54 protein-coding genes and 1 tRNA gene (1 of these 55 only partly in view) are annotated in these 57,671 nt (G+C 54.4%); 35 read left to right on the forward strand and 20 right to left on the reverse strand.

Going from position 1 to position 57,671, the window contains the following annotated elements; genetic code table 11:
• The 5 genes from JI62_RS22985 to JI62_RS18340 all read left to right on the forward strand — a co-directional run.
• Nucleotides 1-569, forward strand: a 569-nt coding sequence (locus tag JI62_RS22985) for an MFS transporter (protein ID WP_346425909.1), incomplete at its 5' end; no start/stop codon positions are given.
• Between the two features lie 72 nt (nt 570-641).
• The gene (locus JI62_RS18325) at nt 642-1,100 is read left to right on the forward strand and encodes a universal stress protein (protein WP_088701547.1); all 459 of its coding nucleotides are present in this window, start codon (nt 642-644) and stop codon (nt 1,098-1,100) included.
• A 57-nt stretch (nt 1,101-1,157) separates the two neighbouring features.
• Entirely contained in the window at nt 1,158-2,651 is a 1,494-nt protein-coding gene (locus tag JI62_RS18330) for an MFS transporter (RefSeq protein WP_088701548.1), read from the forward strand.
• A gap of 101 nt (nt 2,652-2,752) precedes the next feature.
• Nucleotides 2,753-3,256: a hypothetical protein gene (locus tag JI62_RS23255; RefSeq protein WP_430750726.1), complete on the forward strand. Its 504-nt coding sequence runs from the start codon at nt 2,753-2,755 to the stop codon at nt 3,254-3,256.
• Between the two features lie 79 nt (nt 3,257-3,335).
• Nucleotides 3,336-3,908 carry a YIP1 family protein gene (locus JI62_RS18340; protein ID WP_088701550.1) on the forward strand — a complete coding sequence of 191 codons (573 nt, stop codon included), beginning with the start codon at nt 3,336-3,338 and terminating at the stop codon, nt 3,906-3,908.
• Nucleotides 3,909-3,919: 11 nt separating this feature from the next.
• Here JI62_RS18340 and JI62_RS18345 read toward each other — a convergent pair whose 3' ends face one another.
• From JI62_RS18345 to JI62_RS18370, 6 genes are all read right to left on the reverse strand, one after another.
• Nucleotides 3,920-4,336 (reverse strand): DUF488 domain-containing protein, encoded by a 417-nt coding sequence (locus tag JI62_RS18345; protein WP_240513294.1) that lies wholly within the window; start codon nt 4,334-4,336, stop codon nt 3,920-3,922.
• 199 nt (nt 4,337-4,535) lie between these two features.
• Nucleotides 4,536-4,612: transfer RNA gene (locus tag JI62_RS18350), tRNA-Pro, on the reverse strand.
• A 132-nt stretch (nt 4,613-4,744) separates the two neighbouring features.
• Nucleotides 4,745-5,566, reverse strand: a complete 822-nt coding sequence (locus tag JI62_RS18355) for an inositol monophosphatase family protein (RefSeq protein ID WP_088701552.1) — start codon at nt 5,564-5,566, stop codon at nt 4,745-4,747.
• 94 nt (nt 5,567-5,660) lie between these two features.
• The gene (locus tag JI62_RS18360) at nt 5,661-6,095 is read right to left on the reverse strand and encodes an anti-virulence regulator CigR family protein (protein WP_088701553.1); all 435 of its coding nucleotides are present in this window, start codon (nt 6,093-6,095) and stop codon (nt 5,661-5,663) included.
• A 76-nt stretch (nt 6,096-6,171) separates the two neighbouring features.
• Nucleotides 6,172-6,627 (reverse strand): pilin, encoded by a 456-nt coding sequence (locus JI62_RS18365; protein ID WP_088701554.1) that lies wholly within the window; start codon nt 6,625-6,627, stop codon nt 6,172-6,174.
• Nucleotides 6,628-6,699: 72 nt separating this feature from the next.
• The gene (locus JI62_RS18370) at nt 6,700-7,194 is read right to left on the reverse strand and encodes a pilin (RefSeq protein WP_088701555.1); all 495 of its coding nucleotides are present in this window, start codon (nt 7,192-7,194) and stop codon (nt 6,700-6,702) included.
• A gap of 240 nt (nt 7,195-7,434) precedes the next feature.
• Here JI62_RS18370 and pilB point away from each other — a divergent pair, with 240 nt between their 5' ends.
• The 6 genes from pilB to JI62_RS18400 all read left to right on the forward strand — a co-directional run bounded on the left by pilB (nt 7,435) and on the right by JI62_RS18400 (nt 13,172).
• Nucleotides 7,435-9,192 carry a type IV-A pilus assembly ATPase PilB gene (gene pilB, locus JI62_RS18375; RefSeq protein ID WP_088701556.1) on the forward strand — a complete coding sequence of 586 codons (1,758 nt, stop codon included), beginning with the start codon at nt 7,435-7,437 and terminating at the stop codon, nt 9,190-9,192.
• A gap of 3 nt (nt 9,193-9,195) precedes the next feature.
• Nucleotides 9,196-10,428: a type II secretion system F family protein gene (locus JI62_RS18380; protein ID WP_088701557.1), complete on the forward strand. Its 1,233-nt coding sequence runs from the start codon at nt 9,196-9,198 to the stop codon at nt 10,426-10,428.
• Nucleotides 10,429-10,446: 18 nt separating this feature from the next.
• Nucleotides 10,447-11,292: a prepilin peptidase gene (locus tag JI62_RS18385; protein ID WP_088701558.1), complete on the forward strand. Its 846-nt coding sequence runs from the start codon at nt 10,447-10,449 to the stop codon at nt 11,290-11,292.
• An 82-nt stretch (nt 11,293-11,374) separates the two neighbouring features.
• Nucleotides 11,375-11,977 carry a dephospho-CoA kinase gene (coaE, locus tag JI62_RS18390; protein ID WP_088701559.1) on the forward strand — a complete coding sequence of 201 codons (603 nt, stop codon included), beginning with the start codon at nt 11,375-11,377 and terminating at the stop codon, nt 11,975-11,977.
• A 34-nt stretch (nt 11,978-12,011) separates the two neighbouring features.
• Entirely contained in the window at nt 12,012-12,245 is a 234-nt protein-coding gene (gene yacG, locus JI62_RS18395; RefSeq protein WP_088701560.1) for a DNA gyrase inhibitor YacG, read from the forward strand.
• A gap of 39 nt (nt 12,246-12,284) precedes the next feature.
• Nucleotides 12,285-13,172: a DNA replication terminus site-binding protein gene (locus tag JI62_RS18400; protein WP_088701561.1), complete on the forward strand. Its 888-nt coding sequence runs from the start codon at nt 12,285-12,287 to the stop codon at nt 13,170-13,172.
• 42 nt (nt 13,173-13,214) lie between these two features.
• On the opposite strand, the gene JI62_RS18405 is transcribed toward JI62_RS18400, so the two are convergent.
• Nucleotides 13,215-13,556 carry a hypothetical protein gene (locus JI62_RS18405; protein WP_088701562.1) on the reverse strand — a complete coding sequence of 114 codons (342 nt, stop codon included), beginning with the start codon at nt 13,554-13,556 and terminating at the stop codon, nt 13,215-13,217.
• Between the two features lie 373 nt (nt 13,557-13,929).
• Between JI62_RS18405 and JI62_RS18410 the strand changes: the two genes are divergently transcribed.
• Entirely contained in the window at nt 13,930-14,760 is an 831-nt protein-coding gene (locus JI62_RS18410) for a helix-turn-helix transcriptional regulator (RefSeq protein ID WP_170938592.1), read from the forward strand.
• Between the two features lie 90 nt (nt 14,761-14,850).
• Here JI62_RS18410 and JI62_RS18415 read toward each other — a convergent pair whose 3' ends face one another.
• The 8 genes from JI62_RS18415 to JI62_RS18450 all read right to left on the reverse strand — a co-directional run bounded on the left by JI62_RS18415 (nt 14,851) and on the right by JI62_RS18450 (nt 25,902).
• Nucleotides 14,851-15,225, reverse strand: coding sequence for a histone-like nucleoid-structuring protein, MvaT/MvaU family (locus tag JI62_RS18415; RefSeq protein WP_088701564.1), 375 nt, complete (start codon nt 15,223-15,225; stop codon nt 14,851-14,853).
• Nucleotides 15,226-15,550: 325 nt separating this feature from the next.
• Nucleotides 15,551-17,230 (reverse strand): 30S ribosomal protein S1, encoded by a 1,680-nt coding sequence (gene rpsA, locus JI62_RS18420; RefSeq protein WP_088701565.1) that lies wholly within the window; start codon nt 17,228-17,230, stop codon nt 15,551-15,553.
• A 183-nt stretch (nt 17,231-17,413) separates the two neighbouring features.
• The gene (gene cmk, locus JI62_RS18425; RefSeq protein WP_088701566.1) at nt 17,414-18,112 is read right to left on the reverse strand and encodes a (d)CMP kinase; all 699 of its coding nucleotides are present in this window, start codon (nt 18,110-18,112) and stop codon (nt 17,414-17,416) included.
• Nucleotides 18,105-20,384, reverse strand: a complete 2,280-nt coding sequence (locus JI62_RS18430) for a bifunctional prephenate dehydrogenase/3-phosphoshikimate 1-carboxyvinyltransferase (RefSeq protein WP_088701567.1) — start codon at nt 20,382-20,384, stop codon at nt 18,105-18,107. Before JI62_RS18430 ends, cmk begins: the two co-directional genes overlap by 8 nt.
• A 5-nt stretch (nt 20,385-20,389) precedes the next feature.
• Nucleotides 20,390-21,481, reverse strand: a complete 1,092-nt coding sequence (gene pheA, locus JI62_RS18435; RefSeq protein WP_088701568.1) for a prephenate dehydratase — start codon at nt 21,479-21,481, stop codon at nt 20,390-20,392.
• Nucleotides 21,482-21,486: 5 nt separating this feature from the next.
• Nucleotides 21,487-22,590: a 3-phosphoserine/phosphohydroxythreonine transaminase gene (gene serC, locus JI62_RS18440; protein ID WP_088701569.1), complete on the reverse strand. Its 1,104-nt coding sequence runs from the start codon at nt 22,588-22,590 to the stop codon at nt 21,487-21,489.
• The gene (gene gyrA, locus JI62_RS18445; RefSeq protein ID WP_088701570.1) at nt 22,574-25,315 is read right to left on the reverse strand and encodes a DNA gyrase subunit A; all 2,742 of its coding nucleotides are present in this window, start codon (nt 25,313-25,315) and stop codon (nt 22,574-22,576) included. The genes serC and gyrA overlap by 17 nt, the downstream gene beginning before the upstream one ends.
• A gap of 152 nt (nt 25,316-25,467) precedes the next feature.
• Nucleotides 25,468-25,902: an acyl-CoA thioesterase gene (locus JI62_RS18450; protein ID WP_088701571.1), complete on the reverse strand. Its 435-nt coding sequence runs from the start codon at nt 25,900-25,902 to the stop codon at nt 25,468-25,470.
• Nucleotides 25,903-26,043: 141 nt separating this feature from the next.
• Here JI62_RS18450 and JI62_RS18455 point away from each other — a divergent pair, with 141 nt between their 5' ends.
• The 12 genes from JI62_RS18455 (at nt 26,044) to nth (ending at nt 38,415) form a co-directional block, all read left to right on the forward strand.
• On the forward strand, nt 26,044-26,973 hold the full coding sequence (locus tag JI62_RS18455; RefSeq protein WP_088701572.1) for a recombination-associated protein RdgC: 930 nt from the start codon (nt 26,044-26,046) through the stop codon (nt 26,971-26,973).
• Nucleotides 26,974-27,040: 67 nt separating this feature from the next.
• Nucleotides 27,041-28,222 carry a 1-acyl-sn-glycerol-3-phosphate acyltransferase gene (locus JI62_RS18460; protein WP_088701573.1) on the forward strand — a complete coding sequence of 394 codons (1,182 nt, stop codon included), beginning with the start codon at nt 27,041-27,043 and terminating at the stop codon, nt 28,220-28,222.
• Between the two features lie 142 nt (nt 28,223-28,364).
• Entirely contained in the window at nt 28,365-28,646 is a 282-nt protein-coding gene (locus JI62_RS18465) for a hypothetical protein (RefSeq protein ID WP_088701574.1), read from the forward strand.
• 103 nt (nt 28,647-28,749) lie between these two features.
• On the forward strand, nt 28,750-30,786 hold the full coding sequence (gene metG, locus JI62_RS18470; protein ID WP_088701753.1) for a methionine--tRNA ligase: 2,037 nt from the start codon (nt 28,750-28,752) through the stop codon (nt 30,784-30,786).
• A gap of 102 nt (nt 30,787-30,888) precedes the next feature.
• The gene (locus JI62_RS18475) at nt 30,889-32,487 is read left to right on the forward strand and encodes a sensor domain-containing diguanylate cyclase (RefSeq protein ID WP_088701575.1); all 1,599 of its coding nucleotides are present in this window, start codon (nt 30,889-30,891) and stop codon (nt 32,485-32,487) included.
• Nucleotides 32,484-33,065: an electron transport complex subunit RsxA gene (gene rsxA / locus JI62_RS18480; RefSeq protein WP_007114112.1), complete on the forward strand. Its 582-nt coding sequence runs from the start codon at nt 32,484-32,486 to the stop codon at nt 33,063-33,065. The genes JI62_RS18475 and rsxA overlap by 4 nt, the downstream gene beginning before the upstream one ends.
• Before the next feature lie 12 nt (nt 33,066-33,077).
• Complete coding sequence (gene rsxB / locus JI62_RS18485) at nt 33,078-33,674, forward strand: electron transport complex subunit RsxB (protein WP_088701576.1); 597 nt, start codon at nt 33,078-33,080, stop codon at nt 33,672-33,674.
• Nucleotides 33,674-35,329, forward strand: coding sequence for an electron transport complex subunit RsxC (rsxC, locus tag JI62_RS18490; protein WP_088701577.1), 1,656 nt, complete (start codon nt 33,674-33,676; stop codon nt 35,327-35,329). Before rsxB ends, rsxC begins: the two co-directional genes overlap by 1 nt.
• Nucleotides 35,326-36,381 carry an RnfABCDGE type electron transport complex subunit D gene (locus JI62_RS18495; protein WP_088701578.1) on the forward strand — a complete coding sequence of 352 codons (1,056 nt, stop codon included), beginning with the start codon at nt 35,326-35,328 and terminating at the stop codon, nt 36,379-36,381. Before rsxC ends, JI62_RS18495 begins: the two co-directional genes overlap by 4 nt.
• Complete coding sequence (rsxG, locus tag JI62_RS18500) at nt 36,378-37,034, forward strand: electron transport complex subunit RsxG (protein WP_088701579.1); 657 nt, start codon at nt 36,378-36,380, stop codon at nt 37,032-37,034. Before JI62_RS18495 ends, rsxG begins: the two co-directional genes overlap by 4 nt.
• Entirely contained in the window at nt 37,031-37,732 is a 702-nt protein-coding gene (locus JI62_RS18505; RefSeq protein WP_088701580.1) for an electron transport complex subunit E, read from the forward strand. Before rsxG ends, JI62_RS18505 begins: the two co-directional genes overlap by 4 nt.
• 44 nt (nt 37,733-37,776) lie before the next feature.
• Nucleotides 37,777-38,415, forward strand: a complete 639-nt coding sequence (gene nth / locus JI62_RS18510) for an endonuclease III (protein WP_088701581.1) — start codon at nt 37,777-37,779, stop codon at nt 38,413-38,415.
• A 22-nt stretch (nt 38,416-38,437) separates the two neighbouring features.
• Here nth and JI62_RS18515 read toward each other — a convergent pair whose 3' ends face one another.
• The gene (locus JI62_RS18515) at nt 38,438-39,511 is read right to left on the reverse strand and encodes a tRNA-queuosine alpha-mannosyltransferase domain-containing protein (protein ID WP_088701582.1); all 1,074 of its coding nucleotides are present in this window, start codon (nt 39,509-39,511) and stop codon (nt 38,438-38,440) included.
• Between the two features lie 213 nt (nt 39,512-39,724).
• On the opposite strand from JI62_RS18515, the gene JI62_RS18520 reads away from it, so the two are divergent.
• The 5 genes from JI62_RS18520 to JI62_RS18540 all read left to right on the forward strand — a co-directional run bounded on the left by JI62_RS18520 (nt 39,725) and on the right by JI62_RS18540 (nt 46,436).
• A complete protein-coding gene (locus JI62_RS18520) occupies nt 39,725-40,099 on the forward strand; it encodes a response regulator transcription factor (protein WP_088701583.1) in 375 nt (124 codons plus the stop codon).
• Complete coding sequence (locus JI62_RS18525; protein WP_088701584.1) at nt 40,096-42,156, forward strand: 3'-5' exonuclease; 2,061 nt, start codon at nt 40,096-40,098, stop codon at nt 42,154-42,156. Before JI62_RS18520 ends, JI62_RS18525 begins: the two co-directional genes overlap by 4 nt.
• Nucleotides 42,156-42,365 carry a hypothetical protein gene (locus tag JI62_RS18530; protein WP_088701585.1) on the forward strand — a complete coding sequence of 70 codons (210 nt, stop codon included), beginning with the start codon at nt 42,156-42,158 and terminating at the stop codon, nt 42,363-42,365. The genes JI62_RS18525 and JI62_RS18530 overlap by 1 nt, the downstream gene beginning before the upstream one ends.
• 2 nt (nt 42,366-42,367) lie before the next feature.
• Entirely contained in the window at nt 42,368-45,112 is a 2,745-nt protein-coding gene (locus tag JI62_RS18535) for a sensor histidine kinase (protein ID WP_088701586.1), read from the forward strand.
• Between the two features lie 97 nt (nt 45,113-45,209).
• On the forward strand, nt 45,210-46,436 hold the full coding sequence (locus tag JI62_RS18540; RefSeq protein ID WP_240513295.1) for an EAL and HDOD domain-containing protein: 1,227 nt from the start codon (nt 45,210-45,212) through the stop codon (nt 46,434-46,436).
• Nucleotides 46,437-46,441: 5 nt separating this feature from the next.
• On the opposite strand, the gene JI62_RS18545 is transcribed toward JI62_RS18540, so the two are convergent.
• From JI62_RS18545 to JI62_RS18555, 3 genes are all read right to left on the reverse strand, one after another.
• Nucleotides 46,442-47,584 (reverse strand): DUF294 nucleotidyltransferase-like domain-containing protein, encoded by a 1,143-nt coding sequence (locus JI62_RS18545; RefSeq protein ID WP_088701588.1) that lies wholly within the window; start codon nt 47,582-47,584, stop codon nt 46,442-46,444.
• A gap of 36 nt (nt 47,585-47,620) precedes the next feature.
• On the reverse strand, nt 47,621-47,950 hold the full coding sequence (locus JI62_RS18550) for an HlyU family transcriptional regulator (protein WP_088701754.1): 330 nt from the start codon (nt 47,948-47,950) through the stop codon (nt 47,621-47,623).
• A gap of 109 nt (nt 47,951-48,059) precedes the next feature.
• Nucleotides 48,060-49,280, reverse strand: coding sequence for an argininosuccinate synthase (locus JI62_RS18555; protein ID WP_088701589.1), 1,221 nt, complete (start codon nt 49,278-49,280; stop codon nt 48,060-48,062).
• A 269-nt stretch (nt 49,281-49,549) separates the two neighbouring features.
• Between JI62_RS18555 and rnt the strand changes: the two genes are divergently transcribed.
• Entirely contained in the window at nt 49,550-50,218 is a 669-nt protein-coding gene (gene rnt, locus JI62_RS18560) for a ribonuclease T (RefSeq protein ID WP_088701590.1), read from the forward strand.
• A gap of 184 nt (nt 50,219-50,402) precedes the next feature.
• The gene (locus tag JI62_RS18565) at nt 50,403-51,662 is read left to right on the forward strand and encodes a 6-phosphofructokinase (RefSeq protein WP_088701591.1); all 1,260 of its coding nucleotides are present in this window, start codon (nt 50,403-50,405) and stop codon (nt 51,660-51,662) included.
• Between the two features lie 79 nt (nt 51,663-51,741).
• Here JI62_RS18565 and JI62_RS18570 read toward each other — a convergent pair whose 3' ends face one another.
• Nucleotides 51,742-53,457: a bifunctional protein-serine/threonine kinase/phosphatase gene (locus JI62_RS18570; protein WP_088701592.1), complete on the reverse strand. Its 1,716-nt coding sequence runs from the start codon at nt 53,455-53,457 to the stop codon at nt 51,742-51,744.
• 284 nt (nt 53,458-53,741) lie between these two features.
• Here JI62_RS18570 and ppa point away from each other — a divergent pair, with 284 nt between their 5' ends.
• The 4 genes from ppa to accC all read left to right on the forward strand — a co-directional run.
• The gene (gene ppa / locus JI62_RS18575; protein ID WP_022523655.1) at nt 53,742-54,272 is read left to right on the forward strand and encodes an inorganic diphosphatase; all 531 of its coding nucleotides are present in this window, start codon (nt 53,742-53,744) and stop codon (nt 54,270-54,272) included.
• Nucleotides 54,273-54,462: 190 nt separating this feature from the next.
• Complete coding sequence (gene dsbD / locus JI62_RS18580; protein WP_088701593.1) at nt 54,463-56,313, forward strand: protein-disulfide reductase DsbD; 1,851 nt, start codon at nt 54,463-54,465, stop codon at nt 56,311-56,313.
• A 333-nt stretch (nt 56,314-56,646) separates the two neighbouring features.
• A complete protein-coding gene (gene accB / locus JI62_RS18585) occupies nt 56,647-57,123 on the forward strand; it encodes an acetyl-CoA carboxylase biotin carboxyl carrier protein (protein WP_088701594.1) in 477 nt (158 codons plus the stop codon).
• Nucleotides 57,124-57,154: 31 nt separating this feature from the next.
• Nucleotides 57,155-57,671: the 5' portion of an acetyl-CoA carboxylase biotin carboxylase subunit gene (accC, locus tag JI62_RS18590; protein ID WP_088701595.1), read on the forward strand. 824 nt of this gene lie beyond the right edge of the window; 517 of the gene's 1,341 nt are visible here — the first part of the coding sequence; it begins with the start codon at nt 57,155-57,157; the stop codon falls past the right edge of the window.

Here is a 57,671-nt window from a genome sequence, read left to right on the forward strand (position 1 = left end):
TCTCCATCAACGTCATCTTCGGCAACATGATGGAAGCCACAGCAGACGGTACGCTGATTCGCGTGGCCAACCCAGAGGCGCCTAGCGCTTTAACCTGGGCCTGGATAGGCCCCTTCGTGGGCGCCCTGATCCGTCCGCTGGGCGGATGGATCTCCGACAAAGTGGGTGGCTCCATCGTTACCCAAATAATCTCTGCGGTCATGGTGGTCGCCTCTATCGCCACCGGCTACGTGATGATGCAGGCCTATAACGCCACCGATCCTAATCAATTCTTCTGGCTATTCCTGCTGCTATTCATCGTGTTATTCGCCGCCAGTGGTATCGGCAACGGCTCTACCTTCCGCAGCATCGGGGTTATTTTCGACCAGCAGCAGAAAGGCCCGGTACTTGGCTGGACCTCAGCCGTCGCTGCCTATGGCGCCTTCATCGCCCCACGGGTAATGGGCGAGCAAATCCAGGCCGGCACACCGGAACTTGCCATGTACGGCTTTGCGGTCTTCTACGCCATCTGTCTGGTCATCAACTGGTGGTTCTACCTACGCAAAGGTGCCTACGTTAAGAACCCCTAAATAGGGCTTGCTTCTTTACGCCCGGAGCCAAACTCCGGGTCTTCACCCCCTACCCCACTGCGGGAGGACACCATGAAAATCATGATCGCCTATGACGGTTCGCGAAACGCCAAACTGGCTCTCGCTCAGGTCGTCACTATGTTCCGCTGTAACCAACCATTGCTGGTACTGGTCGGCGTGGTGGAGAACCCACTCGACGCTACCGATAACAACGAGGCGCTTTTCCAGCAGGAGCACGATGAGGTTAAACGGCACCTTCAAGAGGGTGTGGCATTCGCCATCGGCGAGGGCTTCCAAGCCGAGCAGCTTCTCGCCGAAGGGGATGCGCGCAAGATGCTGCTGCAGGCCACTCGCAAACTCTCGCCAGACCTACTGGTGATTGCCCGCCATAGCCATCAACCGGACGGCGGCATCATCGCCAAGTCGTTGACTTATTTCGTCGATGAACTCGATTACATGACTTTCGGCAGCGTCAGCTCATTCCTGGCCCGGCGCGCCGAGTGTCCCTTGTTGATCCTACCCAGCCCTTGAGCAGCCCCTCCCCCTCCTTTGGTAAAGACCACCTTTGGGACACAGGACGATACGACCATGAAAGTTTCCGCTGTATTCAAGTTTCGCAGCCCCGAGATACGGGCCTTGCACCTGACCTGGATTGCCTTCTTTATTACCTTTTACGTGTGGTTCAACATGGCGCCGCTCGCGTCGAGCATGCTCAAGAGCGTCGACTGGCTGACCACGGATGATCTCAAGCTGTTCGCCATCTGCAACGTCGCCTTGACCATTCCCGCCCGCATCATCGTTGGCATGGCGCTGGATCGGTTCGGCCCGCGACGGGTGTTCTCGGTGCTCATGGTCACTATGGCGCTACCGGCGTTGGCGTTTGCATTCGGTAACAGCATGACGCAGCTGCTGGTGGCGCGCCTGGTACTGAGTTCGATTGGTGCCAGCTTCGTGGTGGGTATCCACATGACGGCGCTGTGGTTCAAGCCGAAAGACATCGGCTTCGCTGAAGGCTTCTACGCTGGCTGGGGTAACTTCGGCTCCGCCGTGGCGGCCATGTCGCTGCCAACTATCGCCCTGAGCATGTATGGCGGCCCCGATGGCTGGCGCTGGGCAATCGCGCAAAGTGCTATTGTTATGGCCGCTTACGGTGTTTACTACTGGTTCGCGATTACCGATGGTCCGGATGCCCAGGCTCACCGCAAGCCACGCAAATCCGCTGCCATGGAAGTGAGCTCCTGGGGCGATATGATCAAGCTGATCATCTGGACGGTTCCACTAGTCGGCGTACTCGCTATCCTGGTTTGGCGTATTCAGTATATGGGCTATTTATCCGTCACCGGTGCTGTCGTCGCTTACCTGGTCATCGTAGCGATCGTTATTTATCAGATCGTACAGATTCTGCGGGTCAACCTGCCAATCCTGCGCAAGGGAGTACCCGAGGATGATAAATACTCATTTAACAGCGTGGCCGCGCTTAACAGCACTTACTTTGCCAACTTCGGTGCGGAACTGGCTGTGGTATCGATGCTGCCCATGTTCTTTGAGGAGACCTGGGGCCTGAATGCGGCTACAGCCGGCCTGATCGCTGCATCGTTCGCGTTCGTCAATCTGGTGGCGCGCCCCATGGGCGGCATGGTTTCCGACCGCATGGGTAACCGGCGTTTTGTGATGCTGTGCTACATGTTTGGCATTAGCGTTGGGTTCTTGCTGATGGCCATGCTCAATTCGAGTTGGCCACTCATTCTGGCCATTGCGGTGACCATCGGCACCTCGATTTTCGTACAAGGGGCTGAGGGGGCAACCTTTGGTATCATTCCCTCCATCAAGCGCCGTATCACCGGCCAGATATCCGGCATGGCTGGCGCCTACGGTAATGTGGGCGCGGTGGTCTATCTAACCATCTTTACGTTTGTCACACCGTCGCAGTTCTTCTACATCATCGCCACTGGCGCTTTCATTAGCTGGTTGATCTGTTTGGTATGGCTCAAGGAGCCAGAAGGCGCTTTTGACGACGAGTACTATGTTTCTTCAGTCGATAGAGATATCGAAGAGCAGGCACTGCAGAGTGCTAAGCGCTAATCGTTAGAGTTCTCGGAAATTCTAGGCACTGTCCAAGATCCAGACAGTGCCTTTAAAAGCCAAAATAGTGACCTTCAGAGCGCACTTAATTAGGAGTCGTGATGTATATTGGCTATATTCAACTTCTTAAGCTCTGCATTAAGTGGACTTATTCCAACCAGGAAATGGCGTCTCCTCCTGCAAATGACGCAACTCAGGTTGATGAGCTTCAGCGATTTGCGTTACCCGATTCACGCCCTCTTCCAATAAATGCACTTCTATTTGGCGGCGATCCTCACGCCCTTGCCGCCGCACAACCAATGATAGCTGCTCACAGCGATCAACTAGCGCCACCACCCCATGATGTTTTGATTGAAGCCGTTCCGCTAGCTCCCCCACCGTCGCCCAGTCTCTTCCATGGAAACCACGAAGATGTAGCAATAGTTGATACTGCAAGGGCGTCAGCCCATAGCGGCGACAGATATCTTCACTATGGCGAAGAAAGCAACGCAACCGGTAACGAAATTGCGACAACCTTTCAAAGTCGCTTTTATCAAGTGTTTGGGGGTTATTCATTTTTCATTTCTCTTAGCCACATATTCAACTATCACGTATTGGCCCATTAAATTAATAGCGCCTTTAAAAAACAATATCACACCATGATATAATATGCCATTGAGCTTATCCCTCTAGGAGGAGGCTGAAATGAGAGCACTCACTTTGCTTAAATTACCCTTCAACCATCGTGAAAGCTGGAAAGAGCTACAGGCTTCCTCCCCCTCCATTCCTTTACTAGCGTGGCTGGTGGTGTTACCCATGTCTCTCTTGCCGCCGGTAATGCTCTATTATGCAGGCACCCATTACGGCGATGCATTTATGGCGGGTTTTGCTGACCGAGAGTGGCGTTTTCTCACGACAATTATTTTCCTAGCAGAGATATTGAGTTTTTTCGTTATCGGCTGGGTAATCTACGCTGTAGTCAATGGAACGGATGAACTATCTATCAGCTATCAAGATGCCTATTTACTCGCTGTGCTTGTACCACTACCATTATTCATTTCATCGTTGGCACTTTTGGCACCCAACCTTTTGTTCAACGTAGTGGTGATACTCACTGCGCTGGGCATCTCTTGCAGCTTGATTTATCACGGCTTACAAGCACTGTGTACGTGTACGCATCGAGACTTTGATGTGGCGACTATCTCGGCCACTTACACGATTATGGCAGCCAGTGCTTTAGGGTGGGGGATTCTATTTGCTGTTATCTGGGCTTATTAAGCCAATTCAGCTTAATGATGCGAAATGGGCAATATGTGCGCCAGACAGGGTGAAGAGCACAATTCTCGGTCACTCGCGTCTTCCTCTTCCAGCGCTGATAGCGCCAGCTCTTTGATTACTGGAAGGTGGGAATCTTCAATTTCACGAGCGGCGGTTAGTAGGGTAACTCGCCCCGCTCGTGCGAATCTCATTAAAGGCAGTAGCTTATCGTGGCATGCCTTCAGCTCACGCCTGTAGCGCTCAAGAAAGAGTGATTTACTGATTTTTTGCTGTCGATACTGACGCCATAATTGAGACGCAGGCGCTATTTCCGGGTACCACTCATTCAGCGCCAGTAAACTGGGAGACAACCCGCTAGGACATAACCGATCAACCAACACCCGAGTGCCGTCGTGATCCTCTATCGGCGCATATATACGCTTTAGCATGATTTCATACGACATCGTTTATATATCTCCGCCAGCGCGCACATGGCTTCAGCGAGTAAATCTATATAGGTACTAAAATAGCAGCAAACGTGCCAAGCTCGGAACTGCTAATAGCTTTAAATTAATAATTCGAAAACTTGGACAAGCAAAAAAAAACCGCCGATTGGTTTTACCCAAATCGGCGGTTTTTAATAATTTTTGGTCGGAGCGACAGGATTCGAACCTGCGACCTTTGCAACCCCATTGCAACGCGCTACCAAGCTGCGCCACGCTCCGCTGTCTTTATTGGCCGCTACATCTTTGCCTCAAGACGGTGCGTATACTAGCGGTTTCTTGGATAAATGAAAAGCCCTTATAGCGCTTTCTTTTCAAGTATTTGTCACACACCGCTATAAATCTCATCAGCCTTTATGGCTTGCGTTGATCAGCCTCAAGCAACAGATAGGCCATGGCGTCATATACACCGGGGGCCGTTACGATTAAATGGTCTGGATAAATGTCTTCTGGTACCGCTGGGGGTACAGGGTATAAGTGCCCTACACGCGCGCCGGCTTCCCGAGCAATAACCCAGCCTGCAACAAAATCCCAGGGCGAAACACTTTCGTAGTATGCATCCAGGCGACCGCAGGCTACATCGCATAAATCGAGCGCTGCTGCGCCATTACGACGTACGTCCTGGCACTCAGATAACACGGCTTCCAACCGCTTCAAAAGCTGCTTACGCTCCTCTTTACGATAGGGGAAACCTGTCCCCACCAAGGTGTGAGCCAGTGAATCAGCACTACTAGGCTGTATGGGTTTGCCGTTGCAAAAAGCACCAGCACCTTCGGCAGCGCTAAAGGTCTCACCCAAAAACGGCGCATGCACAACGCCCACTTTGGCGACGCCCGCTTCCATCCAGCCAATGGAGACCGCTACATGGCGAAGCCCTTGAGCGAAATTAACCGTGCCATCGATGGGATCCACCACCCACAGTTTTGGCGCCGTTTCATGCAAAGCGCTCTCGGGGGCAAGTTCTTCACTCAGCCGCGCTTCTCCGGGGAAGTGCTCCTCCAGGCGCTGACTAATCAGCTTGTCCACGGCCACATCCACATCGGTGACCAGTTCGTTATCCTTTTTTAAACGCTGGGCAAAGTCCTGCTGCTCCCGCGCCTTGATTATCATCTGCCCCGCTTCTTCAGCAATAGCGATAGTAATTTCAAGACGCGCGGCTAGTGTGTGGTCGCTCATTGAATCTCCCTTTAGAACGCGATGCTGCTATGAGTCTCTACCATAAGCCGCCGAGATGTAATTTTCGAGTCAAACCGACTTCCAGCGGTAGTGGTTAGCGCAATACGTCTACCAAAACATCCACAACGATGCGCGTGGCTGCTTCGATTAACACCACATCAGCGCCAACACGCTCCCACTCATAGCCTGGGTAGTTCGGCAACTGAGACGCTAGCTGGCCATCAAAACGCTTGGCGATACCTGGAGGCAAGGGTTTGCCACGCTCAAAATTGCGTTGGATACCTGGCGGTAACGCTTCGGCTCGCGGTGCATCATGTCGGCTCAGTAACTGGCGTAGTTCGCGTTCGTTGATGCGCGGTAAATCAACCCGCTCATCCCGGGAGTGACCATGTCGGTTAGATTCATGCTGCTGGGGCTGGCCCTTATCACGGGCGCCGTGGGCCGGAGCATGGGCAGGTTGGGCAAAGGCTGCGCTATTGAGCAGCAATGCGCCAAGCGCGCTTATAGCAATCAGTTTTATGGGGTTCACTGTAAGCTCCTCGCTTAAGGTTAGAGCTTACAGTGTAGAGAACAAATGCGTAGAGATTGAGGAAGGAAGAGGGAGTTTACGAACGACAGCTACCGGGTAAGTATTTTGCATCCATCGGTTGCTGCTGCGCTGGCATACAACGCCAAGTGATTGAGCCTTCACCCGCCCTCACTTCTATACGAAAACGGTTATTCCGAATCGCTTGAGAGACTGGCGCTGCGTTTTTCATGCGAATACCAATATCGACTCCATCCCCACCGTCGGTAGTATAGTAGTCAATCGAGTCGATATACTGGGTTTGATTAACTAGCTCAGACTGGTTGAGAAGATTGCCAGAGCCAAAGCTGCCTTCAAGAGCGTAACGCTCACCCAGCTCGCTCTTAACACCGCTTAGTACGTTGAGCGCCTCAGAGACCTGCGCCCGCGCGGTGTAATTTTGATATTGGGGCACAGCGATGGAAGCCAGCACTCCTATAATCGCCACGACAATCATAAGCTCTATCAAGGTAAAGCCATGTTGGGGCTTTGACATCTTTCTACTCCGTGCCGACCTTTATATTAAAAGGGGCCAAAAGGCCCCCTTACTAATTTTTAATTTGCTTTACTAGCGACAGCCAGCGGGTAACCAATTGTCTTGTCCGCTAGGGCCTGCATTTTCACCTTCGCCGCTACTTTTCCATGAGCACACCCACCCATTAGTGGGGCTGGGCGTTGAATTAGAACCATCTGTAGCGTCTTCACTTCTAGGAGCAATAACCATAACGGAACCGTCAAGAGTACTCTCATCGCCAAACGTCACTTCTAATTGCGAACCAGAGTAGGCAACACTACTAACATAACGACCTTTAGTGTCGTCGGTAGTAATTTCAGTAGCTTTTGGCATGGATCCCTGGAGCGTATACTGTTCAGCAATATCAGCACGTAAGCCCCCAGTAATAGTCAAAGCTTCACTAGCCTGGGCACGGGCGGTGTAGTTTTGGTATTGAGGTACAGCAAGAGAAGCCAATACACCAATAATTGCAACGACGATCATCAGCTCAATCAGCGTAAAACCGCCTTGCTTGGGGTTCTGTGTATTAGGTTGTGCAGCATTCTGCATGAAGGCATCTCCTGTGGGGGAAGGGCAAGCCATTGTAAGGAAAGTTAATCCTTAAAAAGAATTAGAAAATATTAAGGTTACGCTAGCTTACGTGATCTGTTTTTACAACACGCTCTATTAACGTTATCGGCCCAGGCGGCTACCACTTTAGCGGATTAGGATTACCAGCCATTTAATGCCTGTAAACGCTAGTTTATGGTACAAGTAATACGCCTAAAACGATGTAAAACAGGTTTTTGAATGAGCCAGCCCCCTTTTGAGTCGACGTTAAGCCACGCCGCCGCGCGTGGTGGCCTGCGCGGCATTGCCCAGCGTTTGGTTAAGCACGGCTTGTTGACCGATGCCCAGGCCGCCACGGCGGAAACCACAGCGTCGGATCTGGAAATATCGTTACTTCAGCATGTGATCGAAAGTGGCCTGGTCGACCCTAAAAAAGCCACATTGGCGGCTGGCTGGGAGTATGGGCTGCCGGTCATAGATCTGGAAGCAGTTCGTCTGTCCGCGCTGCCTCCCGCTTCTGACTACCCTATCAAAGTGCTGCAGAGCCTTAACGTTCTGCCACTAGCCCGTCATGGCCATCGCCTAACGGTTGCAGTTCCCTACCCCGCCACTTTGACGCAACTGGATGAGTTGCAGTTTGCGACCGGCCTGAGTGTGGAAGGTATCCTCGCTCCCGTTGATCAAATCACGGTCGCGCTCAATAGCTACCTTGCTCAAAACGGGCGTGGCATGCTTGATCAGTTGGATGAGTTAGATGATGCGGTGAATTCACTGAGCGTTGTGCAGAACAACGATGGTGACGAAGTTTCTTTGGAAGAATCTTCTCAAAATAGTGAAGACGCGCCCATTGTTAAGTTCGTCAACAAAATACTCTTAGACGCGATTCGCCGGGGCGCCTCTGATATCCATTTTGAGCCTTACGAAACCCTCTACCGGGTGCGCTTTCGTATTGATGGAATGCTCATAGAAGTCGCGCGCCCCCCCTTTGCCATGCGCAATCGCATCGCGGCCCGCCTAAAAATTATGGCCCGACTGGATATATCGGAACGTCGCTTACCCCAGGACGGCTCGATAAAGTTAAAGCTTTCACGCACCCGCTCTCTCGATTTCCGGGTTAACTCACTACCAACAGTCTATGGCGAAAAGTTAGTGCTGCGGATATTAGATCCGACCGCAGCACAACTGGGTATAGAGCAACTGGGTTTTACCGACGACCAACGGGGCCATTATGAACATGCGTTAAAACAACCCCAGGGCATGATTTTGGTCACCGGCCCTACCGGCAGTGGTAAAACTGTTTCGTTATATACCGGCATTAATATCCTTAATAAAGTGGAACGCAATATTTGTACCGCTGAAGATCCGGTTGAGATCAAAGTCGCCGGTATCAATCAAGTGAACGTATTACCTAAGATCGGCCTCGATTTTGCCAGTGCACTAAGGGCGTTTTTACGCCAAGACCCGGATGTGGTGATGGTAGGCGAAATTCGTGACCTTGAAACCGCCGAAATTGCCGTTAAAGCTGCCCAGACAGGCCACCTGGTGCTCTCTACGGTGCATACCAACTCGGCAGCCGAAACGCTAACTCGACTGGCGAATATGGGCGTCTCTTCGTTTAACATCGCCAGCGCCGTTAGTTTGATTATTGCCCAGCGGCTGGCCCGCAAACTGTGTCAACACTGCAAAGAGCCCATTGACATTCCCCATGAGGCACTGCGCAAAGAGGGCTTTAGCAACGAAGAAATCCAACAGGCGACTATCTACAGGCCGGTAGGTTGCAAGCAGTGTACCCACGGCTATAAAGGGCGAATTGGCATTTATGAGGTAGTGCCGATTACCGAAGCGATGCGTCAGCTGATTATGCGCGATGCTAACGCATTAGATATCGATCAGCAGAGGCGCAAGGAGGGCTACCCAAGCCTGCACCGCAGTGGGTTACTGAAAGTCATGCAGGGCATTACCAGCCTGGAAGAGGTTAACCGAGTGAGCAAGGAGTAAGGCATGGCTAAAACGGCACGTCGACGCCAAACGCCCGCCATCAAGCTAGCGCGCTGGAAATGGAGTGGTAAAGGCCCACAGGATAGAGCGCTAAGCGGTGAGATGATTGGCCGCAGTAAAGCCGAAGTAGCCGCTGAACTCACCAAGCAGCATATCGTTATCGGCCGGATTAGTAAAAAAGGCAACCTCGGCGGCAGCGGCCGCATTAATCCCAACGATGTCATGGTCTTTGCACGTCAAATGGCCACCATGATTCGTGCTGGCATCCCGTTGCTGCAAGCACTTCAAGTAGTGGCAGAGAGTCTCAAGAAACCGGCTATGGTTGCCCTTGTTCAGCATATGATGAGCGATGTATCGTCAGGTGCCAGCTTCTCAGATGCATTGAACCGTCACCCCAAACACTTTGATCGACTGTTTGTTAACCTCGTTAGTGCTGGCGAGCAGTCCGGTGCGTTGGATCAAATGCTCGATAGAATTGCGACCTACAAAGAGAAGGTTGAGTCGCTGAAAGCGCGGGTTAAGAAAGCTCTTTGGTACCCCACCGCCGTTATGACGATTGGCATTGCAGTGACCATGTTGCTGTTAATTAAAGTGGTGCCTGAATTTGAAAGCATGTTCCAAAGCTTTGGCGCTGAACTCCCTGCGTTAACCCAACTGACCGTGAACTTATCCGAGCTTGCCCAGCGTTATTGGCTAGCCGCGCTCGGCGCAGTGATGGCTGCCTTGCTTTTGCTCAAAATAAGCATTCAACGCTCGCCAAGCGTTGCTTACCGTATGCACGCACTGCTGCTTCGCTTGCCGATTCTTGGCGATATTATGCATAAATCTGCAATCGCTCGTTTTTCGCGTACATTAGCGACCACCTTTGCCTCGGGTGTACCACTTGTTGAAGGCTTAGACACCGCCGCCGGTGCCACAGGCAATAAAGTGTACGAACGCGCAGTGGTACAAACGCGCAAGGACGTCGCCACCGGGCAACAGCTACACTTCGCCATGCGGATGACCAACCGCTTTCCTCCCCTGGCGATTCAAATGGTCAGCATCGGTGAAGAGGCAGGGTCGCTTGATGCCATGCTCAATCGCGTGGCTGATTACTATGAAGAGGAAGTCGATAATAAGGTCGATGCCCTCACTTCGCTGATGGAACCGATTATTATCGTGGTACTGGGCGTGCTGGTCGGCGGCGTGGTGGTCTCTATGTACTTGCCCATCTTCGACTTGGGCTCTGCCCTCTAAACAAACCCAAGGAGCGACATGCACCACCCTCCCATCATCCTGTGGTTAATTGTGTTATTGATCGGGCTATGTCTGGGTAGCTTTTTGAATGTGGTGATTGCTCGCCTTCCGGTGATGCTTATGCGGGGCTGGCGTAATGAAGCCCGGGAAGCACTTGAGCTTAGCGCCGAGCACTCGCCGCGCTTTAACCTGGCCACTCCCGGCTCAATGTGTCCACGCTGTGAAACCCCTATCGCATGGCACGATAACCTACCGTTAATTGGGTGGATAAAACGGCGCGGGCGCTGTGCCGCGTGCAATACGCCTATTAGCCTTCAATACCCACTGGTAGAAATAGCCGGTGGCTTGTTGGCCGTCGCTGTACTGGCACTCCATGGGCTTACGGCAGAATCACTCTTCATTTACGGCGCCTGCTTAGTACTGTTAGTGCTCGCCGTCATCGACTTTCGCACCCAGCTACTGCCCGACGTAATTACCCTACCCTTACTTTGGGCAGGGTTACTGTTTCAGCTTCTTTTCCAGCCACTGATGCTGCCGAGTGCCGTTATCGGCGCCATGGTAGGCTATCTTTCCCTGTGGAGTTTTTATTGGCTATTCAAACTGGTCACCGGCAAAGAGGGAATGGGCTATGGCGACTTTAAGCTGCTCGCGGCGCTGGGCGCCTGGTTGGGATGGAGTTTTTTACCGCTGATGTTGATCCTTTCCGCAGGTATTGGCGCCATTGTCGGGCTAGCTGCCCAGGCCTGCTCACCTCGCCTACGTGGCGCACCGCTTCCCTTTGGCCCGTTTCTCGCCCTCGCGGGCTGGGTGGCCCTGTTAGTCGGTGATGAAATAATGGCAATGTATCTCAACCTGCTCATGTAAAACTGAACCATATAAAACTAAACCATGTAAAAATGGTTCATGTAAAACCTGGTTATATACAATTTAGCTATTGAGGCAGTACATGATTATCGGATTAACGGGTGGCATTGGGTCGGGTAAATCGACGGTTGCTCGCGCCTTTGAAACACTCGGCGCCGCCTGGGTCGATGCCGATGATGTCGCCAGAGAAATCGTCTTGCCTGATGAGCCGGCCCTGTTAGCCATTCAACACCGCTTCGGTGATCAGATTATGCACCAGGATGGCACGCTTAACCGGGCCGCTCTGCGCGATATCATTTTTAAAGATCCAGAACAACGGCAGTGGCTAGAATCGGTGACACATCCCCGCATAAGGGAGCGACTACTGCAGCACTTAGCGCGGCTCAAAGCCCAGGGGGCGCCTTATGTTCTGCTTGTGTCACCTTTGCTGTTTGAATCGGGTCAGCATGCACTCGTTCACCGCACGGTGGTTGTCGATGTGCCACAAGCACTACAATTATCGAGAACCCAGCAGCGTGATGGGGTGAGTGAAAGCCAGGTGCGTGCTATTCTCGCCGCCCAACTTTCCCGCGAACAACGGTTAGCAAAAGCAGACGACGTGATAGACAACAGCGGTGACCACGCCAGCATGATGGAGCAAGTGGCACGGCTTGACGAACGCTACCGTCGGCAGCTTAACTACTGAGATATCGCGCCTGTTATCGCAATTGGAGTTTTTTATGGCTCGCCCAGCAAACGATTCCCCGCTAGAAGTTAACTGCCCGCAATGCGCTAAGCGCGTGCCCTGGCTACCAGAGAGTACTTATCGCCCCTTCTGCAGCAAACGCTGCCAACTACTGGATTTGGGCGCCTGGGCCGATGAGTCGCACCGCATAACGGGGGAGTCCGCCATGGATGAGGCCGATATAGAAACGCTCCTTGCGCAAGCCGACAAGGATGCGCCACTCACCTGAAGCACCCTATAACTGACCTAGCGAGCCCTTACACTACCCATGGCCGAAACAAACGCTCCCCCCTCATCGCCTTCGGCCTATCATGTGCTGCTCCAATTGGAGCAGCAGTTTGATCATCTACTGGAAACCATTGAAGCAGCCGTCTCGCTATACGAGCAGCAGCTACCGGCTACATGGGTCTTTAATCAAGCGACACCGCCTCGTGACTGGCTGCGTAGAGCCCTATTCGACATGTGGCATGAGCAGGATCAAGATGGCCGTGAGACGCGCAACTATATTGCCGTCGTTGCCGCTAATGATGAACTGATAAGGGCGATTGATGCTGTCAATCAAGCCAAAGCCCATTTCAGCAACCTACTGCAACATATTAAACAGGCATTTCCACAGGCACTTAGCGATGCAAAAAGTCGCTTGCCGCAACGCCACCCTCACGTTGATGAAGCGTTACGTCGCAATGGACTTGCTCGCTTACATCTTAAGCAGAGCTGGCGGCAGCTACCTATCGCACAAGCGCCTGTCTCACGCGTTCGCTTTGCTTGGTACAGCAGTGGTCGCTCCATTAAACGCCTGTCGGTGCAAGAAGCTGAACTTAAGCTTTTACAGCTTGATACCGATGCGCCGCATATTCGTATTCAGCTACGCAAACTAGCGGGCATCCCCAGCGGGGAAGTGCTTGCTCAGGTGCAAACGCAAGCCCCACTGATGCGGGCAAACCTGTTCTTTACCGAACCACTCGATGATGGGCATACACGGCGAGCACTGAATGCCGCCATGCCCATTTTTGTTCCTGACCATAATCAGCGACTGCCCCACATTAACCTACCTGCACCACAGCCCCCCACCACACGCACACGGGCCAGGCGACGCGATGAGAAACTAGAGCAGGATGTCTTTCTGCCGAGTTTGCGGATTTATCGCTACCGCTAGCATAAGGACACTTGCCAAGCCTGCTACGATGTTTTGCTGGTGCTAGCTGCCAGGCACTATATCCTGCTGCCATACGCCATAGCCAAGCAGTACTTCGATCAGCTCGGCCAGGTCGTTATGATCCACGCCATACTCGCTCAACAGAGCTTCAAAGCGCTGTTTAAAAATACGCTCCCGCTCATGTTGCTGTTCTTTCTGCTGAGCTTCTTCATCTTCTTGTTCCAGTGCCGCAAGCGAGCGTACCGGCGGGCCTGTCGGTATATCAAAATCGCTTTCTGGATCATCTAATTGGCGTAAAGCCTGGGCAAAAGCATCGTCTAATTCACGAAACTTACGCAGCTTCTCACGCTCATCTATCGGCTTTTGAACCTTTTGATATTTCATCGATGTTTCATTTACACCTTGCTTGAAATGGTCGATATGACTGCCAATGTCGCTTTTTTTGGCAAAAACTGTGCACAAACGCGTAAAGGTAACGAGCAAACTTGCCTTTGCCACCCAGTTGCCAGCATAAAGGCATCATCATTAAGTATATGAGGGTAACCAGCACATTTATCAAACATGGCACAGTCAGCGACAACTCATTAAATCGATGCTTCGCATCAACATTACCTACAAGTAGCCTGAATAGAGACACGACTCTTATCTGTAGGCTGAATTTTTTCTTCAGCTAGGTTACCAACACTAACGCACTGGGAGAGTGCACTACAGGCGAGATAAGCACGACCTGTACGATTCACGCATGAGAGGCCAGATAATGTTCAACGCGATGACACGAGCTGAGATCTGGCTGCAGGATACACTCGATAAGTCACTCGGTATCGAAGACCTTGCTAATCACATAGGGTATTCGTCTTCTCAAGTCCGGCGCCAATTTCGGCAAAGCTTTCACATTTCACCTAGCGCTTATCGTGAAATAAGGCGACTGGAACGCGCGGCGGTGCTGCTTGCGCTTACTCCTCTCAATATAGCGCAAATTGCAATACGTTGCGGGTACCAAAACCACTCGTCTTTCTCACGGGCATTCCAACGTCGTTATCAGTACAGCCCGCGCAATTTCCGCCTAAAGCTGAAAACCACTTTCCATCGCCCGGTGCCACCTCATGGTTTTAACACGCGTATCGAAAAAGCCACGGGTCGCCAAATGATCCTGATGCGCCTCTACAAGGCTCCCGAGCATATTAAGGGGCTAGGAGATGAAAGCTATCACGCTATGCAGCTAGCGTGCTTACAGACGCGGCTACGGCGGTCTACGACCATCATCGCACTGCCCGACATACTCGCCGACAGAATTAATGCACTTAATAATGAATCTTTCCACTCTTACCGTACCGACATTGGTCTATACCTATCGGATACGGACAATGCACAAGACATTGCACTGCCTGTTCTTTATCGGCGGGTCGACATTCCTACTTATTACTACGCGAGCACCTGTTTTGATAGTTTAGCTGGTCTTTATGGAGCCTTGACGCATACCATCATGTATCTGCTCAACAGGCAGGATGTTTGGCACGTTAGCGGCCACCCTCCGCAGGTATTATGGAAAGCAAACCATTTAGAACTTCGCATCCCATTAATAGGTTAGTAATGGGGGTAACGGCACTGGAGTATAGCTGAAAGCGTGTGGCAATAGAAAACCGGCATTCCTGTACAGAAATGCCGGTGATGATATAGCTTAGTCTTCCATGCGCTCCAACCAGGACTCAACGGTTTCATCGCCGTACTGGTCTTTCCAGCTACGTAGTCCTTTATGGTTGCCACCACGAGTTTCGATTACTTCCCCTGTTTTAGGATTTTTGTAAATTTTAAGGCGGCGCTTACGACGGGCATTGCCGCTCGCTGTGGTTTTAGCGCTTCGCTGGTCAGCAGTCGGGTCTAATAAGGCAATAACATCACCGGGACGCTTGCCGAACTCATTCATTAGCGCTTCAAGTTTAGCCTTAAATTCCAACTCGCCTTTCAGACGCTGATCGCCTTCTAAGCGCTGAAGATCTTCTTGAAGCTGCTTTAGCTGCTGTTCTTTCTGGATATATTCGTTAAGTAAAGACATAGGGGTTCCTTTAATAGCGTATCCAACTGAACGGGGTTCAACTGAACGGGATCTAACTTAGGTGCAAATTGACAACCTTGACACCCGCTAGTTCAGAATGCAGGGACATTATTCCTGTAAAAAGAGTAACTGACAACAGTCTAGTTGATTTTCACCCAATTACTAATCGTTTTTTAAAACTCAATTGCGGCTAAAGAGTTTAAATCTAATAGTACCTGACGACTATGCGAACCAGCTTGTTGAACAACTACTAGCGCCCTACCACTACAAACAAAAGCGCCGCCCCTAAGGGCGGCGCTTTCACTAACCAATAACTAACCGATCGTTAGTCTTGGCCCATCTGCTGCTTGATCAAGTCACCGATGGTGGTCGGGCCACCCGCTGTTTCCGGCTCTTGCTCACGCATCTTCTTCAGGTTCTGACGCGTATCGTCCTGATCTTTCGCTTTGACCGACAGATTAATCTGACGGCTCTTACGATCAACGCTCACAATACGAGCTTCTACGCTATCGCCTTCGTTCAGCACATTGCGCGCATCTTCTACGCGGTCAGCACTGATTTCAGAAGCTTTCAGCACCGCAATAACGTCAGTCGCCAATTCAACTTGAGCTTCTTTAGCATCAACTTCAATGACGCGACCGGTTACGATGCTCCCCTTATCGTTGACTGACAGATACTCAGCAACGGGGTCAGAATCCATCTGCTTGATACCCAGCGAGATGCGCTCACGCTCAGGATCAATAGAGAGGATAACGGCTTCAGCTTCGTCGCCTTTCTTGAAGTTGCGTACGGCTTCTTCGCCAGTATCGGTCCAAGAAATATCAGACAAGTGAACAAGACCGTCAATACCGCCTTCAAGGCCGATAAAGATACCGAAATCAGTAATTGACTTGATGGTACCTGAAACGCGGTCGCCCTTGTTGTAGTCAGTATTGAAAGTTTCCCACGGGTTAGCAGTACACTGCTTGATACCCAGGGAAATACGACGACGCTCTTCGTCGATATCCAACACCATGACGTCAACATCATCGCCCACTTGAACGACTTTAGACGGATGGATGTTTTTGTTAGTCCAGTCCATTTCAGAGACGTGAACCAGACCTTCAACACCCTCTTCCAGTTCGGCAAAGCAGCCGTAGTCAGTCAGGTTAGTGACGACCGCATGCACTTTCATGCCTTCCGGATAACGCTCTTTAATGTTGACCCACGGATCTTCGCCCAACTGCTTGAGACCCAGTGATACGCGGTTACGCTCACGGTCAAACTTCAGAACCTTGACGTTGATCTCGTCGCCAACGGCAACGATTTCGGACGGATGCTTGATACGCTTCCACGCCATGTCTGTAATGTGCAGCAAGCCGTCAACACCGCCCAGGTCTACGAAAGCACCGTAGTCTGTCAGGTTCTTAACGATACCCTTGATCTGCTGGCCTTCTTGCAGAGTCGCCAGCAGCGCTTCGCGCTCGGCACTGTTCTCTGCTTCCAGAACCGCACGACGTGATACTACAACGTTGTTGCGCTTCGGATCGAGCTTGATGACTTTGAAGTCCAGCTCTTTGTTTTCCAGGTGCGCAGTGTCACGAACTGGACGAACATCAACCAACGAGCCAGGCAAGAAGGCGCGGATAGAGTCAACTTCGACAGTGAAGCCGCCTTTAACCTTACCGTTAATAACGCCCTTAATGATTTCGTCTTTCTCGAAGGCTGCTTCAAGAATCTTCCAAGCTTCTGCACGCTTGGCTTTTTCACGAGACAGACGCGTTTCACCGAAACCATCTTCTACGGCTTCAAGTGCAACGTGCACGTCGTCACCGATAGCGATGTTCAGATTACCGTGCTCATCGCGGAATTGTGACGCAGGGATCTGACCTTCAGATTTCAGACCAGCGTTGACAGTAACCCAGTCACCGTCAATGTCGACAACCTGAGCCGCGACAATTGCGCCTGGCTCCATGTTGATGTCGTTAAGAGACTGTTCAAACAGCTCAGCAAAGCTTTCGCTCATGGTGTTCCTACGTAATTACGTTGTTGAGGCATAAATGCCTTCTCCGCACCACCAGCAAGTGCGGGCCTAATGTCACTCAGCCTTTGGGGGTGTTAACGCTGGTTAGACCTGACCGGGCTCACCGATGTGAGTTTAGTGCCCTGCCACGTCGTGACACCTATCCAAAAGCGCCGCAAGGGAGAATCACACGCCGCTTACCAGCCCTCTTTGGGCGAGCAGTTCGGTCAGTCGATCAACCACTTCCGGTATGCTCAGGCGCGTGGTATCAAGCGTAATGGCATCATCTGCCGGCTTGAGAGGAGCCACACTGCGCTGCGTATCGCGTGCATCGCGTGCCTGAATCTCCTTTAAAAGACTCGAAAGACTAGCATCCACCCCGGCTTCCTGCAACTGCAGATAGCGCCGACGCGCCCGTTCATCGGCACTGGCGGTTAAAAAAATCTTCAGCGGGGCGTCAGGAAACACTACGGTGCCCATATCCCGACCGTCAGCTACCAAACCTGGCGCTTGGCAAAAATCGCGCTGGCGTTGTAAGAGCGCCTGACGAACCGCAGGTAGCGCTGCCACCTGCGAAGCTCGCTCACCGGCCTGCTCCGTACGGATTTGCTGACCAACATCTTCACCTTCAAGCAAGGTACGCGGCTGCCCTTCCTCTACCGGGAAGGCCACATCCAACTGCTCCGCCAGGCGTGCAAGCCCAGCCTCATCGTCAACCGCCACGCTATGCTTCAACGCCGCTTGCGCCGTCAGCCGATAAAGCGCGCCGCTATCCAGCAGGTGCCAGCCCAAGCGCTCGGCCACCAAGCTACTGATAGTGCCTTTACCCGCCCCGCCAGGGCCATCGATGGTGAGAACGGGAACAGCGGCAACGCGATCACTCATGGGCACCCTCCACGCTAACGCCCATACCAATGCGTGTCGCTAACTCGACGAAGTCAGGGAACGAGGTGGCCACATTGGCGCAATCTTCAATGATGATGTCGTCACTGGCGCGCAGTGAAGCAATGGCAAACGCCATGGCAATGCGGTGATCCCCCAGGCTATCGACACGCCCACCGCCGTAACTGGCTTTTTGTGCATCGCCATTGCCAACAATATCGATACCATCTTCTACTGTGGTGTGCTGCACACCTAAAACAGCCAAGCCATCGGCCATGGCTTGTAGGCGATCCGACTCTTTGACGCGCAGCTCTTCAGCACCTCGCAGCCGCGTTACGCCTTCAGCATTAGCGGCAGCGATAAAGAGGGCAGGAAATTCATCGATGGCGAGTGGCACTTGATCGACAGGAATATCAATCCCTTTGAGGGGTACGTAACGAATACGAATATCGGCCACCGGCTCACCACCCACTTCACGCTGGTTCTCTAGCGCTAAATCCGCCCCCATCAGGGTAAGAATATTAATAACGCCAATCCGGGTGGGGTTAATACCCACGTGTTCAAGGGTGATATCTGAGCCCGGGGTAATAGCAGCGGCCACTAAAAAGAAGGTGGCGGACGAGATATCCGAAGGCACATCAATCGGCCCCGCCGTTAGCTTACCGCCCCCCTGAAGCCAGCAGGTATCGCCCTCACGGGAAACCGCATAACCAAAGCCGTTGAGCATACGTTCGGTATGATCACGGGTCGGCGCAGGCTCGCGCACGCGCGTTTCGCCTTCGGCGTACAGCCCGGCCAACAGCAGGCAGGATTTGACCTGAGCGCTGGCCATCGGCATATCGTAATCAATGCCTTTTAGCTTGGCGCCCCCATGAATTTTCAACGGCGGACGACCGCCCTCAGCAGTATCAATGGTGGCGCCCATCAGGCGCAGCGGGTCGGCCACACGCCCCATGGGGCGTTTGGTCAGTGACTCGTCGCCGGTTAGCTCGCTGTCAAACGCCTGACCGGCAAGCAGACCCGAGAAAAGCCGCATGGCAGTACCCGAGTTACCCACATAAAGCGGGCCAGCGGGGGCTTTTAAGCCGTGCATACCGACACCATGAATGGTGACTTTGCCTTGGTGCGGTCCCTCTATCGCCACGCCCATTTCACGAAACGCCTGCAGAGTCGCCAAGCTATCTTCACCTTCCAGAAAGCCTTTGACTTCAGTGACGCCTTCCGCCAACGCACCCAACATAATAGAGCGGTGCGACATGGATTTGTCGCCCGGTACGCGTAAACGCCCCTGGGCTTGACCGCCCGGCTGCACACGGTAGGTGACCTTACCTTGTGGTTGCATATGATATTCCGCCTGATAACTGGTTTTGTTCAATAAAGAGTCGAAATAGTGCCGGGCGTGGCTCGCCCGATCAAAGGTGGCAATCAGCGCATCGCTGTCTCCGGCCTCTACCGCATGACGCAAGCGAGAGAGCCCCGCTTCAAAATCATCCAGCGATGCCAGTACCGCCTCTTTGTTGGCAATAAAAATATCCCGCCACATCACCGGGTCACTACCCGCGATACGGGTGAAATCGCGAAAGCCGCCTGCTGCGTAGCGAAAAATATCCAGCCGTTCATCCTGACGAGCCAGCGTGTCCACCAGTGAAAAGGCCAGCAGGTGAGGCAAATGGCTGGTGCGCGCCAGCACTTGGTCATGGCGCTCTACGTCCATTTCCAGCACATCGGCACCGCAGGCTTCCCATAAGCAGCGCACGCGCTGCAAAGCACTACGATCGACGTTCGGCTCAGGCGTCAGAATCACCTTGTGATCCACATAGAGGCGCGGATTTGCCGCTGCTACACCACTTTTCTCTGAACCGGCAATGGGGTGACCCAACACCATATTAGTGGGGACCTGACCAAATACACGCTGAGCGCAGGCGCGGATAGTCGCCTTGGTACTGCCCACATCGGTAATTACAACATCAGCCGACGCGTTAGGTAGCACTTCGGCCAAATTTGCCATCACGCTTTCCATGGCCAGCACCGGCACCGCCAGCACCACCATGGTGGCGTCATCGACTAGCTCAGCTAGCTGGGTGCCGCCTGAGTCGATTAGCCCCATCTCGATACCGCGTGCGATCTCCTGCTCATCAGGATCACAGGCAGCGATTTGCCCCTGAAACCCGGCCACGCGCAGCGCTGCCGCTAGCGAACCACCAATCAATCCCAGACCAACAATCAATAGACGCGATTCATGACAGCCTGATGTATTGACGCTGTCTCCGACCATTACCGTCACAGCACGCCTATGGGGTAGGAACCCAGCACGCGCAGATCCGCCGCCCGCAGCTGCACTTCTTCAAGTACCGCCGCAACTTTGGGCTCATCACGATGGCCTTTGAAATCAATAAAAAACACGTAGTTCCACACTCCGGTGCGTGAAGGACGTGTTTCAAGACGGGTTAAATCGATCTGGTGGCGATGAAACGGCTCCAGCAACGCGTGCAAGGTACCTGGCTGGTTACGCATAGCGACCACGATGGAGGTTTTATCCTCCCCCGCCATGGGCACATCCTGGTTACCAATAATCAAAAACCGCGTGGAGTTATCTGGGCTATCCTCAATTTTTTCGGCGATATGCTCTAGACCATAGAGCTTAGCCGCCATATCGCCCGCGATGGCAGCGCTATGCCACTCGGTTTTAACTAACTTGGCCGCTTCCGCATTCGAGGAAACCGGCACCCGCTCCGCATGGGGGAAATGCGCATCCAGCCACTTACGACACTGGGCAAAAGACTGTGGGTGCGAGTAGATACGCGAGACCTTATCGCGGCGCGTCGTTTCACTGACCAACAGATGGTGGTGAATACGCAGCACTACCTCACCACAAATTTTGATCGAGGAGTCCATAAAGGTGTCCAGGGTGTGATTAACCACCCCTTCGGTGGAGTTTTCCACCGGCACGACGCCGTAATGCACGGCGCCCGCCTCTACTTCACGAAATACCTCATCAATGGCTGCCATGGGCAAACTCACGGCACTTTCACCGAAGTGTTTAAGCGCCGCCTGCTGCGTAAAGGTGCCTTCAGGGCCTAAATAGGCAACTTTAACCGGCTGCTCAAGCGCCAAACACGCCGACATGATTTCGCGGAACAAGCGCGCCATCTCTTCTGAATCGAGCGGCCCCTTATTCAACGCCATAATGCGCCGCAACACCTGTGCTTCTCGCTCTGGGCGATAAAACACCGCATCTTTATCTTCGGCCAACTTAACGTGCGCCACCTGCTGCGCGCAGCTGGCACGCTCGCTGATCAAATTCAGAATATCGCTATCGAGCTGATCGATTCGCTGGCGCAGCTCGTCCAGATTGATCGACGTGTCGGACATGATGGTTAGCCCCTTGTTTTTTCAAAATCGGCCATAAATGCAATTAAGGCATCTACCGCAGACTCAGACACTGCATTGTAAAGGCTGGCACGCATACCACCCACGCTGCGGTGGCCTTTTAGATTAAGCAGCCCCGCCGCATCGGCCTGCTGTAAGAACGTCTTATCCAGCGCTGAATCGGCCAATACAAACGGCACGTTCATCCGCGAGCGGTTATGTTTGGCAATCGGGTTGCTATACAACTCGCTGGCATCAATTGCCGCATAGAGCTTATCGGCTTTACGCTGATTGATGGCATCCATCGCTGCCAGTCCACCGATATCGTCTTTCAGCCACTGAAATACCAAGCCGGCCAGATACCAGGCGTAAGTGGGGGGCGTATTCACCATCGAACCCGCTTCGGCCAGCATTTGATAATCAAATAGCGAAGGTATATTGGCCTGAGCTTTGCCTAGCAGGTCGTCACGCACCACCACCAGGGTTAACCCGGCGGGGCCAATATTTTTCTGTGCACCAGCGTAGATCACGCCAAATTCGCTAACGTTGATGGGGCCAGAGAGGATATTGGACGACATATCGCAGACCAGTGGCACCTGAGCGCCATCAGCACGTTGAGTATGCGGCGTATAATCAAATTCCAAGCCACCAATTGTCTCGTTAGAGGTGTAGTGCAAATAGGCAGCATCTGCGCTCACCCGCAATTCGTCTTGTGCGGGCACCGCGGTATGGCCGTTGGACTCACTGCTGGCCACTACATGACAATCAAAACCGAGGTGCTTGGCTTCATTGAGCGCCTTTTTGCCCCAGATCCCGGTTTGAATAAAGTTACCGCTACCGCCCTGTCCCAACAAATTCATCGGCAGCATGGCAAACTGCATGCTGGCACCGCCCTGTAAAAACAGCACCTTATAATTATCCGGTACGCCCAACAGTTGACGGAAATCCGCTTCGGCACGCTCGGCAATAGCGATAAACTCATCGCTGCGGTGACTCATTTCCATTACAGAAAGGCCGCGCCCTTGATAGTCCAAAAGCTCTTCCCGGGCACGCTCCAGCACAGCGACTGGCAGGGCCGCTGGCCCTGCACAGAAATTATAGTGACGTGTCATCAGCCCCTGCATCCTGTCCATTGTCTGAATGGTTACTCGCCGGCGTATCGTCGAGACTGGCTTCTTCAGCGTCGGTTGCTTCGAGACCGTTTAGCTCTTCGCTCTCTTCCGGCTCATCAACGCGTACTGTCTTGACCAGCTTCTCCTCTTTGCCCAAACGAATCAGCATCACGCCCTGGGTATTACGCGACGTGGTAGAGACCTCCTCCACACGGGTACGCACTAGCGTTCCGCGGTCAGTGATCAGCATCATTTCATCACTGTCGTAGACCTGCATCCCCGCCACCAGCGAACCGTTGCGCTCGCTGGTCTGCATGGCAATAACGCCTTGCCCACCACGACCACGCAGCGGAAACTCTTCTAAGCGCGTGCGCTTGCCGTAACCATTTTCACTGGCGGTCATAATGTAGATTTGACCATCAGTGGTTTCGGCCCCGGTGCTCTCTGGGGCGTTATCCTGCGTTTCTTCTTCGGCATCCGCTTCGGCGTCAATCTGCTGACTCTTGGGAATAATCAGACTGATAACTTCCGCGTCGCCTGCCAGACGCATTCCCCGCACACCGCGGGCAGTACGCCCCATGGCGCGGGCATTGCTCTCTTCAAAGCGAATCGCCTTGCCGTTAGACGACAGCAGCATGGCATGGTCATTACCCGTGGTAATCGCCGCGCCAACCAAGCGGTCACCCTCTTCCAAATCAATCGCAATCAGGCCAACGCTGCGTGGGCGCGAGAACTGCTCAAGGCTGGTACGTTTGACGGTACCTTTGGCTGTGGCAAAGAAGATGTAGTTATCAGGGTTGTAGTCGCGCACCGGCAAGATGGCGTTAACCGCTTCGCCCTCTTCCAGCGGCAGCATATTCACCAGCGGTTTACCCCGCGAGCCGCGGCTGGCGTTGGGCATTTCGTACACTTTCAGCCAGTACACTTTGCCGCGGTTAGAGAACAGCAGCACGGTGTCATGCGTAGAGGCCACCAGCAGATGCTCAATCACATCTTCGTCTTTCATGGCGGTAGCGGACTTACCGCGGCCACCACGGCGCTGGGCCTGATAATCCGACAGCGGCTGGGTCTTGGCATAGCCAGAGCGCGAGACTGTAACCACCATGTCCTCTTCGGCGATCAAGTCCTCCATCGAAAGATCCAGGTGGCTGGCCTGAATTTCTGTGCGACGGTCATCGCCAAACTGATCACGTACGGCGTGCAGCTCTTCTCGGATGACTTCCATCAAGCGATCGGCAGAGGCCAGAATCTCGGTTAGCTCGGCAATTTTCTCAAGAATGCTCAGGTATTCATCTAGCAGCTTCTCGGTCTCAAGGCCCGTTAAGCGGTGCAGGCGTAGCTCAAGAATTGCCTGCGCCTGGGCAGGAGAAAGCCGATATGAGGTGGCCGCAGTGTTTAAACCGAAGCCCTCTTCCAGCTCTTCTGGCTTGCAAGAAGTAGCCCCGGCCCGCTCCAACATGGCGGTCACCTGGCCAGGCTGCCACGTCTTGGCGAGCAGCTTTTCACGCGCTTCTGCTGCATTGGGCGAGGCTTTAATCAGCTCGATCACTTCGTCGATATTGGAGATAGCGACGGCCAAGCCTTCCAACAGATGCCCACGCTCACGGGCTTTTTTCAGCTCGTACAGCGTGCGCCGGGTAACCACTTCGCGGCGGTGGCGAATAAAGGCTTCCAGCATCTCTTTAAGATTGAGCGTGCGTGGCTGGCCATTTTCCAACGCCACCATGTTAATCCCGAACACGTTTTGCAGCTGCGTTTGAGCAAACAGGTTATTGACCACGACGTCGCCGGACTCACCGCGCTTGATTTCAATCACCACGCGCAGGCCATCTTTATCCGACTCATCGCGCAGTTCGGCGATGCCTTCAATCTTCTTCTCTTTCACCAGCTCAGCGATCTTTTCGATCAACCGCGCCTTGTTCACCTGATAGGGCAGCTCGGTGATGATGACGTGATCGCGACCGGTTTTGTCGTGGTGCTCAATGGTGTGGCAAGCGCGCACATAAATACGTCCACGGCCTGTACGATACGCCGACAAAATGCCCGCACGGCCATTGATAATGGCACCGGTGGGGAAGTCAGGGCCGGGGATGTACTCCATCAAGTCATCCACTGACAGCGTGTAGTCGTCGATGAGGGCCAAACAGCCGTCAATCACTTCACGCATGTTGTGCGGTGGAATGTTGGTGGCCATACCTACCGCGATACCCGACGAGCCGTTGATCAGCAGGTTGGGTACCTTGGTGGGCAATACGGCGGGAATACGCTCGGTACCGTCGTAGTTATCCACCCAATCGACGGTGTCTTTTTCAAGGTCGGCGAGCAGCTCGTGGGCGAGGCGCGACATGCGCACCTCGGTATAACGCATGGCAGCCGCGTTATCCCCATCAATCGAACCGAAGTTACCCTGGCCGTCGACCAGTACATGGCGCATCGAAAAGTGCTGCGCCATACGTACGATGGTGTCATACACGGCGCTATCGCCATGCGGATGGTATTTACCGATGACATCGCCGACGACACGCGCCGACTTCTTGTACGGTTTATTCCAATCATTACCCAGTTCATGCATGGCAAACAGCACACGCCGGTGAACCGGTTTGAGGCCATCCCGCACATCGGGAAGTGCGCGGCCAATAATGACGCTCATCGCATAGTCGAGATACGACTGTTTAAGCTCGTCTTCAATATTGACGGGCAAGATTTCTCTGGCGATGTCACCCATGAAAGTCAGATCCTTTGCACTGCATTGGCACTGCGAGAGTTGAAAGCGCTTAAAAACACCGCTCTGAAATTAGCATAGAGCGGCGCGCAAATACTTCGCCATCATACCACCGCAAAAGCAGCAAGGGCAGCCAGGGAGCTCACCAAAGCCGTTTAGGCGCTAAATGCCTCTTTTGGCAAGGTTAACGCGACTAACGCCTCACGCACTTCTGCTTCGATGGCAGCGGCCTTGTTGGCGCGCATATCAAGCAGCACGAAGGTTAAGTCTGCACGGGCAATAACGGTGCCATCTTTACGCACAATACGGTGGTGACACACGCCACTGCGTTCACCTATCTCAACAATCCCGGTCATAATTTCCAGGTCGTCGCCGTGCACTGCTGCCGCCAAATAATCGATATTCAAATTGACGACGACGAATGCCCGCCCGGCTTGGTGGAGCTCTTTGATCATCTCTGGATGCTGGTCAAAGAAATCCCAGCGCCCCTCCTCCATAAACTCAAGATAGCGGGCGTTATTCACATGCCCATAGCCATCCAGGTGATAGCCTCGAACGCGCAGATGAACCCGTGACAGCGATGTACTCATAGCGACTCCTCTATAATGATTGGCAATAGCTCAATCAAACATAAGTTTGAAACACGTGCAACAGAGACGATTGGCGGTAGCCGCTGGTAGGAATGCCCCGCTTTCGCCATAATGTGCCACCTTTTAAACAGGATTGGCTCCATGTGGTTTAAGCACTTGCATTTATACCGCCTGCACGACGCACCGGAATTATCCAGTGATGCGCTGGCTAGCGCCTTAGAAGAGCACTCCGCTAAACCACTCGGCAACGCCGATGCGCGTCGCCTTGGCTGGACAGCACCAGCCGGACGCTTGGGCGCAGGCCAGCTTGTGCACGAAGTCCAAGGGCACCGGCTGCTTTCCGCCCTGCGCCAAGAGCGCCTACTGCCCGCGTCGGTTGTAAAGGAAGAAGTTGACGAACAGGTGGCGGATATTGAGGCCAGCGAAGGCCGCAAAGTGACCCGCAAAGAGAAGACCGCACTCAAAGAGCAGGTCACCGAGAATTTACTGCCCCGCGCCTTTGTGCGTAGTCAGAAGATTGATCTGTGGTGGGACACCCGCGGCCAGATGATCGGCATCAATGCCAGCTCGCGCACCCGTGCCGAAGACATTCTGGATCTACTGCGTGAAACCCTGGGCAGCTTAAAAGTCACCCCGCTGAGTTCACAGACGCTGCCTATTCGCGCCATGACGACCTGGCTGGGTGACGCAGCCAGTCGACCAGCCGATCTTCAGCTGGGTGATCAAGTGGAACTCAAAGCCAAAGGTGATGACGGCGTGCTGCGTGCTCGCCAGGTCGATCTAGACAGCGATGAAATTCAGCAACTGCTGGAGAGCGGCCGCCAAGCCAGTAAACTCGCCATTAGCCTGGAAGGCCGGTTAAGCTTTGTGTTACACGATGATTTGGCGCTGAAATCGTTACGCTTTGGCGATGCCTTGATTGAGGAAGCCGATCACGCTGACGACGGTGACGATGCCCTCGCCCGCCTGGAAACAGACTTTATTTTAATGGCGCAGGCGCTATCCACCGATATTCCCCGCTTGATAGAGTGGCTCGGCGGCGAGACGCAGCGGGAACCCGCGGCTCAATAAGTGGTTCTATAGACCTTCGCCTCGATATTATTAATCGATATTTATTATTTACCATCCAACGGTTCGCATGACTCAACACAATAACGCTACCAACGTCTCTACCGAGACAGACCCGTGGGCCGATATTCGGCCCTTTATGGATCATGAAGTGGCCGACGTGCTTGCCAGGCTCTCACGGGACAACGAACTGCTTGATGCGCTAACCCGCTTTCGGCTGCCGCGCATGGCACGCTGGGCGCCGTCACTAGCGCGTCTGTTTGCTAGCCGTGCCGTGCGGCGTGAAGTTAAGGATGTCTCAACGGTTTACGAATTCCAAATGCGCATTGCCCACTACATGGAGCGCATGATTCGCACCACCACGGATGCGTTTGAGGTCACCGGCCTCGACAAACTTGACGCCAATGGCGCTTATCTCTTTATTGGCAATCACCGCGATATCTCCCTAGATCCCGCGTTCGTTAACTATGCGCTGTATCAGGCAAACCGTGACACCGTGCGTATCGCTATCGGTGATAATCTGCTTAAAAAGCCCTATGTCACCGACCTGATGCGACTTAATAAAAGCTTTATCGTGCCACGCAGCGCCCGAGGCAAGCGGGCTATGCTGGCAGCTTACCAGCAACTTTCCGCCTATATTCGCCATACCATTACCGAAGACCAGCACTCAATCTGGATGGCACAGCGGGAAGGCCGGGCCAAGAACGGCATCGACCACACTGAGCCCGCCATCATCAAAATGTTGATCATGGCCAGACGAGCCGCAGAGCGGGACATGGTCTTTGGCGAAGCTATCGCGGAACTGAAATTGGTACCGGTATCGATTAGCTATGAATATGACCCCTGCGATGTACAAAAAGCCCAGGAGCTACACGATATCGATACCCAGGGCAGCTACGCCAAAAGTGAGTTTGAGGATATTCGCTCCATTGTCGCGGGCATTACCGGTTCCAAAGGGCGCGTGCGGCTGCATTTTGGCACGCCGGTAGGTTCTGATATGGCCACGCCCGACGAAGTGGCGGCTGAGATTGATCGTCAGGTGATCGGCGGCTATCGCCTCTTCCCCAGCCACTATTTAGCCCTGGAGGCATTGGGTGAAGCACCCGAACTGGTGGCTCGTAAAGCGATCACTCGGCAAGACCGTGAACGCTTTAAGGCTCGGCTTGCCGACGTACCCGAACCTCTGCGCCCCTATTGGCTTGCCCAGTACGCGAACCCTGTTAAACACAAAGCCGGTCGACTGACGCTCTAAGTCAGCGCTTTAAGCTGATCCCATTTAAGCGGTCATTTTAATATCAGGCAACTCATGCCCGTCGGCGGAAAAAATGCTATGGTCAACGCATTGATTGGTTTCGCTTGGCGCTGTCGTCGTTCGCGATCCTAAGGAGACTTCCATGTCCGGTTCAGAAATCCAGAAAACACGTGTCATCAATGAGCTACGTGGTTTTATTCGCAAACTACTGCAAGACCCAAAGATTCTTGAGCAGTCTCTTGTGATTGCAAGAGAGCAGTTGGCCGAAGGCAATAGCCCAGCGGCAATGGCGCGGATTGCCAACGAAATTTCCGACACCACCAGCGTCCATATACCGGAAGATCCGGCCGAGCACTCCGAGGCTGATAAACTCTTTTTAGAACTGCTGCGTGAAGTGGTTCAGGAAGAGCAGGCCTTGTATTAACCGTTGCTAAGGAAAAGCCAGCGGCGAAGCCTTAAGTGACTTCGCCGTGTTTTTTAGTTACCGCCTGACCGGCACCCCTATTCACTCGGAATTAACCTTCACCATGTCTACTACCGCCACGCGCAACATTTTGGTGACTAGCGCGCTCCCCTACGCCAACGGAGCCATTCACCTCGGTCACTTACTTGAGTATATCCAGACTGATATCTGGGTGCGTTTCCAGAAAAGCCGTGGCCAACAGTGCTACTACGTGTGTGCCGATGACGCCCATGGCACCGCCATTATGCTGCGGGCCGAGCAGGAAGGGATTACCTCTGAAGCGCTGATTGAGCGGGTTTCCAACGACCACCAAACAGACTTTGCCCGCTTTGGCGTTGGATTCGACAATTACCACTCCACTCACTCGACTGAAAACCGCCACTTCAGCGAAATGATTTATAAGCGGTTGCGGGATAAAGGCCATATTGCCACTCGTGATATCGAGCAGATGTTTGACCCCCAGAAAGGCCTATTTCTGGCTGACCGTTTTATCAAAGGCACCTGCCCTAAATGTGGTGCTGAAGACCAGTATGGCGACAACTGCGAAAAGTGCGGCGCGACCTATACCCCCGCCGACTTGGTTAACCCTGTTTCGGCCATTTCAGGCGCCACGCCCGAAGTACGCACCTCGACCCACTACTTCTTTAAGCTGCCCGACTTTGCCGACTTCCTGCAGGGCTGGATTGACGATGGTCATGTGCAGCCGCAAATTCGCAATAAGCTAATGGAGTGGTTTGAGTCCGGCTTTAACGAGTGGGATATCTCCCGCGACGCCCCCTACTTTGGCTTCGAAATCCCCGACGCCCCAGGCAAATACTTCTATGTCTGGCTGGACGCCCCCATCGGCTACCTGGCCAGCTTTAAGAACCTGTGTGACCGCGAAGGCATCGACTTCGATAGCTTCTGGGACAAAGGCTCCGATGCCGAGGTGTATCACTTTATTGGCAAGGATATCGTCTATTTTCATGCGCTCTTCTGGCCCGCCATGCTGCATGGCGCTGACCTGCGTACCCCCACCGCGGTCAACTGCCACGGTTTCCTGACGGTAGACGGCGCCAAGATGTCGAAATCCCGCGGCACCTTTATTAAAGCCGCCACCTACGCCGACTATCTAAATCCGGAGTACCTGCGCTACTACTTTGCCGCCAAACTCACTTCCAAAGTGGATGACCTGGATCTGAACCTGGAAGATTTTGCTGCACGGGTAAACTCAGACCTGGTCGGCAAAGTGGTCAACATTGCCAGCCGCTGCGCCGGCTTTGTTAAAAAACTCGGCAGTGGGCGCCTCTCAAGCCACTGCGCTGAGCCACAGATGGTCGCCCGCTTTATTGCCGCCGGTGACGATATCGCCGAAGACTTCGAAGCTCGCGAATTTAGCAGGGCCATGCGCAAAATTATGGAACTGGCGGACGAAGCCAATACTTATATTGCTGACAAAGAGCCCTGGGCACTGGCTAAGCAGGATGGCCGCGATGCTGAAGTCTTAGACATATGCTCGGTGGGTATTAACCTGTTCCGCCAGTTGATGGTCTATTTGGCGCCTGTGGTTCCCGCCATGGCTGAAGAGGCCCGCGAATTTCTTAACGTTGCATCGCTGGATTGGCATACGCGCCAAAGCGTACTCACCGACCATTCGATCAACAAATTCAAACCGCTGATGACCCGCGTTGAACGCGACAAAATCGATGCCATGATTGAAGCGTCGAAGGAAGATCTCGTGGAAGAGCAAAAATTGAAGGAAGTCCCCAAAGGCCCACTGGTGGAAGACCCCATTGCTGAAGAGATCGACTTTGCCGCCTTTGCCAAAGTCGACCTGCGCATTGCGCGCATCGCCAAAGCAGAATATGTCGAAGGCGCCGACAAGTTGTTGCAATTGACCCTCGACCTGGGTGGCGAAACCCGCAACGTCTTCTCCGGCATTCGCTCGGCCTACGCACCGGAAGCATTAGAAGGTCGCTTAACGGTTATGGTCGCCAACCTGGCACCGCGCAAAATGCGCTTTGGCGTATCGGAAGGCATGGTGTTAGCCTCCGCCAATGAAGAAGGCATTTATTTGCTTTCCCCAGACACGGGTGCAGAACCGGGTCAACGGGTAACGTAATTAGCATATTCCGCTAATGAGGGGGCAGAGGCTAACCGTCTTTGCCCCTTTTGTTTTTTTATTTTTGGTAACCCTTTTTCTCGCTTTGCTCAGGCACACCTTATGGTTCAACACTACTCCCGATCTTTGCGCTTTCGCTTTCTAGCCGCCTTGGGTGGCGTTTTGCTCATCGCGCTTATGTCCTTAGTGGTATTGAGCAGGTGGGTAATATTCCCGGCACTGCATAAAGAAGAGCGCGCGGTAGTCACACAAGAGTTGAAGAAGATTGAACGCGCTTTGCAGATCAGCCAACAAAACTTATTGGCCCAAGCGCGAGATTGGGCAATTTGGGACGATACTTACGAATTCGTCCAAGGTAACTACCCTGGCTATACCGATACCAATTTTAGCCAGCAAATGTTTGAGGAGATGGGCTACCAGTTAATGGCCTTTTTCAACGCAGAAGGCGGTGTGCATTTTTTAGCCGGCATCAATCCCGCTACCGGTCGATACCACACCTGCTACAGTACAGAGCGTGAATGCCGTTGGATGGCTGGTTTGGTTCGCACTATGCAGGCTTCCATTAAAGAAGATCCCGAACAGGGGAAAAGCGAACTGTATGCGGGTTCACCACCGCTAATAGTGGCCTCCAATCCTATTTTTCGTACCGATGAAAGCGGCCCACTCCAGGGCTGGCTGTTTCAAGTGCGTCCCATGGACAATGCGTGGCTTGCATTAATTGAGGATTATACTGGGCTAGAAACGACGCTATCGGTGGTTAATAGCAGTGATAGTAACGATATTGCTATTACCATCAGTGGCAACACCATTTTTGCCCAGCGTTACTTATCTACCTACCCACTCAACGAGCAGCTAGCGTTGGAAACTCAGCTTAATCGCACCAGTTACTTGGCCAGCTTAGAGACCTTTCGCTACGTCCTGCTATGGACAGCCTGCTTGATGCTATTGGTTATAGTCCTTGTACTGCTGCTATTAGAGCGCATTATCCTAAAGCCCCTCAAAATCTTAACCCGTTTCACCCAGCAAGCCAGTGATGACCTTGAAGGGGCGCACAGCTTGTTGCGGCGTGGTGATGAAATAGGCATACTCGCCCGCGCTTTTCAAAAGCAGTTTAAGCGCCAACAGCAGCTTAACGCCGAGCTAATTGAGCTTTCTACCCATGACCCTCTGACCGGCTTACCCAACCGACGCCTATTCGATCAGCGCTTGCAAGAGGTGGTCAATATTGCCCTAGCCTCTGGTCAGCCACTCACTGTCATGATGATCGATATTGACCATTTCAAACTGTTTAACGATCATTATGGGCACCCTGAAGGTGATGTATGTTTGCAGCGGGTAGCTCAGGCAATGCATAACGTCGCCTCGGCCCACGGTTTTTTTATAGCGCGCACAGGTGGCGAAGAATTTAGCGCCATGCTACCCGCCACTTCCGCCACCCAGGCAGTGGAGAAAAGCCAAGCGCTTAGCCATGCCATCGACCAATTACAGCACCCTCATCAGGTGTCACCCGTGGCTTCATATGTCACCGTTAGCATTGGCATTAGCCAGTTGGACATAGAGGGCGCCATGACCCCCAGCGGATTAATGACGACCGCCGACCAAGCGCTCTATGCTGCCAAGGCAGCAGGACGACACTGCGTCAAGGTCTATACGCCTTCACTAGCCAACGCCGTCTTTTCTTCGCACAATACGCCGCCATGAGTGAGCTATTTATCATTTTGATCAGCACGGCGCTGGTCAACAACTTCGTACTGGTTCAGTTTTTAGGCCTGTGCCCCTTTATGGGCGTCTCCAATAAACTGGAGTCGGCCATGGGGATGTCCCTGGCCACCACCTTTGTACTGACCCTAGCGTCAGCCGCTAGCTTTGTGGTTTATCACGGTTTGCTTGTACCGCTGGACGTCACTTATCTGCGCACCATCAGCTTTATCGTGGTGATCGCCGCCGTGGTGCAGTTTACTGAAATCATGGTGCGCCAGCTGAGTCCGTTGCTGCACCAGGTGCTGGGCATTTTCCTGCCGCTGATCACCACCAACTGCGCGGTATTGGGGGTAGCCCTGCTGTCGTTGAACCGTGAATTAAGCTTTTTCCACACCACCCTTTATGGGTTGGGCGCAGCACTGGGCTTCTCGCTTATTTTGGTTCTGTTTGCCGCCATGCGCGAACGTTTAGCGGGGGCGGATATTCCCAAACCCTTCCAAGGCGCGGCGATAGCGATGGTCACCGCTAGCCTTATGTCATTAGCATTTTTAGGTTTTTCAGGGTTGGTGCAGGGATGAAGGCAGCGCACGATGAATAGCAGCATTGATCTCATTGGCGTCCTCAGCGCCGTCGCGGTATTAACCGGCTTGGGTATCGGTTTTGGTGCCCTACTAGGCGTGGTGAGCGAGCGCTTTAAGCGCGAAGATAACCCACTCGTTGAGCAAATTGATGCACTACTGCCGCAAACCCAGTGCGGCCAGTGCGGCTACCCGGGCTGTCGCCCTTACGCCGAAGCGATTAACCAGGGCGACGCGTTGAATAAATGCCCCCCGGGTGGTGAAGCGACCATTCACGCCCTGGCGGATCTCTTAGGCCGTGAAGCCGAGCCCCTCGATGGTGAAGCCCAGAGTGAGACCAAGGTGGCCTTTATTCGCGAAGCGGAGTGCATTGGCTGCACGAAATGTATTCAAGCCTGCCCGGTCGACGCGATTATTGGCGCCGCTAAACTGATGCACACCGTGATTGAAGACGAGTGCACCGGCTGTGATCTGTGTCTTGATCCCTGCCCGGTGGACTGTATCGATATGCTGCCACGCTCCGCCCCGCTCACCCAGTGGCAGCCGGTAGTGGCGCGCGCATCAAACATGATTGCCAGCGACCGCCAACCCGCTTCGGGGGTGGCTTGATGGCGAGCGCCTTTGACTTCCCGGGAGGCATTTATCCCCCCGAACGCAAACAGCGTTCCAACCAATCCGCGCTTATTGAAGCGCCACTGCCCAGCCGGGTCACTCTCCCCCTGCAGCAGCACAGCGGTCAGCCCGCTAGGCCCTGTGTGTCAGCGGGAGATGCGGTAAATGTAGGCAGCGTCATTGCCAAACGTGAAGGTATGATCTCAAGCGCCCTGCACGCCAGCATTAGCGGCACGGTAAGCGAGGTTAGCGCTACCCAAATCACCATTCAGGGCGATGGCCAGGATACGTGGCAGCGGCTGCCCAGCCTGGACTGGCGCGTTGCGGATACCGCGGCTGTGCTGGAGCGTTTGAATGAGAGCGGGATTGTCGGCTTGGGCGGAGCTGGGTTTCCTACCCATATTAAAGCGCGGGTGGTCGAGCAGCATGCGATTCACACCTTGGTGATTAACGCCGCCGAGTGTGAGCCCTATATTACCGTCGACGATCTCACTCTACGCCACAGCGCTAACGAGGTGCTTGAAGGCGCGCAGATCATCGCCAAACTGTGTGGCGTACAGCAGATCGTTATTGGCATCGAGGATAACAAACCCGAGGCCATTACAGCACTGCAGCATGCCCTGCCTGATAGCCAACCCGTGCCGGTTGAGCTATCCGTCATTTCTACCCGCTACCCTAGCGGCGGCGAGCGTCAGCTAATTAAAAAACTATTAGACATTAACGTACCCAGTGGCGAGCTGCCCGCGGATGTGGGCGTGCTGTGCCATAACCCAGGCACGCTACTGGCGATACTACACGCAGTGCGCGATGGTCAGCCGCTAGTTTCCCGAATTGTCACTCTGACAGGAGAGTCAATCAACCAGCCCGGCAATCGCTGGGTACGCCTGGGCACCTCCGTTAGAGAGCTGCTGGAGCAGGCAGGCCTGAATATCGCCGAGTTACATCAAGTGATTCAGGGTGGCCCCATGATGGGCACCCCGCTACCCACGCTGGATACGCCGGTTACCAAGCTGACTAACTGCTTAATCGCAGCAACGCGCGAAGAATTTCCGCCTGCTCCAGCGGAATCGCCCTGCATCCGCTGCGGTGAGTGCGAAAGCGTTTGCCCGGTGGCACTGCTTCCCCAACAGCTGCACTGGTACGCCCGCGCTCAGGAAGACACCAAGCTGGAGCGGTATCACCTGTTTGACTGCATTGAGTGCGGCGCCTGCAGCTACGTCTGCCCCAGCCATATTCCGCTGGTAGTGGATTACCGCGAAGCTAAAAGCCGGATACGCCTGCAGCGGATAGAGGCCGCGAAAGCAGAGCACGCTAAACACCGTTTCGAACATCGCCAAGCTCGGCTCGCCCGTGAAGAAGCAGAGAAACAGGCACGCAGACAAGCCCGTCAGGCGCAGCAACGCCGCCCTGCTAACATAGCCGCCCCCAGCAGTGAAAAAGTCGACCTGCGTGGCCTACGGATTGCCCATGCCGCCGCGAAAGCATCGGTCAAAAAGGCTGAGAAGACCCTGGCGCGCGTCGCCCAGGAAGACCCCAAGCAGTCGCTGGATGATTTGGAAATGCAGCTTGCCACGGCACAAGAGAACTTAAAGGCGGCTGAGTTGCAGCTTGCCCAGGCACGTGAACAGCACTCCAGCGAGGAGTCACCATGAGCATGATGCACGCCTCAACTGTTAAGGATGCTGCGGCAACCTCTCTACCGCCAACGGCGAACTTAATGCGCTGGGTGATGGCAGCAACCCTGCCGGGCATCGCCACCATGAGCTACTTCTTTGGGCTTGGCGTTATCAGCAATGTAGTGCTCGCCGCCGCTTTTGGCATTGCGCTTGAAGCCGCCGTGCTGCGTCTACGCATGCGCCCTATTCGTATCGCGCTGAATGACTCAAGCGCCCTGCTCACCGGCGTTTTGCTGGGTGCATCACTGCCACCCGCTAGCCCCTGGTGGCTGATCGGTGTGGGTATGGTCGCCGCGATTGTGGTCGCCAAACAGCTATACGGCGGCTTGGGGCATAACCCCTTTAACCCCGCCATGGTGGGCTATGCGCTGCTGTTGGTCTCCTTTCCTACCTACATGACGCTCTGGGCACCGCCCCAGGAATTGCTACCCAACGGCTTATGGGCGCAAATCGCTGGAACGCTGCCCACCGCCCAATTGGATAGTTTGAGCGGCGCAACGCCTCTTGATGCCTTTAAGCACAAAGGCGAGGCGGTGCTTGCCAGCGAGTTCTGGGCGACCAATCCACTACCGGATGGAACCTTAAATGCCTGGCGATGGGTAGCGCTTGCTTGGCTAGCGGGTGGTGTGGTGTTGTTAGCGAAGCGGATTATTAGTTGGCATATACCGATCACCATGCTTGGCAGCCTACTACTACTGACCACGCTGTTTCACCTCAGCGACCCCAGCCACTTTGCCTCGCCGCTGTTCCACCTGCTCACCGGGGCAACACTATTCGGTGCCTTCTTTATCGCCACCGATCCGGTTTCCGCCGCCACCAGTCGGCGTGGCAAACTCATCTATGGCGCGGGCATTGGCGCGCTGGTGGTCATTATCCGTACCTTTGGCGGTTACCCCGATGCAGTGGCGTTTGCGGTACTGTTAATGAACCTCTGCGTCCCCCTGCTTGACCTATATAGCGTACCGCGCACCACTGGTCAGCCTAAAGCCGCTCCAGGAACGCCAAGAGAGCCAGGAGAGCGGCCATGACTCTCTTCCAGGCCATGCAGCGGGGTGCCTTTGCGCTGGGCACCTTTGCCCTGGTCACCGCAGGCAGCGTCGCGCTTACCCGCGCGCTAACCGCCGAACGTATAGAAACGCATCAATTGGCTTACCAGCACCGTCAGCTTCAAGCCGTGTTGCCCCAAACGCTGGCGAATACGCCCGTTACCCAAGTGCTGGAAAGCACCTTTACGATCCCCAATCCAGAAGCACTAGGACTTCAGAGCGATAGCCAAGGCTGGTGGGTGAGCGGTCAAGACAGTAACGAGAAAGAGAGCAAAAGCAGCGCGGTGATTTTGCCAGTGGTCACCCGCCAGGGATATAACGGTGAAATTCACTTGTTAATAGGCATCGACCAGCAGCAGCGTATTAGCGGCGTGCGGGTTACCCAGCACCAGGAAACGCCTGGGCTAGGCGATGACATCGAGCGCAGCCGCAGCGACTGGATCACCGAGTTTAATGGATTAAGCTTAGATAGCTTGCCGTCAGAAGGCTGGGCGGTAGCTAAAGATGGCGGTCACTTTGATGCGTTTACCGGTGCGACGATTACGCCCAGGGCCGTGGTCAACGCTGTCCATAAAGCGCTTCAGTACGCAGCCGATACACCGCTACCGATCACCTTTGAGGAGCCCACACCATGAGCCAGTGGCGCGAACTCGCCCGAAGTGGCCTTTGGTCGAATAACCCCGCACTGGTTCAATTGCTGGGGCTCTGCCCGCTGCTGGCCGTCAGCGGCAGCGTGGTCAATGCACTAGGCTTAGCCATCGCCACGCTGCTTGTGATGGTCGGCGCCAGCACTGCGATTTCACTGATACGCCACCAGGTGCCCAACGCGGTGCGATTGCCCGCTTTTGTAATGGTGATTGCCGCCTTTGTTACCTGCGCCGAGCTGGTGATGGCCGCCTATGCCTACCCGCTCTACCAGGTATTGGGGATTTTTATTCCGCTGATCGTTACCAACTGCGCCATTCTGGGTCGCGCCGACGCCTTTGCCTCCCGCCAACCGGTACTCCCCGCGGCTATCGATGGCTTGATGATGGGCCTCGGTTTTGGTGCTGTGCTGGTGCTGCTTGGCGCACTACGCGAGTTGCTCGGCCAAGGCACGCTATTCAGCGGTATGGCGCTACTGTTTGGGCCTAGCGCGGCCAATTGGCAGTTGACCCTTGCCGACGACTACCAGTTTCTGTTTTTTGTGCTGCCGCCGGGGGCGTTCTTTGTGGCGGGTATGTTAATCGCCCTGAAAAATGTCATCGACCAACGTAGCGCTGCCCGTGCCCGACCAGCGGCAGCCACGCCGCGCGTAGATCGCCGCGTGCGGGTCACCGGCACGATTAAGTAAATGGCACACGTAAACAATCGCTTGTATCCATAAAGAGACCCGCCATGAATGCCCAAAAGCGTCATGAAATTTTTACTCGCCTACAGGCAGAGAACCCGCACCCCACCACCGAGCTTAATTGGAACACGCCCTTTGAGCTACTGGCTGCCGTGCTGCTTTCTGCTCAAGCTACCGATGTGGGGGTAAATAAAGCCACGGCGAGGCTCTACCCGGTCGCTAACACCCCCCAAGCGATCATTGATTTAGGTATCGATGAGCTTAAAACGCACGTCAAAACCATCGGCTTGTATAACACCAAAGCCGAAAACCTAATGAAAACCTGCCATATCCTGGTCAACCAGCACGGCGGCGAAGTGCCCAATACCCGCGAAGCCTTGGAGGCCCTGCCTGGCGTTGGCCGTAAAACCGCCAATGTGATTCTCAATACCGCCTTTGGTCAACCCACCATGGCGGTGGATACGCATATTTTCCGGGTCTCCAACCGCACCGGCATTGCTAAAGGCAAAAATGTCGTTGAGGTGGAGCAAAAACTACTGCGCCATGTGCCAAAAGGATTTCTTCACGATGCTCACCATTGGTTGATTCTTCACGGCCGCTATACCTGCATCGCGCGCAAGCCTCGCTGCGGTAGCTGTATTATCGAGGATCTGTGCGAGTTTAAAGACAAAACTGAGATTGCTTAGCGGCTAACGAAAGCCCAGGCCCTCAAGCTGAATCCATCAGCAATTGTCGATAAGCCCTACGCCAGGCGGGCCACTCCCATGCGGAGGTATCGAGAGTTTCTGGACGGCTAGCCGGATCGGTAAGCCAAGCAGTGAGTCGGTCGTAAAGCCCTTGCCGCGTGCCGTCGTAGCGATAGGCGGGCGGATAAAGAGCGGGAAAGCAGAGCCGATCAGGCACCAGAGGCAGCGCCCCGCGCTGGGCCGCCTCCATAATCGCCAACCCCTGAAACTCATGCCAGGTAGTCGAGACCACAATGCCCGCGCTATCCAGCAACGCCCGATACGCCTCCTCCGGCTGCGGGCCCCACGCCACAATATGAGGGGCTAAGCGCTGCTCCGCCTCGGCAAAAATAGCGGGGGTTTGCCGGAAACGCTGGCCCAGTACTGCCAGCTCAAAGGCCGCCCCGGCATCGCTTAATGCAAACAGCACGGCAAAGAAGTCGTCGGGATTCTTGTCATACTCCCAGCGATGGTTCCAGACAATTCTGTGTGGCACTGTCTTGTGAACAGCCGCTTGCGGGAGACGTTCAGAGCTGTCAGCAATGGGCACAGGTAAAACCAGCGCCCGCCCACGCAGCTCCTCCAGCGGCTTAGCTACCGGGAGATTTTCCGGCATTTTTTTCAGAAAGGCCCGCGCACCATCAATAAGAGAGTCGCGGTTATAGGCGCTGTTAAACACCACTGAATCCGCCGCCAGCGCCGCATAGAGATTGACCATCTTGGCCTCTAACTGAGACACCTGATCGCTCGATTCCGGATAGGCAAACTGGTTTTCGTGAAAGTAGACGACCTTTTTTGCCCGGCCAAGATGCGGAAACAGTCCTACCAGGGTTGCCAGATCCACCATCGAGGTCGCTAACACCACATCAAATGACTGATTGAGAGTGTCATGCTCTTTTAACATCCAGCTCAGTGGGTTACCGCGAATACGCCAAGCAAAATGGCGTGGCGGCAGGCTCAACAGCGTCCACGAAAACTCATCGAGCTGAGCCATCAAACTGTGTGCCCAATAGCGATGGCTCACCGCTTCGTAGGCGGATAACAGGAGTACGCGCATTGACAGCCTTAGCAAGCAGATCAGTGGGAGGCCATCAAACCATGGCAAAGAGGCGAGCAGTGTAACAAAAACGCGTAGGAGAGCTCTTTTGTAATTGCGCTTTCGTCATTGCTCCATTCTCTTACCTGCATTCGGCCAAGGTCGTCTTGGCTGAGCGGCTAGATCTATCTAGACTCCAGGCAATGTTAAAACAAATACAAGCTGGAGAGCTCCATGGCTAAAGTGCTCGTTGTCGATGACGAACCCAACATTGTTTTATCGCTGGAATTCCTAATGGAACAAGCGGGGTTTGAGGTCGTCACCGCCGAAGATGGAGAACAGGCCCTGGCAAGTGTGAATGAGAGCCAGCCCGATCTACTGCTGCTTGATATTAGCTTGCCGGGGATAAGCGGTTTTGACGTGTTGGAGCGGCTGCGTAGCGAAGCGGCCACCGCCCAACTGCCAATTATCATGCTGACTGCTCACGGGCGTGATGTAGAGCGGGAAAAAGGCATGGCACTAGGCGCCGATGATTACATCACCAAGCCCTTCTCTACCCAGTCACTGGTGGAAAAAGTCAAAGCACTACTCAGTGAGGAGCAGCCATGACGCGAGGCGGGTTGCCCAAACGTCAGCGCCTGATTGGCCTCTGGCTGCTGCTCAGCGGCATCAGTTTGCTGGGCGGGGCCATTTTTGCCGCCTGGTTGGATGCCAAGCTTGCCCCCACCGGTGTAACCCGCATCGCCCTCTGGCTAGGCAGCTTCTCCGGTGGCGCAACGATTTTTTTAGTCGGTTTGGTGCTTGAGCGCATGCTGTTTACCCCACTGCGCCATTTACAGGTACAACTAGCACGCTTAGTCGCCACCCCCGATGCCCGGGACGAACACCCGCCCGAGGGATGGCTAAAAGGATTGGGGCCCGACCTGCGCCGGGTACGCGAAAGCTGGCGCGAGGATCGCAACCGTCTCGCCACCGCCCACGCAGACGGAGCACGCAGCGCGGCGCGTATTCGTCAGGAGCTGGAAACGCTGCTGCAAGTGCTCGAAACGCCACTGCTACTGTGTGACCACCACCGCCGTCTTATGCTGTTTAACCAGGCGGCAGAGGATTTTTTTGCGGGTAATACCGGCCTAGGGCTGGGCAAGCGCCTGGAGGCGCTGCTACCGGTGGCGAGCTTACAGCAGGTGCTCAGCCAACTGCCCCACGACGGCTCCCCGAGGGAGTTGTTGGCGCCCTGCGATAACCGCTGGCTCAAGGTAATCTTACGCCGCGTACCGGGTAGCGATGGCGAAACACTGCTGACCTTTAGCGACGCCACCGCCTCCTGGTCGAGTGAAATGGGCGTTAGAGCAGAACTGGCGGCCATGCTGACACCTCTGCGACAGCATACCGCCAGCCTAACCAGCGCCGCCGATGCTCTGATTCAACTGCGCGATCAAAATGATGCCAGCACGTCTGCTTTGCGCCAACGTTTTGAGCGGGTTATCCACGAAGAGGGCATAACCCTCGGCGACAACGTGGCCAAAATCGGCCAACTACTCGACGATATGCAGCACCAGGGCGAGCGCTTAACCCCCATGTGGTCAAACGACTTCTGGCAGGCATTGGATGAGCGCCTCGATCCAGAGCACCGCTTGATCACTCCGGTGGGTATGCCGGCCTGGTTTAAAGGCGACGCACCGGCGCTGATAGCGCTGTTCGACTCGCTGGTCAAACACCTCAATACCCACCTTCCTGACAACGGCTTTGAGGGTGAGATATGCCTGGGCAACAAGCGTGTCTACCTCGACCTTATTTGGCGCGGCAAAGCGATCCCCGAGCATGAGCTGGCTGAGTGGCGCCAGCAGCCGCTCACCTCGCTGCCGTTGACGCCCAGTGTCGCTGATGTAATGCGTCAACATGCCAGCGATATCTGGAGCCTTGCCGACGAGGATGGCGTTCATTCACGCCTGCGACTTCCCCTGCCCGCTATGGAGCGGGTCGGCGCCCCACGGGAGACCGCGCCGCCGCGTCCTGAATTCCATGATTTTGGCATTGCCGACCTGCCCCCGCCGGATGAAGCGCTGGCCAGCCGAACGCTGCGCAGCTTGGAAATAGTCGCCTTTGATACCGAAACCACCGGGCTTGAACTGCGCCGGGGCGATACCGTGATTAGCCTTGGCGCCTGCCGCGTGGTCAACGCGCGTTTATTGGCCAGCGAGGTTTTTGATCAAAAAGTGGATCCCCAGCGGCCGATCCCGCCTGCAAGCACTGCGATTCACGGCATTACCGATGCCGATGTGCTCGGTGCACCACCGCTGGACATTGTGCTTACCCGCTTTCGTGATTATGTCGGTGAAGCGGTACTGCTGGCCCATAACGCTGCCTTTGATTTGCTTGCCATCAGCCACAAAGGGGTCGCTTTTGATATCCCCATCATCGACACCCTGCTGATTTCACGGGCACTGGACGAAGCACTCGATGGACATGACCTGGATAGCCTTGCTCAGCGCTACGATCTGGCTTTTCCGCCGGGCACGCGCCACACTGCATTAGGCGATGCCCGCGTCACCGCCGAGCTATGGCTAGCCCTGCTGCCACGCCTGGAAGCCCGTGGGGTCGATACACTTGAGCAACTGCTGGCGCTGCAAGCCAACGCCTTTGACCGACAGGATGCCAGTGCCTAATGAGAACGTTCGCAATGAAATCCCGCCAAACAGAGCGTCTAGTCGCCCTGGTGGCGATTGCCCTGCTACTGTTCTGCCCGCCGCTGATTATCGTGGTCGATCGACTCCCCACCGTTAGTGTGGGCTGGCTGCCTCTCTATCTATTTATCGCCTGGGCCGTGGTAATCGGCTTAACCGCTTGGCTCATGGAACAGCGTGCAGGCCGCTAACCATGCGTAGTGAGGCGATTATCCTCGGTGCCGCCTTTGGTTACTTGGCGCTGCTGTTTGTGGTCGCCGCCTGGGGTGACCGACGAGCGGAGCAGGGTCGTTCCATCATTGGCTCGCCGACGGTCTATGCCCTCTCTATTGCGGTTTACTGCACGGCCTGGACCTTCTACGGCAGCGTAGGACGCGCCGCCGAATACGGCCCCAGCTTTTTGCTTATCTACCTGGGGCCGACGCTGGCGATGCTGCTGGCCCCTTTTGTTATCCGCAAGATGGTACGCATCGCCGCACGGCAGCGGATCACCTCCATTGCCGACTTTATCAGCGCCCGCTATGGCAAAAGCACTAGCCTAGGCGCCCTGGTGGCGCTGATGGCACTCATTAGCATCACCCCCTATATCGCCCTGCAGTTAAAAGCCATTACCGTGAGCCACGCGGTGCTGATCAATTATCCCCGCGCGGCCGACACCACCTTGGTGGATGAACACTTCTGGATGGATAAATCCCTCTGGGTCGCGCTGGTGTTGGCGGTATTTATTATTCTGTTCGGCACCCGCCATCTGGATGCCAGCGAGCGCCATGAAGGCATGGTAGCGGCGATCGCGGTGGAATCCATCGTAAAACTGGTGGCCTTTATGGCCGTTGGCGTGTTCGTGGTGTTTGTGATGTTTGAAGGCCCCGCCGCGCTGTTTGAACAGGTAGCGGCCACGCCTGCCCTTGTCGATAGCATGCGCTTGGATCGCGTGCCTGGTGGTGTCACCGGTTGGGTGGGCATGCTAGTGCTAGCCTTTCTGGCCTTTCTAACCCTGCCCCGGCAGTTCCAGGTATTGGTGGTAGAGAATGTCGACGAGCAGCATTTAACGCGAGCGAGCTGGCTATTTCCCCTCTACATGCTGCTGATTAACCTATTCGTTATTCCCATTGCCCTGGCAGGCCTGCTGCTAGGTGTAAGCGCGGGCGACCCGGACAGCTTCGTGCTGACGCTACCACTCTCCGCCGGTTTGGAAGGCCTGCCGCTCCTGGTGTTTATTGGTGGCCTCTCGGCGGCAACAGGTATGGTGATTGTGGAGACCATTGCGCTCTCCACCATGGTCAGTAACCAACTGGTGATGCCGCTGCTGCTGCGCTCACGACGGCTGCACCTAAGCACCAAAGGGGAGCTTGCCGGTTGGCTGCTGGGTATTCGGCGAATCGCTATCGTGCTGATTCTGCTGCTCGGCTATCTCTACCATGCGCTGATTGGTGACTCCTATAGTTTAGTGACGATTGGGCTGGTCTCCTTTGCCGGGGCAGCTCAGTTTGCCCCATCGCTGTTGATTGGCCTTTATTGGCGCGGCGCAACGCGACAAGGCGCCACCGTTGGTTTAATCGCCGGGTTCTTGATCTGGTGTTATACGCTGCTGCTACCCGGGTTTGCCCAGTCCGGCTGGTTAGACACATCGCTGCTAACTGAAGGCCCCTGGGGAATTGCCTGGTTGATGCCCTATGGCTTATTCGGCCTGGAGAACTGGGATATTTATACCCATTCGCTGCTCTGGAGCATGCTGGCCAACATGGGGCTATTGGTGGGTGTCTCGCTGTTTACCCGCCCTACCCCCCTTGAGCAAACCCAGGCGGCACTCTTCACGGAGGCGATGCACCCCAACCTGCAAACCACCTCGCTATCTACCTCACTATGGCGCGGGCAAACCACCCAGGGGGCGCTCAAAGAGCTGCTTGTTCGCTATTTGGGTGCCCAGACCACTCGCCGCGTGTTTAGCCATAGCGGTAGCAAAAGTACCTATGCAGCGGATGAGCCCGCCACCGCCGAGCTGATTACCCGCGCCGAACAGGCTCTGGCGGGCGCGCTGGGCAGCTCCTCAGCACGCGTTCTGATCAATTCGGTAGTACGTGGCGAAGCGCTGGATATTGAGTCGATTCTGAGCATACTGGATACGACCTCACAAACCCTGGAGTACAACCGCCGTTTGGAGCAGAAGTCCCAGGAGCTGGTACAAATCGGCGAAGAGTTGCGTAGCGCCAATGAGCGGCTACGCGAGCTGGATCGCTTGAAAGATGAGTTTGTGGCCATGGTCAGCCACGAACTACGCACGCCGCTCACCTCCATCCGCGCCTTTGCGGAAATTCTGCGCGATAGCGGACAACTCCCCGACGAAAAGCGCCAGCACTTTCTAGGCGTTATCGTCCACGAAAGCCAGCGGCTGTCACGCTTAATCGAAGAGATTCTGGATCTCGCCCGTCTGGAGAGTGGTCGCTTAACGCTTAACCCCGTGCCCCTCGACCTTGCCGATCTGGCACGGCATAGCATCGATGCCATTGCGCATCTGCATGAGGAGCGCGGCATTGCGTTAGACGTTAGCTTGGAAGCGGATCCCGCCATGGTGGTGGGCGACCATGATCGCTTGGAGCAGGTGATTATTAACCTGCTTGATAACGCAGGTAAATTTGCTGACCGCGAGCAGCCCAAAGTGCGTCTTACGCTTTATCGCCACCGCCGTCATTTCCGGCTAAGTGTGGAGGATAACGGCGCGGGGATTAGCGAAGACGAGCGTGAGCGGGTGTTTGAAAAATTCCATCAAATACAGCAGGACGATGATATTCCACGAGGTCGGCCAAGAGGCAGCGGCTTAGGGTTACCGATTAGTCGCGGCATTATTGCCCACCTGGGTGGGCGGCTCTGGGTTGAAGATGCCAAAACCTTAGGCGGCGCCTGTTTAACGCTGGAACTCCCCGCCGCGCCATTAACGTAAAGCATTGATCACATATTAGTTACAATCGCTAGCTTTACTATCTAAAACTAAGTTATTCTTTACCCCAGAGTTCTACTTTCGCCTAAAGCCGCATGTCGTGGACGAGCCGATGAAAAATGAGTGTCACCTTTCTACACAAGCGAACACTAATGAGTATACTATTGCGATTCAGCCAATCGTTGATGCTCAGCTACGTCATGTCGCCGATGAACTTCTTTACCGTGCTAATGAAACAAATCAAACCGCCAATGTTTTTGATAATGTTCAAGCCACTGCAAGAGCGTGTGCTATTGCTGTCTATGAAATTGGTCTTGATAAACTTTGCGGCTCACGCCAATTGTTTATTAACGCTTCCGCGGAGTGGCTCACCAACCCAGATCTGACTGGACTGCCTAGTCAGCAAATAGTTATTGAGGTTCTCGAAGATACCCCACCTACTAAAGAAGTAATTGATGCCTTGCACTACATTAAAAGCCAAGGCTATAAATTAGCACTAGATGATTTTGTTTTAGATGAACATAACCACGCTTTTCTACCCTTCTGTGACATCGTCAAGTTTGATATCTCCAATAGCATACCCAAAAAACTTATAAAACAGCTGCATAAAGAAGGGGTTACGCTTCTGGCGGAACGAGTGGAAACGCAGGAGGAGTTTAACCAGTGTAAAGCGCTTGGTTTTACTCTTTTCCAGGGCTATTTTTATGAACGCCCCAAAACCCAACCTACGCAAACGGCTCGTCTCTCAACGTCACGCGCCAACCAAATGCAGTTACTCTCCGCACTGTATAGTGACAACGTACGTCTCTCTGAAATCAGTACGTTAGTCGCTAGGGATCCCTACTTACTAAGAGCAATATTCAAGCGCGCTAATTCCGCTGAGAAAGGTTCACGCCGCCCTACGACTAAGCTGATTGATTGTTTACATATTATAGGACTGAGGGAACTACGTACCCTGGTCACCATAGTAATGCTCGCCAACAACAGCCCTGTTAGCAAACTCAACCTTATCAAGGGATTAACTCGTGCATTTGCATGTGAAATGATGGCTGGACAACGCCGACTCGATGAGCAGGAAAGCTTTATTGCCGGTTTATTCTCGCTCATGCCCACTATTCTCGGTATTAGTGCAGAGCTCATGAATAGTGAAATCAGACTTGGCAGGCTTATAGAAGATGCAATCAATCAACGCACAGGCTCATTAGGTAAGTTGCTCGATGATGTGGAGGCAGCGGAGAGCCAGTTTTCTCCCGTTGATTTTCCGCCCGACGTCATTCTTCAAGCAGCCTCTAAAGCTCGCTCACTGGTGTATACCGATGCAAGCTGAGCTATTTATACCCCTCCTTGAGCAGCAGAACTCAAACGCTTGATCTGCTGCAGGTCAAACTTCAATAACAGTCGCTCATCTTCGCGTAGCCGCCGCAGGTCGACCCATCCATCTGCGGCTTGGCCAAGGGCTTTGCTGTACCGCTGTTGATCCAACAGGCGCTGCTGCAGACGCTCAAAAGCGGCGACAAGCAACGCCGATTCAGCCGGCGTTAGCGCAGTCTTTGAATGACTGAGCGCGATCAAGCGATCACGAGTGGCTATTTCGTCCAAACCGTGCCGCAGGCAGAGCAAACGGGCAGCGCTAATCAAGGGCAACAAAGCTTGCTGCTTAAGATTAATGGCTTGCTCATGGGGGGCATCCAGACCTGGACTTGAAGCGAGCCGCCCAAAACGATCCAGCGCCACCGGTAGCTCATCCAGTAACGCCATCATTTCATCCATAAACAGTGACGCTTTGGGAAGTATCGAAGCGATGCTCTCAGCCAGTTGCACAGCAAGCCCAGAATTACCAGCTACCGGGGCAAAATCGAGCAGGATATTGGTCTGCTGAACGCGTTTAACCTGGCGGTCAGCGCTCCATATCTCGAGCTGTGCTTGCCATTCGCCAAGCCGTTTGCGCCACATCGGCCAACGCGCCATGACATGCCCCTGGCAGAGCGGTATACCCGCCTCATGCAGGCGCTGGGTAAACCGCTCACCCAAGGCTTGAAAATAGCCGTCGATCTCCACGTGGCGGTGGTCAGGGTAATTGTCAATAATCAGCGCATTATCCTGGTCGGGGCCTAGCAGGCTCTCAAAGCGTGCAGCGGAGCCTAGGAGTAGCACGCAGTAGTCGACTGGCGGAGTACCCCAGCCCTGGGCCTGCATTTCGTCAAGGGACTGCGCTATTGCGTGACGGTAGAGTAACGCATTGTGATCACTGATGATTTGGCTAATACGCCAGGCGGGGAGATCATAATGCGCCAACGTTTCCACCAGCGGCAGTTGCCACGCATAGGCATCAGCTAATGAGGTTTGCGGCGAGGAGAGTGTCGAGAAGAGTTTCGAGAAGAGCTGCTCTAACGGCGCATTCACCGCCGAGGTATTGAGTGTTCCATCCTCATGGAATAGAGAGCGCCAAGGTGAGGCTTGGTGTAATAAGCGCATGTGCCTCTCCTTCACTATATTATGACGGCGTTGTTGCTACTCGCTCTCGCCTGCCCTACGCGGGTCTGGCGCAAACATCGCCTCACCCACTTCATCAATATAGCGCTGCGCTTTAGTGACCATCATGGCATCACAGGCCTCGCGCCCTGGGAGCATATCTGAACGCTCAAATCGATGCTCCAGGGTTTCACCACTGGCGTCAGCCTTACGAATCCAACCGCTAACACGGTACTGACCGCTCTGGTTGTCTGGCTGAGAAACAATCTCGTAGCCTTTGTACTCCACCGGCTCAGCAGCGCTGGTGGTAGCGCCCGACTCAGCCTGACGATCACTGCCAAAGAGACCGGAAAGTATTTTTTTTAGCATGCTGGCTCCTTTTTTAAAAACCATGTTTAAAAACCATGGCTCCTTTGCTTGTAGGGCGGCAATGCGATAGCCGCCCTACAAGGTATAGGCTGCTTTTATCAGCGCTTAATCAGCTCTGTTTACGCCCTTTACCGGCGGCAATGCGCAACCGCAGCGCGTTTAGCTTAATAAAGCCTTCGGCATCTTTCTGGTCGTATGCACCCGCATCATCTTCGAAGGTAGCGATTGATTCATCAAACAGCGACTCATCAGACTTACGCCCCACCACGATAGCGTTGCCTTTATAGAGCTTCATGCGTACGACGCCCGATACATTCTTTTGGGTCTCGTCAATGGCTGCCTGCAGCATACGACGCTCGGGGCTCCACCAGTAACCGTTATAGATCACTTCAGCGTATTTCGGCATCAGTTGGTCTTTCAGGTGGGCTTCTTCGCGATCCAGAGTCAGTGATTCAATGGCGCGGTGGGCGCGTAACATGATCGTGCCCCCTGGCGTTTCATAACAGCCACGGGACTTCATGCCCACATAGCGGTTTTCAACAATATCCAAACGGCCGATACCGTTGTCGCCACCCAGTTTATTGAGTTTTTCGAGCACTTCATGGGCTTTCAGCGGCTCACCGTCAATCGCTACGATATCGCCCTTTTCATACGTCAGCTCAACGTAAGTGGGGGTATCGGGCGCGGCTTCCGGAGAGACACTCCAGCGCCACATATCGTCTTCCGCTTCGGCCCAGGGATCTTCCAGAATGCCGCCTTCGTAGGAGATGTGCAGCAGATTGGCATCCATTGAGTACGGCGATTTTTTCTTTTTATTAGAGAAATCAACCGGAATTTTATGCTCTTCGCAATACGCCATTAGCTTCTCGCGAGAGGTCAAGTCCCACTCGCGCCAAGGGGCGATGACTTTTACACCAGGCTTCAGAGCATAGCCACCGAGCTCAAAGCGCACCTGGTCGTTGCCTTTACCCGTGGCGCCATGGGAAATAGCGTCGGCACCGGTTTCATTGGCGATTTCGATCAACCGCTTGGCAATCAGCGGGCGAGCGATAGAGGTACCCAGCAGGTACTCGCCCTCATAAATAGTGTTGGCGCGGAACATCGGGAAAACATAATCACGTACGAACTCTTCGCGCAGGTCTTCAATGTAAATCTCTTTTACGCCAAGCGCTTGCGCTTTGGTTCGCGCCGGTTCGACTTCTTCGCCCTGACCGATGTCGGCAGTAAAGGTCACTACCTCGCAGTTGTAGGTTTCTTGCAACCACTTAACGATAACGGATGTGTCCAGGCCGCCTGAATACGCCAGCACAACCTTTTTGACATCGGACATTCTTTGCTCCTCGTTGACCATAAAATATTGATTAGTAAACACCACACTGGCCACTAGCGCTCGGCGAATGTGATAGCTCTTTGGGCATAGCTCGTCGGCATAGCCCTTGAGACAGACCTTGAGTATAGCGCTCTCAATGCTCAGCGAATACCGTCAACGACGCCTGGGGGCTAAAGCTGCTAGAATCACACCATTCAAAGCGGTGGCTTGCCGCTGAGGTTGACTGATCTCGCTTTACTATTTACTCGCTTGAAGATAAGGAGAGCTGCATGAGCGAGGCAATTGCCCGCGAATTAATGGCCCAACGTTTTCGCAGTTACCTGCCCGTGGTCGTTGATTTAGAAACCGGGGGATTTAATGCCCAAGGCGACGCTGTGCTTGAGATAGCCGCCGTCACGCTGACCATGGATCCGGAGGGCAACCTGCTTCCTGATGCCACCTATGCCTACCACATTCAGCCCTTCGAGGGCGCGAATGTAGAGCAGTCCGCGCTCGATTTTACCGGTATCAACCTGGACGACCCTCTGCGTCGCCAAGTAGCGCTGAGCGAGTCGGAAGCGCTGGGAGAAATTTTCCGCCCAATTCGTAAATCGATCAAGGCCCACGACTGCACCCGCGCCATTTTAGTCGGCCATAATGCGGCGTTCGATCAGGGCTTCCTGAACGCAGCGGTCAATCGCTGCGGGATTAAGCGCAACCCGTTCCACCCTTTTTCGAGCTTTGATACCGCCACTCTGGCAGGCCTGATCTATGGGCAAACGGTACTTGCCAGAGCATGCCGTGCTGCGGGCATTGAGTTTGATAACAAGGCCGCCCACTCCGCTCGCTATGACACTGAGCGCACCGCCGAGCTGTTTTGCGCCATGGTCAATCGCTATAAAGACCTGGGCGGCTGGCAGCTAGCCCAACGCGAGCAAGAAATGGACGGTGCGGATTAATACCTTATCGTCAACAGCGTAGCCGCTGATGCAGCGAGCCATTGATGCAGAGAACCAGGCTTTACGCTAAACTTCGCCCCATTACATCAATCTGGTTTAGCACCGACAATGCGGGGTAGCGCGTATTTGGCGGTGATAAATATATCGATTCAAACTATCCGTTTTTAAGAGATGAGACGTTTCCATGGCCCAGCATAATGCCTTTTACGCCCAATCAGGTGGCGTCACCGCCGTGATCAACGCCAGCGCCTGCGGCGTTATCGAAGCCTGCCGCCAAGCCCCCGATCAAATTGGCAAGGTTTACGCCGGTCATAACGGCATTATCGGTGCCTTAACGGAAGACCTTATCGACGTTACCCAGGAGAGCGATGCAGCCATTGCTGCCCTGCGCCATACACCCGGCGGCGCTTTCGGCTCCTGCCGCTATAAATTAAAAGACATCGATACCCACCGCGCCCAGTACGAGCGGTTGATTGAAGTCTTTAAAGCCCACGATATTCGCTATTTTTTCTACAACGGTGGCGGTGACAGCGCTGACACCTGCTTAAAGGTCTCGCAGCTTTCCGAGAAACTGGGCTATCCGCTGACCGCTATCCACGTGCCCAAAACCGTCGATAACGACCTGCCGATTACCGATAACAGTCCGGGCTTTGGCAGTGTGGCTAAGTATATCGCCACTTCGACGCTGGAAGCATCGCTGGATATCGCCTCCATGTGCGCCACCTCTACCAAGGTATTTGTGCTCGAAGTCATGGGCCGACACGCGGGCTGGATCGCTGCCGCCGGTGGGTTAGCTGGCGAAGCCGAAGGCGAGCCGCCACATATGATTATCTTCCCGGAGATCCCCTTCAACCGTAAAGCGGCCATGGCACGGGTTGAGGAGAGTGTTAAGCAGTATGGCTACTGCGTCATCGTGGTCTCTGAGGGCGCTCGCTACGAAGATGGCACCTTCCTGGCCGATGCAGGTAATACCGATGCGTTTGGCCACCGCCAGCTTGGCGGCGTCGCCCCGACGCTCGCTGGCATGATCAAACAGGATTTGGGCTACAAGTATCACTGGGCCGTAGCTGATTACCTCCAGCGTGCGGCGCGTCACCTGGCGTCTAAGACCGACGTTGAACAAGCTTATGCGGTGGGTCGTGAAGCTGTGACACTGGCGCTGGCGGGTAAAAACGCCATGATGCCCGCTATTCGCCGCATCTCTCAGGCGCCCTACCAGTGGGACGTGATCTCCGCCCCGCTTTCCCAGGTGGCTAATCAAGAGAAGTTTATGCCCCGGGACTTTATCAGCGAAAACGGCTTTGCGATTACCCAGACCTGCCGGGACTACCTCTCACCGCTGATTCAGGGCGAGGACTTCCCTCCGTTTGAGAACGGCCTACCCAAAGTCGCCAAACTGAAGCTGGCCAAAGCAGAACGCAAGTTGCCTGCTTTTACGCTGTAATACAGCAAGGTTAAAAAGAGCAGCAATAAAAAAGCGGGGCGATGAAGTGATTCATCGCCCCGCTTTTTTAGGCGCTTTGCTACCTTAATAGCCAGGAAAGCACGAGCAGCAACAGCAATATGCCTGCCACCCCCTGCCAAAACCGCCGCGGCTCCTGGCGACTCTCTTCCCGGTTGGGCAGCCGGCCCAGCGGCACCCTAAGCGCATGCAAAAACTCGGACATACGCCTAAACCGCAGCGCCCGCTGGGGATCCAAGGCGCGGCGTAGCGCATCGTCCAGTTCGGGTGATATCTCTGGATTGGTGGTGCGCGCGCTGCGATAGGTCAACTCTTCCAGGTCGGTATGGCTGCGCAGTCGGTTGGGGGTCAACGTATAGGGTAAAGCGCCGGTTAACAGCCAGTAAGTCGTCGAGGCCAGCGAGTACTGATCGCTGCGTCGACCGATGCTATCACCCAAGGCGTACTCAGGTGCGGTGTGTTCGTTAAAGCCAATCTGCCTGAGCAACTCACCTGAGTGGCGGTGCCCTTCCCCATCGCGCATATGGCAAGCACTAAAATCGGTGAGCACTAGCTTGCCGTGGGGGTCGATCAAAATATTATCGGGATTGATCTGCTGATGAATGATTTCCCGATGATGCAGCGCCTGCACCGCCTTACCCAGCTGATTGGCAATATCCAGACGCTGGGTCAAGCTGGCTTGAGGATGGCGCTCCGCCCATTGCCGCAGCGTTTCGCCTTCAATGTGCTGCATCAAGTAGTAGAGATAGCGCCGCGGCCGGGAAGGCTCCATCACTTTCACCACAAAGGGCGAGTTCACCCGCTCCACTACCCACTGCTGGAGTAGAAAGTGCTCAAGATAGGCATTGCGCAACGAAAGTTCTGGGCTGGGTGCTTTCATCACCATTTCCCGTTCACTATGCACGTCGCGGACACGATAAACCCGCGATTGCGCCGTTCGCGAAAGCACCGCGAGAATCTCCAGGCCGTCTAAACGTTCTCCCGGCGCCAGCTCTGGAGGGATGGGCAGATCGCCGTATAGCTGCCCTGGGTGTTCGGTGACCTCTTCGGGTAATTCGTCGATGCGTACCAGTTGAAAACAGAACTGATCGCCGCCGTAGCCGCGCTCCTGAGCGCGCTGCTTGGCCTCATTGGCTAGCCGCTCACAAGCGGCGTCCAAATCGCTGGCATCCTGGCGAATCAGGCGCACATAGTCGGAAGGCAGCAGCGTGCCGCGCACCCCCTGGGTGGTAAACAGAAACAGATCGCCCTGTTTAAGCGCAATATGGGTGTAATCAATATCGACACTGCCATCCATACCCAACGCCCGCGAAGGGTAGCGATAACCGCCGAGATCGGTCACATGGTCACGACTGAGCTGTTCAAACTCCGCACCCCGCAACCGAAACACCAGCGTATCGCCCATGTGGAAAAGGTGGGCTTCACGACCACGAAATACCATGGCCGACATGGAGGAGACAAAACTACCCTCTTTAACATGCTGGCTTTGGCTGTAACACCAGCTGTTAAGCGCACGCAGTACGCGGGTGGCCGAGGTTTTAACATCCCAGTGGTCAGGGGTAGAAAAGTAGTCGGCCAGAAAGCCGCGCACGCTTATATCTCCCGCCTGCTTGGCCATGGTATTGCGTGAAATGGAGTCGCTAATCACCGCACAGCCGCCTTTGGCGCGAAGCAGCGGCGCTTCAGGAAAGCGAACCGACATTGAGCTGCGGTGCAGGCGCCGATCGGGCGCGACAAACGCTTGACCATAACTGATGAGCAACTGGGCGTGCGACAAGTCATCCTCCTAGGCTGCCGACTCGTTCGATGGACATCACTGTCAACCAACACTGTCAATAAACGCTGCCTATGATACACGCAGCGGAGCAGAAACGATGCCCACCAAACGTCTCTATCGTATTCGTCCAAATTGCAGGGCATATGAATGATCACCCACGAGCAACCTATGTCGCATTGGTAATTGGGCAGCCATGTTCGTATAATTCTTCGCCATAAAACGACTCTGAAACGATTGCCTAACCACGGCACGACTCTAGCCACAGCACTATCAAGGAATCAATGATGAACTTCGATAATATCCCTGCTGGAAAGGATCTCCCCAACGACGTTTACGTGGTGATCGAAATTCCAGCCAACCACGACCCGATCAAATATGAAATTGATAAGGACATGGGTGCGCTACTCGTTGACCGCTTTATGGCCACGCCCATGTTCTACCCCGCCAACTACGGCTTTATCCCCCACACCCTGGCCGACGATGGCGATGCGCTTGACGCCTTGGTGGTGACGCCGCACCCGGTTCAACCTGGCAGCATTATTCGCGCGCGTCCGGTAGGCATTCTGAACATGACTGACGAAGCCGGTGAAGACGCTAAATTGATCTGCGTGCCCCACGCCAAGCTAAGTTCGCTCTACGACGATGTCCACGAAGTGACCGACCTACCCGAGCTACTGCGCCAGCAGATTGCGCACTTCTTCGAGAACTACAAGGATCTCGAGAAAGGCAAATGGGTAAAAGTAGAGTCTTGGGAAGGTGCTGACGCTGCTCGCAAGGCGATTGAGAAGTCCGTTACCGCCTATCAAAAAGCGTAACAATCTCCTTGCGGTGTATTTTCCCGCCGTCAATGGGATAAGAGGCCGCCTTCAGGGCGGTCTTTTTATATGCGCAGGATTAACGCATTATTAACGGCCGCGTCACGTCACCGCAGCGTATACGCCAGAGGTATAAGGTTGCGGTATGCTATTTGCCTTTCACTGCGATGCCATTGATTAAGGACGCACCGTGTTAGCTATTCAACGCCTGAGCCTGTTTACGCTATTGATTTTTTTTGTTGGCCTACTCCCGCTAAGTGCCAACGCCCAGTGGTTTTCATCGTCTAGCAACCAAGACGAATTTTTACCCGTCATGGAAGCCTTTCAGCCGACCGCTTGGCATGATAGCGATACACTCTATATCGGTATGGATATTGCCGATGAGTACTATCTTTATCGCCACCAGTTTGCGGTAGTCAGCCAAACGGAGGGGGTCAGTCTTGGCGATCCCACCATCCCCCAGGGCATCTTTACCAACGATGAGTTTATGGGCGATGTGTATGTGTTCCGTGACCAGTTAGTGTTTGAAGTACCGCTGGAAGCGCCCTACTCAGGCCCTTTAAATATTGAGTTAACCTTCCAAGGCTGCGCAGACGCGGGTTTATGCTACCCACCGGAGCGGACGCAGCTTCAGGCAAGCGAAACGGAGCCACCCAATCAATTTGCAAACTGGCAAGCAGGTGATAACACCGCAAGTGAAACGGCCACCCCACAGCGTGACTTCTCGGGGCCTCAAAGCGAGGACAGCCGCTTTAGCGCTGCGATCAGCGACGCCAGTCTTCCGCTAGCGCTAGGGCTGTTTTTTATTGCTGGCCTGGGCCTCACCTTTACCCCCTGCGTGCTGCCGATGATTCCGATTTTGTCATCGATCGTCGTCGGCCAGAACCCCACACGCCCCCGCGCCTTTGCCCTCTCGTTAAGCTATGTACTCGGTATGGCGCTGACCTACGCCCTGGTTGGGGTATTAATGGGGCTGTTTGGCGCCGGGCTTAATCTTCAGGCGCACCTGCAGTCAGCCCCGGTATTAATCACCTTTGCCGTGCTCTTTACGCTCTTTGCCCTGGCCATGTTCGGGGCCTTTAACCTTAACCTGTCGCCCCGCTTAGCCAACCGTATCGACGCTTGGCAGGCCCGGGCACAGCGCAGTGGCCCGGCGGGTTTAGCCCTGGCAGGCGCCCTCTCGGTGCTGGTGGTATCGCCCTGTGTAACGGCGCCTTTGGCCGGCGCGCTGGTGTTTATCTCCTCAACAGGGGATGCTGCGATGGGCGGCGCGGTGCTGTTTGCGCTGGGCATGGGCATGGGCGTACCGCTTCTTTTGGTAGGCACCTTTGGCGCCACCCTGCTGCCCCGCTCCGGTGCCTGGATGAATGGCGTCAAAATCGCTTTTGGGCTGTTGCTGCTAGGTGTCGCCATCTGGATGATTGAGCGTTTAGTAGCCGCACCTATTGCGCTGCTGCTTTGGGCAGCCCTTGCCATCGGCACGGCACTGGCGCTTGGGGCGCTGAGTTTCAACCAGCCACAGGGGTGGCCGCGGGCACGCCAAACGCTGGGGCTTATGCTGCTAGCTTGGGGAATCGTGCTGGTGATTGGCGCCGCTCAAGGCGGCAGCAACCCCTTACGCCCCCTTGCGGCAGCCTCCAGCACTAGCGGAAATAACGTAGCAACACTCGAATTCACTCAGGTAAGCAGCCTAACCGAGCTTGAAGCGGCCATCAGCCAAGCGGCAGAGGCTAACCAGCCTGCCTTTGTCCACTTTACCGCCGACTGGTGCATTTCATGCAAGTTATTGGAACGGGATGTTTATCCCGACCCACGAGTTTCTGAGGCGCTCAACGACTACACCCTGATCGCTGCCGATGTCACTCATACAGATCCTCAAAGCCGTGAATTGCTGAATCAATTCGATCTTTTCGGCCCCCCAAGCCTGCTCTTTTTCAGCCAGGGTGAGGAGATTCGTGCTGCGCGTATCCAAGGCGAAGTGACAGCCGACCAGCTCTACGAACATCTTGAATCGGTCAATCGCTGGGTAGTGAACGGCTGATTGCTATCTCTGTCTACACACACTGCAAGACACTAAAACGGCTTTTTGCTGCGAACATCGTCAAACAGTTGTTTAATTCTGCTCTAAAGGCTGGTTTTGCCATTGGCTTAGGCTGTTGCTGGACATCCTGGCACTTTTTCGGCAAACTCCGCTCCCATATTAGCTAAAAACTTGCTTTTTTAACGGTGAGAACGGGGTAACGTTCGCAAACATGCTGCGTTCTCCTCATTTTTAAATTTGGTTTACTGCGCAACGTACGCGCCATAAAGAGCTCCCTGCACCTATGCGTGAGCGCTTTGCAACTACCTTTTAAGACATTGATGGGGCTATGCCATGGATATCCGCAAAGTTAAGAAACTGATTGAGCTGCTCGAAGAGTCCAATATTAGCGAGATTGAAATTCAGGAAGGCGAAGAGTCAGTACGCATCAGCCGCCATCCTAACGGTGCTTCGTGGCAGCCACAGCCGATGCCGCAATATGCGCAGCATCCTGGCTATGCTCCCGCCGCCCCCGCTGCAGGCGCTCCCGCATCAGCGCCTGCTTCTGAAGCAGAGCCTCAGGGCGCAAGCTACCAGGGCGAAGCCGTAAACTCACCCATGGTAGGCACCTTCTACCGCAGCCCAGCGCCGGGCGCCAAATCCTTTGTTGAAGTCGGCGATAGCGTTAAGCAGGGCGACACCATATGCATCATTGAAGCCATGAAAATGATGAACCAGATTGAAGCTGACCGTGACGGTATTGTGGAAGCCATCCTGGTGGAAGATGGCGAGCCGGTAGAATTCGATCAAGCCATGATCGTTATCGCTTAATCTTTCATTTTCAACACGGGTGGACTCTCCCATGCTGGACAAGGTACTTATCGCCAACCGCGGCGAGATTGCCCTCCGTATCCTGCGGGCCTGTAAAGAACTGGGCATTAAAACCGTAGCGGTGCACTCCAAAGCTGATCGTGAACTCATGCACGTTCGCTTGGCGGATGAAGCCGTGTGTATTGGCCCGGCTTCGTCAGCGCAGTCTTACTTAAATATTCCGGCCCTGATCAGTGCGGCCGAAGTCACTGACTCCTCTGCCATACACCCGGGCTATGGCTTTTTGTCTGAAAACGCCAACTTTGCCGAACAGGTTGAGCGTTCAGGCTTTACCTTTATTGGCCCCCGCGCTGAGACCATTCGCCTGATGGGCGATAAAGTCAGTGCCATCCAGTCAATGAAGGAAGCGGGCGTTCCCACTGTGCCAGGCTCCGACGGCCCACTGGGTGACGACGACGCCACCAACTTAGCCACTGCACAGCGTATCGGCTACCCGGTCATCATTAAGGCGGCTTCTGGCGGCGGTGGCCGCGGTATGCGCGTGGTAC

It is taken from the genome of Halomonas campaniensis (assembly GCF_002211105.1).
In the GTDB taxonomy this organism is placed as follows: Bacteria; Pseudomonadota; Gammaproteobacteria; order Pseudomonadales; family Halomonadaceae; genus Vreelandella; species Vreelandella campaniensis_A.

Excerpts from the sequence above, each read along its gene's own strand:
- pilB (WP_088701556.1), top strand. The coding sequence starts at position 7,435 with ATGAGCCAGCCCCCTTTTGAGTCGACGTTAAGCCACGCCGCCGCGCGT.
- accB (WP_088701594.1), top strand. The coding sequence starts at position 56,647 with ATGGATATCCGCAAAGTTAAGAAACTGATTGAGCTGCTCGAAGAGTCC.
- rpsA (WP_088701565.1), bottom strand. The coding sequence starts at position 17,230 with ATGAGCGAAAGCTTTGCTGAGCTGTTTGAACAGTCTCTTAACGACATC.
- JI62_RS18515 (WP_088701582.1), bottom strand. The coding sequence starts at position 39,511 with ATGCGCGTACTCCTGTTATCCGCCTACGAAGCGGTGAGCCATCGCTAT.
- JI62_RS18430 (WP_088701567.1), bottom strand. The coding sequence starts at position 20,384 with ATGGTCGGAGACAGCGTCAATACATCAGGCTGTCATGAATCGCGTCTA.
- JI62_RS18385 (WP_088701558.1), top strand. The coding sequence starts at position 10,447 with ATGCACCACCCTCCCATCATCCTGTGGTTAATTGTGTTATTGATCGGG.
- coaE (WP_088701559.1), top strand. The coding sequence starts at position 11,375 with ATGATTATCGGATTAACGGGTGGCATTGGGTCGGGTAAATCGACGGTT.
- metG (WP_088701753.1), top strand. The coding sequence starts at position 28,750 with ATGTCTACTACCGCCACGCGCAACATTTTGGTGACTAGCGCGCTCCCC.
- JI62_RS18405 (WP_088701562.1), bottom strand. The coding sequence starts at position 13,556 with ATGAAATATCAAAAGGTTCAAAAGCCGATAGATGAGCGTGAGAAGCTG.
- ppa (WP_022523655.1), top strand. The coding sequence starts at position 53,742 with ATGAACTTCGATAATATCCCTGCTGGAAAGGATCTCCCCAACGACGTT.
- JI62_RS18460 (WP_088701573.1), top strand. The coding sequence starts at position 27,041 with ATGACTCAACACAATAACGCTACCAACGTCTCTACCGAGACAGACCCG.
- JI62_RS18505 (WP_088701580.1), top strand. The coding sequence starts at position 37,031 with ATGAGCCAGTGGCGCGAACTCGCCCGAAGTGGCCTTTGGTCGAATAAC.
- rsxA (WP_007114112.1), top strand. The coding sequence starts at position 32,484 with ATGAGTGAGCTATTTATCATTTTGATCAGCACGGCGCTGGTCAACAAC.
- JI62_RS18455 (WP_088701572.1), top strand. The coding sequence starts at position 26,044 with ATGTGGTTTAAGCACTTGCATTTATACCGCCTGCACGACGCACCGGAA.
- rsxC (WP_088701577.1), top strand. The coding sequence starts at position 33,674 with ATGGCGAGCGCCTTTGACTTCCCGGGAGGCATTTATCCCCCCGAACGC.
- rsxB (WP_088701576.1), top strand. The coding sequence starts at position 33,078 with ATGAATAGCAGCATTGATCTCATTGGCGTCCTCAGCGCCGTCGCGGTA.
- JI62_RS18345 (WP_240513294.1), bottom strand. The coding sequence starts at position 4,336 with ATGCTAAAGCGTATATATGCGCCGATAGAGGATCACGACGGCACTCGG.
- JI62_RS18400 (WP_088701561.1), top strand. The coding sequence starts at position 12,285 with ATGGCCGAAACAAACGCTCCCCCCTCATCGCCTTCGGCCTATCATGTG.
- rsxG (WP_088701579.1), top strand. The coding sequence starts at position 36,378 with ATGACTCTCTTCCAGGCCATGCAGCGGGGTGCCTTTGCGCTGGGCACC.
- JI62_RS23255 (WP_430750726.1), top strand. The coding sequence starts at position 2,753 with ATGTATATTGGCTATATTCAACTTCTTAAGCTCTGCATTAAGTGGACT.
- JI62_RS18545 (WP_088701588.1), bottom strand. The coding sequence starts at position 47,584 with ATGCGCTTATTACACCAAGCCTCACCTTGGCGCTCTCTATTCCATGAG.
- JI62_RS18450 (WP_088701571.1), bottom strand. The coding sequence starts at position 25,902 with ATGAGTACATCGCTGTCACGGGTTCATCTGCGCGTTCGAGGCTATCAC.
- JI62_RS18530 (WP_088701585.1), top strand. The coding sequence starts at position 42,156 with ATGAGAACGTTCGCAATGAAATCCCGCCAAACAGAGCGTCTAGTCGCC.
- JI62_RS18330 (WP_088701548.1), top strand. The coding sequence starts at position 1,158 with ATGAAAGTTTCCGCTGTATTCAAGTTTCGCAGCCCCGAGATACGGGCC.
- rnt (WP_088701590.1), top strand. The coding sequence starts at position 49,550 with ATGAGCGAGGCAATTGCCCGCGAATTAATGGCCCAACGTTTTCGCAGT.
- JI62_RS18325 (WP_088701547.1), top strand. The coding sequence starts at position 642 with ATGAAAATCATGATCGCCTATGACGGTTCGCGAAACGCCAAACTGGCT.
- gyrA (WP_088701570.1), bottom strand. The coding sequence starts at position 25,315 with ATGGGTGACATCGCCAGAGAAATCTTGCCCGTCAATATTGAAGACGAG.
- JI62_RS18355 (WP_088701552.1), bottom strand. The coding sequence starts at position 5,566 with ATGAGCGACCACACACTAGCCGCGCGTCTTGAAATTACTATCGCTATT.
- nth (WP_088701581.1), top strand. The coding sequence starts at position 37,777 with ATGAATGCCCAAAAGCGTCATGAAATTTTTACTCGCCTACAGGCAGAG.
- JI62_RS18415 (WP_088701564.1), bottom strand. The coding sequence starts at position 15,225 with ATGTCTTTACTTAACGAATATATCCAGAAAGAACAGCAGCTAAAGCAG.
- JI62_RS18370 (WP_088701555.1), bottom strand. The coding sequence starts at position 7,194 with ATGCAGAATGCTGCACAACCTAATACACAGAACCCCAAGCAAGGCGGT.
- JI62_RS18565 (WP_088701591.1), top strand. The coding sequence starts at position 50,403 with ATGGCCCAGCATAATGCCTTTTACGCCCAATCAGGTGGCGTCACCGCC.
- yacG (WP_088701560.1), top strand. The coding sequence starts at position 12,012 with ATGGCTCGCCCAGCAAACGATTCCCCGCTAGAAGTTAACTGCCCGCAA.
- serC (WP_088701569.1), bottom strand. The coding sequence starts at position 22,590 with ATGACACGTCACTATAATTTCTGTGCAGGGCCAGCGGCCCTGCCAGTC.
- pheA (WP_088701568.1), bottom strand. The coding sequence starts at position 21,481 with ATGTCCGACACGTCGATCAATCTGGACGAGCTGCGCCAGCGAATCGAT.
- JI62_RS18475 (WP_088701575.1), top strand. The coding sequence starts at position 30,889 with ATGGTTCAACACTACTCCCGATCTTTGCGCTTTCGCTTTCTAGCCGCC.
- JI62_RS18535 (WP_088701586.1), top strand. The coding sequence starts at position 42,368 with ATGCGTAGTGAGGCGATTATCCTCGGTGCCGCCTTTGGTTACTTGGCG.
- JI62_RS18410 (WP_170938592.1), top strand. The coding sequence starts at position 13,930 with ATGTTCAACGCGATGACACGAGCTGAGATCTGGCTGCAGGATACACTC.
- JI62_RS18495 (WP_088701578.1), top strand. The coding sequence starts at position 35,326 with ATGAGCATGATGCACGCCTCAACTGTTAAGGATGCTGCGGCAACCTCT.
- cmk (WP_088701566.1), bottom strand. The coding sequence starts at position 18,112 with ATGAGTGATCGCGTTGCCGCTGTTCCCGTTCTCACCATCGATGGCCCT.
- JI62_RS18525 (WP_088701584.1), top strand. The coding sequence starts at position 40,096 with ATGACGCGAGGCGGGTTGCCCAAACGTCAGCGCCTGATTGGCCTCTGG.
- JI62_RS18465 (WP_088701574.1), top strand. The coding sequence starts at position 28,365 with ATGTCCGGTTCAGAAATCCAGAAAACACGTGTCATCAATGAGCTACGT.
- JI62_RS18340 (WP_088701550.1), top strand. The coding sequence starts at position 3,336 with ATGAGAGCACTCACTTTGCTTAAATTACCCTTCAACCATCGTGAAAGC.
- JI62_RS18380 (WP_088701557.1), top strand. The coding sequence starts at position 9,196 with ATGGCTAAAACGGCACGTCGACGCCAAACGCCCGCCATCAAGCTAGCG.
- JI62_RS18555 (WP_088701589.1), bottom strand. The coding sequence starts at position 49,280 with ATGTCCGATGTCAAAAAGGTTGTGCTGGCGTATTCAGGCGGCCTGGAC.
- JI62_RS18365 (WP_088701554.1), bottom strand. The coding sequence starts at position 6,627 with ATGTCAAAGCCCCAACATGGCTTTACCTTGATAGAGCTTATGATTGTC.
- JI62_RS18520 (WP_088701583.1), top strand. The coding sequence starts at position 39,725 with ATGGCTAAAGTGCTCGTTGTCGATGACGAACCCAACATTGTTTTATCG.
- JI62_RS18550 (WP_088701754.1), bottom strand. The coding sequence starts at position 47,950 with ATGCTAAAAAAAATACTTTCCGGTCTCTTTGGCAGTGATCGTCAGGCT.